This window comes from Shewanella xiamenensis (assembly GCF_014647135.1).
Taxonomy (GTDB): Bacteria; Pseudomonadota; Gammaproteobacteria; order Enterobacterales; family Shewanellaceae; genus Shewanella; species Shewanella xiamenensis.
Genome location: NZ_BMOP01000023.1, coordinates 1 through 57671, shown reverse-complemented (window position 1 = coordinate 57671; position 57671 = coordinate 1). Strand labels below are relative to the sequence as shown.

At 47.2% G+C, this 57671-nt stretch carries 52 protein-coding genes, 1 rRNA gene and 1 pseudogene (1 of these 54 running past the window's edge); 36 read left to right on the top strand and 18 right to left on the bottom strand.

Annotation, left to right across the window (positions count from 1 at the left end):
- Positions 1-116, bottom strand: partial view of an HlyD family secretion protein gene (locus IEY09_RS16395; RefSeq protein WP_188871908.1) — the start only. 991 nt of this gene lie to the left of the window's left edge; 116 of the gene's 1107 nt are visible here — the first part of the coding sequence; it begins with the start codon at positions 114-116; the stop codon falls past the left edge of the window.
- A gap of 25 nt (positions 117-141) precedes the next feature.
- A complete protein-coding gene (locus IEY09_RS16390; protein ID WP_188871906.1) occupies positions 142-633 on the bottom strand; it encodes a permease in 492 nt (163 codons plus the stop codon).
- 148 nt (positions 634-781) lie between these two features.
- On the opposite strand from IEY09_RS16390, the gene IEY09_RS16385 reads away from it, so the two are divergent.
- The 4 genes from IEY09_RS16385 to IEY09_RS16370 all read left to right on the top strand — a co-directional run bounded on the left by IEY09_RS16385 (position 782) and on the right by IEY09_RS16370 (position 2850).
- Complete coding sequence (locus tag IEY09_RS16385; protein WP_188871903.1) at positions 782-1456, top strand: potassium channel family protein; 675 nt, start codon at positions 782-784, stop codon at positions 1454-1456.
- 278 nt (positions 1457-1734) lie between these two features.
- The gene (locus IEY09_RS16380; protein ID WP_188871901.1) at positions 1735-2109 is read left to right on the top strand and encodes a hypothetical protein; all 375 of its coding nucleotides are present in this window, start codon (positions 1735-1737) and stop codon (positions 2107-2109) included.
- Positions 2106-2471 (top strand): hypothetical protein, encoded by a 366-nt coding sequence (locus tag IEY09_RS16375; protein WP_188871899.1) that lies wholly within the window; start codon positions 2106-2108, stop codon positions 2469-2471. The genes IEY09_RS16380 and IEY09_RS16375 overlap by 4 nt, the downstream gene beginning before the upstream one ends.
- Positions 2461-2850 (top strand): hypothetical protein, encoded by a 390-nt coding sequence (locus tag IEY09_RS16370; protein ID WP_229777988.1) that lies wholly within the window; start codon positions 2461-2463, stop codon positions 2848-2850. The genes IEY09_RS16375 and IEY09_RS16370 overlap by 11 nt, the downstream gene beginning before the upstream one ends.
- 403 nt (positions 2851-3253) lie before the next feature.
- On the opposite strand, the gene IEY09_RS16365 is transcribed toward IEY09_RS16370, so the two are convergent.
- Together IEY09_RS16365 and IEY09_RS16360 are read right to left on the bottom strand one after the other, a co-directional pair.
- A complete protein-coding gene (locus IEY09_RS16365; protein ID WP_188871897.1) occupies positions 3254-4483 on the bottom strand; it encodes a tyrosine-type recombinase/integrase in 1230 nt (409 codons plus the stop codon).
- Between the two features lie 210 nt (positions 4484-4693).
- Positions 4694-5557, bottom strand: a complete 864-nt coding sequence (locus IEY09_RS16360; protein ID WP_037422912.1) for a YicC/YloC family endoribonuclease — start codon at positions 5555-5557, stop codon at positions 4694-4696.
- A gap of 209 nt (positions 5558-5766) precedes the next feature.
- Between IEY09_RS16360 and rph the strand changes: the two genes are divergently transcribed.
- A complete protein-coding gene (gene rph, locus IEY09_RS16355) occupies positions 5767-6480 on the top strand; it encodes a ribonuclease PH (protein WP_011073930.1) in 714 nt (237 codons plus the stop codon).
- 96 nt (positions 6481-6576) lie between these two features.
- The gene (gene pyrE, locus IEY09_RS16350; RefSeq protein ID WP_037430646.1) at positions 6577-7224 is read left to right on the top strand and encodes an orotate phosphoribosyltransferase; all 648 of its coding nucleotides are present in this window, start codon (positions 6577-6579) and stop codon (positions 7222-7224) included.
- A 93-nt stretch (positions 7225-7317) separates the two neighbouring features.
- Here the strand turns inward: pyrE and folE are convergent, their stop codons facing one another.
- The 5 genes from folE to coaBC form a co-directional block, all read right to left on the bottom strand.
- Positions 7318-7968, bottom strand: a complete 651-nt coding sequence (gene folE / locus IEY09_RS16345) for a GTP cyclohydrolase I FolE (protein ID WP_037422910.1) — start codon at positions 7966-7968, stop codon at positions 7318-7320.
- A gap of 269 nt (positions 7969-8237) precedes the next feature.
- Complete coding sequence (locus tag IEY09_RS16340) at positions 8238-10223, bottom strand: alpha/beta hydrolase family protein (protein WP_188871895.1); 1986 nt, start codon at positions 10221-10223, stop codon at positions 8238-8240.
- Positions 10224-10357: 134 nt separating this feature from the next.
- Positions 10358-10951, bottom strand: a complete 594-nt coding sequence (gene slmA, locus IEY09_RS16335; protein ID WP_188871894.1) for a nucleoid occlusion factor SlmA — start codon at positions 10949-10951, stop codon at positions 10358-10360.
- 31 nt (positions 10952-10982) lie between these two features.
- Entirely contained in the window at positions 10983-11441 is a 459-nt protein-coding gene (dut, locus tag IEY09_RS16330) for a dUTP diphosphatase (protein ID WP_011624324.1), read from the bottom strand.
- Positions 11442-12671, bottom strand: coding sequence for a bifunctional phosphopantothenoylcysteine decarboxylase/phosphopantothenate--cysteine ligase CoaBC (gene coaBC / locus IEY09_RS16325; protein ID WP_188871919.1), 1230 nt, complete (start codon positions 12669-12671; stop codon positions 11442-11444). It abuts the gene before it with no gap.
- A gap of 119 nt (positions 12672-12790) precedes the next feature.
- Between coaBC and radC the strand changes: the two genes are divergently transcribed.
- The 5 genes from radC to IEY09_RS16300 all read left to right on the top strand — a co-directional run bounded on the left by radC (position 12791) and on the right by IEY09_RS16300 (position 16261).
- Complete coding sequence (gene radC, locus IEY09_RS16320; RefSeq protein WP_109277826.1) at positions 12791-13468, top strand: RadC family protein; 678 nt, start codon at positions 12791-12793, stop codon at positions 13466-13468.
- Between the two features lie 121 nt (positions 13469-13589).
- On the top strand, positions 13590-13826 hold the full coding sequence (gene rpmB, locus IEY09_RS16315) for a 50S ribosomal protein L28 (protein ID WP_006079870.1): 237 nt from the start codon (positions 13590-13592) through the stop codon (positions 13824-13826).
- A 6-nt stretch (positions 13827-13832) separates the two neighbouring features.
- Positions 13833-14006: a 50S ribosomal protein L33 gene (rpmG, locus tag IEY09_RS16310; protein ID WP_006079871.1), complete on the top strand. Its 174-nt coding sequence runs from the start codon at positions 13833-13835 to the stop codon at positions 14004-14006.
- Positions 14007-14319: 313 nt separating this feature from the next.
- Positions 14320-15639 (top strand): amino-acid N-acetyltransferase, encoded by a 1320-nt coding sequence (gene argA / locus IEY09_RS16305; protein WP_188871892.1) that lies wholly within the window; start codon positions 14320-14322, stop codon positions 15637-15639.
- 103 nt (positions 15640-15742) lie between these two features.
- Positions 15743-16261, top strand: a complete 519-nt coding sequence (locus IEY09_RS16300) for a PH domain-containing protein (protein ID WP_047534474.1) — start codon at positions 15743-15745, stop codon at positions 16259-16261.
- Positions 16262-16313: 52 nt separating this feature from the next.
- Here IEY09_RS16300 and rarD read toward each other — a convergent pair whose 3' ends face one another.
- Entirely contained in the window at positions 16314-17201 is an 888-nt protein-coding gene (gene rarD / locus IEY09_RS16295; protein ID WP_188871890.1) for an EamA family transporter RarD, read from the bottom strand.
- 216 nt (positions 17202-17417) lie between these two features.
- A complete protein-coding gene (locus IEY09_RS16290; protein WP_037422889.1) occupies positions 17418-17882 on the bottom strand; it encodes a thioesterase family protein in 465 nt (154 codons plus the stop codon).
- A 275-nt stretch (positions 17883-18157) separates the two neighbouring features.
- Between IEY09_RS16290 and recQ the strand changes: the two genes are divergently transcribed.
- Entirely contained in the window at positions 18158-19981 is a 1824-nt protein-coding gene (gene recQ / locus IEY09_RS16285) for a DNA helicase RecQ (protein WP_109277830.1), read from the top strand.
- Here the strand turns inward: recQ and IEY09_RS16280 are convergent.
- Positions 19963-21750, bottom strand: coding sequence for a diguanylate cyclase domain-containing protein (locus IEY09_RS16280; RefSeq protein ID WP_188871888.1), 1788 nt, complete (start codon positions 21748-21750; stop codon positions 19963-19965). The two genes, recQ and IEY09_RS16280, sit on opposite strands and share 19 nt — an antisense overlap.
- A 498-nt stretch (positions 21751-22248) precedes the next feature.
- Here IEY09_RS16280 and leuA point away from each other — a divergent pair, with 498 nt between their 5' ends.
- The 5 genes from leuA to IEY09_RS16255 all read left to right on the top strand — a co-directional run bounded on the left by leuA (position 22249) and on the right by IEY09_RS16255 (position 28893).
- Positions 22249-23817, top strand: a complete 1569-nt coding sequence (gene leuA / locus IEY09_RS16275) for a 2-isopropylmalate synthase (RefSeq protein WP_188871879.1) — start codon at positions 22249-22251, stop codon at positions 23815-23817.
- Positions 23818-23868: 51 nt separating this feature from the next.
- Complete coding sequence (leuB, locus tag IEY09_RS16270; protein ID WP_047534490.1) at positions 23869-24963, top strand: 3-isopropylmalate dehydrogenase; 1095 nt, start codon at positions 23869-23871, stop codon at positions 24961-24963.
- The gene (gene leuC / locus IEY09_RS16265) at positions 24963-26387 is read left to right on the top strand and encodes a 3-isopropylmalate dehydratase large subunit (RefSeq protein ID WP_188871877.1); all 1425 of its coding nucleotides are present in this window, start codon (positions 24963-24965) and stop codon (positions 26385-26387) included. The genes leuB and leuC overlap by 1 nt, the downstream gene beginning before the upstream one ends.
- A 24-nt stretch (positions 26388-26411) precedes the next feature.
- Positions 26412-27017, top strand: a complete 606-nt coding sequence (gene leuD, locus IEY09_RS16260; RefSeq protein ID WP_047534496.1) for a 3-isopropylmalate dehydratase small subunit — start codon at positions 26412-26414, stop codon at positions 27015-27017.
- A 529-nt stretch (positions 27018-27546) separates the two neighbouring features.
- Complete coding sequence (locus tag IEY09_RS16255; protein ID WP_188871875.1) at positions 27547-28893, top strand: outer membrane protein transport protein; 1347 nt, start codon at positions 27547-27549, stop codon at positions 28891-28893.
- A gap of 60 nt (positions 28894-28953) precedes the next feature.
- Here the strand turns inward: IEY09_RS16255 and IEY09_RS16250 are convergent, their stop codons facing one another.
- A complete protein-coding gene (locus IEY09_RS16250; protein ID WP_188871873.1) occupies positions 28954-30240 on the bottom strand; it encodes an NAD(P)/FAD-dependent oxidoreductase in 1287 nt (428 codons plus the stop codon).
- Between the two features lie 286 nt (positions 30241-30526).
- On the opposite strand from IEY09_RS16250, the gene glpK reads away from it, so the two are divergent.
- Positions 30527-32011 (top strand): glycerol kinase GlpK, encoded by a 1485-nt coding sequence (glpK, locus tag IEY09_RS16245; protein WP_188871871.1) that lies wholly within the window; start codon positions 30527-30529, stop codon positions 32009-32011.
- 69 nt (positions 32012-32080) lie between these two features.
- Here glpK and IEY09_RS16240 read toward each other — a convergent pair whose 3' ends face one another.
- The 3 genes from IEY09_RS16240 to IEY09_RS16230 all read right to left on the bottom strand — a co-directional run bounded on the left by IEY09_RS16240 (position 32081) and on the right by IEY09_RS16230 (position 34296).
- Positions 32081-32398: a hypothetical protein gene (locus IEY09_RS16240; protein ID WP_037422850.1), complete on the bottom strand. Its 318-nt coding sequence runs from the start codon at positions 32396-32398 to the stop codon at positions 32081-32083.
- Positions 32399-32491: 93 nt separating this feature from the next.
- Positions 32492-33565, bottom strand: coding sequence for a PepSY domain-containing protein (locus tag IEY09_RS16235; protein ID WP_188871869.1), 1074 nt, complete (start codon positions 33563-33565; stop codon positions 32492-32494).
- Positions 33562-34296, bottom strand: a complete 735-nt coding sequence (locus IEY09_RS16230; RefSeq protein WP_229777986.1) for a peptidase — start codon at positions 34294-34296, stop codon at positions 33562-33564. The genes IEY09_RS16235 and IEY09_RS16230 overlap by 4 nt, the downstream gene beginning before the upstream one ends.
- A 492-nt stretch (positions 34297-34788) precedes the next feature.
- Here IEY09_RS16230 and mraZ point away from each other — a divergent pair, with 492 nt between their 5' ends.
- From mraZ to lpxC, 15 genes are all read left to right on the top strand, one after another.
- Complete coding sequence (gene mraZ, locus IEY09_RS16225; protein WP_037422844.1) at positions 34789-35247, top strand: division/cell wall cluster transcriptional repressor MraZ; 459 nt, start codon at positions 34789-34791, stop codon at positions 35245-35247.
- A 30-nt stretch (positions 35248-35277) separates the two neighbouring features.
- On the top strand, positions 35278-36219 hold the full coding sequence (gene rsmH / locus IEY09_RS16220; protein ID WP_188871867.1) for a 16S rRNA (cytosine(1402)-N(4))-methyltransferase RsmH: 942 nt from the start codon (positions 35278-35280) through the stop codon (positions 36217-36219).
- An 11-nt stretch (positions 36220-36230) separates the two neighbouring features.
- On the top strand, positions 36231-36545 hold the full coding sequence (gene ftsL / locus IEY09_RS16215) for a cell division protein FtsL (RefSeq protein ID WP_037422840.1): 315 nt from the start codon (positions 36231-36233) through the stop codon (positions 36543-36545).
- 13 nt (positions 36546-36558) lie between these two features.
- Positions 36559-38310 (top strand): peptidoglycan D,D-transpeptidase FtsI family protein, encoded by a 1752-nt coding sequence (locus IEY09_RS16210; protein ID WP_037422838.1) that lies wholly within the window; start codon positions 36559-36561, stop codon positions 38308-38310.
- Complete coding sequence (gene murE, locus IEY09_RS16205; RefSeq protein WP_188871915.1) at positions 38307-39785, top strand: UDP-N-acetylmuramoyl-L-alanyl-D-glutamate--2,6-diaminopimelate ligase; 1479 nt, start codon at positions 38307-38309, stop codon at positions 39783-39785. Before IEY09_RS16210 ends, murE begins: the two co-directional genes overlap by 4 nt.
- Positions 39785-41167 (top strand): UDP-N-acetylmuramoyl-tripeptide--D-alanyl-D-alanine ligase, encoded by a 1383-nt coding sequence (locus tag IEY09_RS16200; RefSeq protein WP_047534511.1) that lies wholly within the window; start codon positions 39785-39787, stop codon positions 41165-41167. Before murE ends, IEY09_RS16200 begins: the two co-directional genes overlap by 1 nt.
- Positions 41168-42250, top strand: coding sequence for a phospho-N-acetylmuramoyl-pentapeptide-transferase (gene mraY / locus IEY09_RS16195; RefSeq protein ID WP_037422832.1), 1083 nt, complete (start codon positions 41168-41170; stop codon positions 42248-42250).
- Between the two features lie 6 nt (positions 42251-42256).
- Positions 42257-43576 (top strand): UDP-N-acetylmuramoyl-L-alanine--D-glutamate ligase, encoded by a 1320-nt coding sequence (gene murD / locus IEY09_RS16190; RefSeq protein ID WP_047536139.1) that lies wholly within the window; start codon positions 42257-42259, stop codon positions 43574-43576.
- Entirely contained in the window at positions 43566-44777 is a 1212-nt protein-coding gene (gene ftsW, locus IEY09_RS16185; protein ID WP_037422827.1) for a cell division protein FtsW, read from the top strand. Before murD ends, ftsW begins: the two co-directional genes overlap by 11 nt.
- Entirely contained in the window at positions 44777-45865 is a 1089-nt protein-coding gene (gene murG / locus IEY09_RS16180) for an undecaprenyldiphospho-muramoylpentapeptide beta-N-acetylglucosaminyltransferase (RefSeq protein ID WP_172589542.1), read from the top strand. Before ftsW ends, murG begins: the two co-directional genes overlap by 1 nt.
- 2 nt (positions 45866-45867) lie before the next feature.
- Positions 45868-47334, top strand: coding sequence for a UDP-N-acetylmuramate--L-alanine ligase (gene murC / locus IEY09_RS16175; protein WP_037422821.1), 1467 nt, complete (start codon positions 45868-45870; stop codon positions 47332-47334).
- Between the two features lie 151 nt (positions 47335-47485).
- Positions 47486-48235, top strand: coding sequence for a cell division protein FtsQ/DivIB (locus IEY09_RS16170; protein ID WP_037428855.1), 750 nt, complete (start codon positions 47486-47488; stop codon positions 48233-48235).
- Positions 48216-49451 (top strand): cell division protein FtsA, encoded by a 1236-nt coding sequence (ftsA, locus tag IEY09_RS16165; RefSeq protein ID WP_011073897.1) that lies wholly within the window; start codon positions 48216-48218, stop codon positions 49449-49451. Before IEY09_RS16170 ends, ftsA begins: the two co-directional genes overlap by 20 nt.
- 27 nt (positions 49452-49478) lie before the next feature.
- Positions 49479-50666: a cell division protein FtsZ gene (ftsZ, locus tag IEY09_RS16160; RefSeq protein WP_011624294.1), complete on the top strand. Its 1188-nt coding sequence runs from the start codon at positions 49479-49481 to the stop codon at positions 50664-50666.
- A gap of 179 nt (positions 50667-50845) precedes the next feature.
- On the top strand, positions 50846-51766 hold the full coding sequence (gene lpxC / locus IEY09_RS16155; RefSeq protein WP_037422814.1) for a UDP-3-O-acyl-N-acetylglucosamine deacetylase: 921 nt from the start codon (positions 50846-50848) through the stop codon (positions 51764-51766).
- Positions 51767-51779: 13 nt separating this feature from the next.
- On the opposite strand, the gene IEY09_RS16150 is transcribed toward lpxC, so the two are convergent.
- The gene (locus IEY09_RS16150; protein WP_069454151.1) at positions 51780-52226 is read right to left on the bottom strand and encodes a DUF721 domain-containing protein; all 447 of its coding nucleotides are present in this window, start codon (positions 52224-52226) and stop codon (positions 51780-51782) included.
- A gap of 27 nt (positions 52227-52253) precedes the next feature.
- Between IEY09_RS16150 and IEY09_RS16145 the strand changes: the two genes are divergently transcribed.
- Together IEY09_RS16145 and secA are read left to right on the top strand one after the other, a co-directional pair.
- On the top strand, positions 52254-53153 hold the full coding sequence (locus IEY09_RS16145) for a M23 family metallopeptidase (RefSeq protein WP_055647662.1): 900 nt from the start codon (positions 52254-52256) through the stop codon (positions 53151-53153).
- Between the two features lie 60 nt (positions 53154-53213).
- Positions 53214-55940 carry a preprotein translocase subunit SecA gene (gene secA, locus IEY09_RS16140; RefSeq protein ID WP_037422805.1) on the top strand — a complete coding sequence of 909 codons (2727 nt, stop codon included), beginning with the start codon at positions 53214-53216 and terminating at the stop codon, positions 55938-55940.
- 619 nt (positions 55941-56559) lie between these two features.
- Here the strand turns inward: secA and IEY09_RS16135 are convergent.
- Positions 56560-56952: pseudogene (locus IEY09_RS16135) on the bottom strand (IS630 family transposase); the annotation flags it as partial.
- Positions 56953-57587: 635 nt separating this feature from the next.
- Here IEY09_RS16135 and IEY09_RS16130 point away from each other — a divergent pair.
- Positions 57588-57671: ribosomal RNA gene (locus IEY09_RS16130) — 16S ribosomal RNA — on the top strand; the annotation flags it as partial.

Below are 57671 nucleotides of genomic sequence, written 5' to 3'. Positions count from 1 at the left end.
AAAGTGTAAAGCCAGAGTGCGGCAAACAAAGTAAAAATGTAGTAAGTGAATGAACGAGCTTGATTAATTTTTTTATCATCCTGCTCTGAACTCATTTTAGTATTGTTTTCTGACATTTTGTGTTCCTATGCTCGTTTACTGTTATTTTTGTTCCAGTAAATTGACCTTTTTATAGATGATACTTTTCTTAGTTCTGACTTCTACGGCAATTGTAATGATGAAAGCAAACAGGCCAACCAACCCAACAGCACTCGAAGAAGATACAGACACTTCACCGACATATTTCGTCCAGATAACCGCAAGAGCAACGAACCAACCGAATAGCGCCGCGGCATGCGTTACTGCAATAGGGACAAGGTGAGACCAAAAACCACTTTGTAGTTTATTGATAAGCAGTGGATGGGATTTCTTGAGTTGATGAATAAACAACTTTGACGTGATCAGCGATAAAATAATCCCTAAACCAAACGTGAGAGATACAGCTTGACCCCATACAGTCACCTCAGTATTGGTGATCATGTTAAGCGACATGGGGACACTATCCATTCCCTTAAAATGGTAACTGGCGATGTAGCCATTGATGGCTCCGTTAATGATCCCTCCAACCAAGGAGTCCTTCATTTTGATATCCACGTTTAGCACCTTGAATGTTGTTTAATAACCTGTTGTTGAGTATAGCGATAACATGCGAATTAATGCATGTTAAGACTCACATATTTTTCCGATATGATCCAATCAAACATACAAATACATAACGCTCAAAAGCGAAAGGGGGATAACGATGAAGCTCAGCAGAGCAACGCAAAAAATAAGTCAGAAAAATAACTTTATCTACTTAACGCTAGCATTAATCATGCTGTTAATCTCCGCCTCTCTAGTGCAGTTGTTGCGAGGTAATATAACGGAATATGTGATCCGGAGCATCATCATTATTATCTTCATAGTTTGTTTTGTTAGCTTGCAGTTTGACAGAAAGTGGACGCATTTCTTAAGAGGGCTGGTAGTGACATGGATAGGTGCGACAGTGACTCAGTATACACTTAATATTCAAGAGACGAGCCTACTGATGCTTGCTCTGACCTTGATATTTTTCTGTGGTACCTTCCAATCATTAGTTAGGCAAATCTTATTCTCAGGTAAAATCGACAACAATAAGCTTATTGGTTCAGTTGCTTTATTTTTATTACTAGGATTAATGTGGGCAGTGACTTACTTGATTTTAGTCGAGTTAGATCCACTATCTTTTCATGGATTGGAAGCAATTAAGTGGGAGGATAATTTCTCTAATAGCGCTTATTTTAGCTTTGTCACATTAACTACTCTTGGCTATGGCGATATCAGTCCTGTGACTCCGATCGCGAAGACCTTAGTATACTTAGAGTCAATCGTAGGCGTTTTTTACATGGCAGTTGTGGTTTCTAGTTTAGTTAGTTCTAATTTAGAGCGTAGAGCGTAGAGCGTAGAGCGTAGAGCGTAGAGCGTAGAGCGTAGAGCGTAGAGCGTAGAGCGTAGAGCGTAGAACCCATCGACTGTTTACTGATTATCGATTTACTTGTAGTTGGCTATAGATATTAAATTATTCTAAACGACAAATGTTCTGTATCTAGTCACAATGTCAAATGCTGTCAAGTTAAAATATTTCACCTCAAAATTAGCACTAACTCGTTACTAAGACTACGCTATTTTACTAGTGCTTCACTGAACAATACCTAAATTCGACACATGGAGATGATGATGCAAAGAATTTTAAAGATGTTGTTGAGTTACGTATTCCTAACTCTCTCTATATTCGCCGTTGCAAAAGAAAATCCCGCAGATCTTCTTCAGGCTGAAGCAGAAATAGATGATGGTTTGAAGAAGTTTGGCTATCTAACGGGTCTTTCTCTTGGATGTGTTACATCTGAACAGAAAGCTGATTTGGAGCGTGAAGCGATGGATGTCAATGGTGAAATTGCCAGAGCACTTGGTCTTGATAGAGCGTTTTTATTTTCCGCTAGCTTTGGTTATGGCAGCAATATTGAACTCAAAATTGAAGAATGTTCAGAGGTTCTTAAGCGTTACGAAGAAAAAATTCACTCCTTCCGTAAAAGCAAAGGAGTTCAGCAATGAAATTATTCATTGTTATATCTTTAAGTACTGCTCTTTTTTTGGGGTTGTGGAGTAACCATGCTTTCGCCGGGCGATGGGAAGTTAGGAATGAATATAGAGAAGGAAAGCATGAAATTGAGCGTGAAAAGCGTGAAGCAAAACGTGAACTCAAACGCTGTAAAACTCGCGAATGTGCAAAACGAGAGATTCGTGAGGGATATAGTGAGGTTAGCCGTGAAAAAAGAGAAGCCAGAAGAGAAATTCGTCGAGAACTGAGAGATTCCCGTCGTGAACGATGGGATGACGATAGTGAAATTTTAGGTGGTGTTGTGGTTGGTGCAGCAATCATTGGCATAGCTTCAGCCATTGCTAATGATGATTAAATTACGAATTTATACTGTAAATGATAAAACCTGCGGAGGCGCTATGTTTAAAATTTGCTCTAGTTTTTTGATTTGTTTAATGTTGTTTGCTTGTAGCTCTATGCCGAAGGATTGGTCTGGTATGTCAGCAGATGAAATCTCAGCTTGGAAGTCTGCTGGCTTTACTTCTACATTAGCTCAAAAATGGCATCTAAGTGGCTTTAATGCTTCAGAGGCGTCAGATTGGAACATGAATGGTTTCAATTTAGAAGATGCAATTGCGTGGGGGGGGCAGAAATTTCTCCCCCAAGAAGCTAAGACCTGGCGTGATTCAGGTTTCGACTTAGAGGATGCTGTTGATAGCCGCAACAATGGATTGACTCCTATTCAAAAAAATTAATCATCTCAATTCTAAAGCAGTGGACGCATAACCTTGCGTCCCTCTATTGTGGGGTAAACAGGAAAACAAATCATAGCAATCCTGATTAATTATTTTACAGTCTCAGATTCAGGAGTTGCTGAACTACCTATTATATTTTGAACCATAATCCAGAGCTAGAAATATACAAAGTTGAATAATGATTTTAGCAATTTTTTTCATTATTAATAAGTTACATCAGCGCTGTAATTTATAATTGCTCGCCGAAACCATAGAAATATTAATCCGAAACCAATGAATTAGAGTAAAAAATCTAGCAATGTTTTGTCCAAAAATAACTTCGATGATGCTAGCTTCTACGGATAGATCTAATGAAACCACCAAACTATCATATCGTGCACGACCCACTGAATAAAAATAATTTTCAATTCGCCTTTTTAGGAGTGTTGATAATATCCTTCAAATATTGTGACATTTTTGCTAACGCTTCTCTTCGCTCCTCGAAATAATCATGCTGGTTATAAATCCCTTCAACACCCTTTAGTTTGTGGTTAAGGCAACGCTCTGCAACGTGCCCTGGCGTTCCTTGTTTTGCAAGCAGGGTGCGGCAGGTACGACGTAGATCGTGCACAGTGAAGTGGGGCATATCACCCATTAAGTTTGGGGGTTGTTTTTTCTTACCAGCTTCGTGGTCAAATAGTTTAGTGATTGCTCGGTTTAGCGTATCAGGGCCCATATGGGGATTTTTACTTGAGCGTCTGCTGGGGAAGACATACTCGGAGTCATATGCTCTGATTTTTAGCTCATATAGCCATTCCATCACTATGGGCGGCAATGGAATCGCAATACCCACTCCAGATTTGCTCCTATTTTTTGACAGATTCCACACCTTCTCATCAAGATTAAACTCCTTCCAAGGCGCTTCTGCCAACTCAGACTTACGTACTCCCAATGTAATCAGTAGTGCACAAGCTAGGTAGTTGTCACGGCTAAAGCTGTCACTATTTTCCCTAGCGATTTTAAAAAACGTGGTGATTTCCTCTAGCGTTAAAGCGCGGTCTTTACTTTTTTCTAAGCCACCAGCATCTGATACAGAAAATGCACTTGCTGGGTTTGCGCTGAGCAAATCCAGCTTTATGCCGTGATTAAAAAGCTGCTTGCAGTACATTAGTGCATCGTTAGCTATTGCTGGGCGGTTAGTGGCTGCAATAGCTTGTAATACAGCCTTTATGTCTCTGGCTGTGACGCTATCGACATTGAAGCTGCCTATATGGGGAGCAATGTCTTTACGGTAGATACGTTCGGGGATTTCGTGGTGCTTGAGTCTTTTAACGTTACCTAAATGCCAATCGGCAAAGAGATCATCAACGGTTTTGATTTGGGATTGCTCTGCACGTTTTTTGGCTATGAGCGGGTCGAGACCATCGCGAAACTGTTTCATTTTGGTAGTAGCTTCCGCACGCGCATCCGCAAGAGACATATCACTGTATTTTGCTAAGGTCATTTCCTTGCGTTTGGATTGCGCCGTGTAACGGAGCATCCAATATGGAACGCCAAGCTTTGGGACAACAAAATACAGACCGGCTCCATCTGCATACCGGCCAGGTTCTCCTTTAGCCTTGGACTCAATCTCTTTTACTGTCAGGTTCCCCATAAATCCATTCCCCATCATGACCTTAAGGTTGCTTTTATGAAAGCCAATAATACCCACCACTGACGATCGGGATTATTGTAGCATACCCACCAATATACCCACCATATAGCGGTGGGTATTGGTGGGCATGGATGGATGTTAGTAGACGGGTTAAATGTTAAAATTGATTAAAAACAATGGTTAATGATGTTTGGTGGATGACTATGGAAATCATTCAACGTTTTGGATCTGCTCGCGCATTTGTTCGATGAGCACTTTGAGCTCGACGGCGGCGGCGGTGATTTCGGTGCTGATAGATTTAGAGGCGAGGGTGTTCGATTCGCGGTTAAATTCTTGCATCATAAAATCTAAACGGCGACCTTCGCTGCCGCCTTTTTTGAGGATGCGGCGGGCTTCGTTAACATGGGCTTCGAGCCTGTCCATTTCCTCTGCCACATCTTGTTTTTGCGCTAATAAGATCATCTCCTGCTCGATGCGGGCGGGATCGAGTTCACCTTTGATTTCGGCGAGGCGATTGGTGAGTTTATCGCGCTGATATTCCATGACTTTAGGCATATGCTCGCGCACAACGGCGATTTGCTCGCTGACGCCGTCTAAACGGCTTAAGAGCATGTCTTTGATGGCTGCGCCTTCACGGCCACGGGCTTCAATGAATTGGTCGATAGCTAAGTCGAAGGCGGTCATTAAATCGGCACCAACCGCGTCCATATCCTGCTCAGCACTAGAAAGTACTCCTGGCCAGCGCAAAATATCGGTGAGGTTGACTTCGCCTTGTCCGGCTTCTTGTTTGAGCCAACTAGCGGCGTCGAGTAGCTGTTTGGCTAACCCTTGGTTTAATTTAAGTTCGTTATTGCTGTTATCGGCTAATTCGTAGCGTAAATTGACCTCGACTTTACCGCGGCTTAAGCGTTTACGCAGGCGGTCGCGTAAAACGGGCTCGAAGCTGCGGAATTGTTCTGGCAGACGTAGGTAAGTTTCGAGATAACGCTGGTTGACTGAGCGAATTTCCCAAGAGGCTGTGCCCCATTGTGCTTTGTGCTCAATGCGAGCGTAGGCTGTCATGCTTTGGATCATGGGTTGTCCTAGTGGTTTAATCGTCATAATGAGAGGCGATTATAGAGTCAATGGCTTTAGGATTAAAGGCATACCACTACTCGCGAGGAGGATTAGGTGTTTGTGTGACGAGTTTGCTAGAGAATCACCCTAAGCATGGCATCTATAGGCACAAAACCCTATAATATGCAGCCAAAATCGGTCAATGACTCAGAATACAGGAATTTCGCATGCGTCCAAGTAACAGAACGCCAGCACAAACACGCCCAATTACTATCACTCGCCAATTTACGGCCCATGCCGAAGGTTCTGTGTTAGTCGAATTTGGCGAAACTAAAGTGCTTTGTACCGCCAGTTTTACTGAGGGTGTACCGCGTTTCCTTAAAGGTCAGGGCCAAGGCTGGGTAACGGCGGAATACGGCATGTTGCCACGCTCAACCCATAGTCGTATGGACCGTGAAGCCGCTCGCGGCAAGCAATCTGGCCGCACGCAAGAAATTCAACGTCTTATCGGCCGTGCGTTGCGTGCCTGTGTCGATATGAAAGCGCTGGGTGAAAACACCATTGTCATCGATTGTGATGTGATCCAAGCTGATGGCGGTACTCGCACCGCGTCAATCACTGGTGCTTGTGTCGCCTTAGTGGATGCGCTTAACTGGGCCCGTGGTAAAGGCATTATTAAATCTAACCCGCTTAAGTTCTTAATCGCTGCGGTCAGCGTGGGTATCTACAACGGTGAAGCGATAAGCGACCTAGAGTATGTTGAAGACAGCGCTGCCGAAACCGATATGAACGTGGTAATGACAGAAACTGGTAAGATTATCGAAATTCAAGGCACTGCCGAAGGTGAGCCGTTTACTCACGAAGAGTTGATTGAGCTACTTGGTTTAGCGAAGAACAGTATTCGCGAAATCGTCGATGTGCAGAAAGCCGCATTAAATTAATTGTTATTGATAAAAAGCCCCGTTATGGGGCTTTTTATTAAATCAATATTGCTATAACCCAATAAAAATAGAACGTTAAAGTCGTAAGGAGAGATTGTGAAAGCCTATCAACGTGAGTTTATTGAATTTGCCCTAGAGCGTCAGGTGTTGCGATTCGGCGAGTTTACCCTTAAATCGGGCCGTATCAGTCCTTACTTCTTTAATGCAGGCCTATTCAATACTGGCCGTGATTTAGCCCGTTTAGGGCGTTTTTATGCGGCGGCGTTAGTGGATTCTGGCATAGAGTACGATCTGTTGTTTGGCCCAGCTTACAAAGGTATTCCGATTGCGACCACGACAGCGGTGGCTTTGTGCGAACATCACGATATCGATATTCCCTACTGCTTTAACCGTAAAGAGAAAAAAGATCACGGTGAGGGCGGTAGCTTAGTCGGTAGCGAGCTTAAAGGTCGGGTAATGCTGGTGGACGATGTGATCACTGCGGGGACGGCGATCCGTGAGTCGATGGAAATCATCGAAGCTCATCAAGCGCAGCTGGCAGGCGTATTAATCGCGCTGGATAGACAAGAGAAGGGCAAGAGCGAATTGTCAGCCATCCAAGAGGTCGAGCGTGATTTTGGCTGTGGTATTGTGGCGATTATCAAGCTTGCGGATCTGATCAGCTATTTATCTGAAAAACCAGGTATGGAAGCGCAACTAGCAGCGGTAAGCCAGTACCGTGAGCAGTATGGCATCGAGGCCTAATAAGGCTTAAGCGTGTTATAAACCGCTAAAACAGAAACGCTGCAATTCAATAAGAATGGCAGCGTTTTTTTATATCTCACACAAAGTAAGGTCTTACTTCGACTGGTGTAAAAACTCGGCGCGGGTCGCTGGGTTGGATTTAAAAATACCACCTAAGGCCGTCGTGGTGGTGGAGCTGGTGGAGTCCATTACGCCGCGGGATTTTACGCAGTAATGCACCGCATCCATTTTAACCGCAACATCTTTAGTTTCGAGCAAGGTCTGCAGCGCGACTAACACTTGCTGAGTTAAACGCTCTTGTACCTGAGGGCGTTGGGCAAAGAAACGTACAATGCGGTTAATCTTTGATAAACCAATAATTTTTTTACGTGGAAGATACGCAATGGTTGCCGTGCCATCAATAGTGACAAGGTGATGTTCACAGGTACTGGTCAGGCTAATATCCTGTACGCGCACCATTTCATCAAAGCCCATTTTGTTATCAATCACAGTGATCTTCGGGAAGTTCGCATAATCTAGACCGGAGAAGATTTCGTCGACATACATTTTGGCGATGCGGCGTGGGGTATCGGCAAGACTGTCATCAGAAAGATCCAGTGACATGAGCGTCAGAATTTCCTTCATATGGTGTTCAATCTTGTCCTTACGCTCTTCAGGAGTAAACACACTGGGGAGCATGGGGGTTTCAAGTCCGCGCTCTTGCAGGGCGGCCTGTACTTTTACTGCTGCTTCACTTAATGACATTTTTATCCTCCACTACTTCAGTAGCGGCTATCACTGAAAACCTAGCACTGGTCGCTGAATATCAGCAATCAGGTGCGCTAGGGTATAAATCGATTCGTTGTCACTTGGACAAGAACAAGGTGGGGCAGAATAGCGCGAATTGCGGATAATTCATACCAAAAAACGCTCACGCTGAAGATGAAAAAGCCGATAGTCCTTATCGATTATCGGCTCCTTGGGGCGCTAAAACATCATTATCTTGATGAAGATAGCTTTTATTTTAGTTAAGGCTAAAGTTTCAGGTTAGTTTTTAAGAAGCTCAACATCTGATCGTAATACTTGGCTCTATGAGAATCGTTATAAAAACCATGGCCTTCGTTATCCATCACCAGTTTTTGGTAGGGATAATTATGGGCTTTGAGGGCTTTTTCGAGTGATTCCAACTGTTCAATTGGCGCGCGCTCATCTTCACCACCGTGCACCAGTAAGAGGTTCGCTTTTAATTTAGCAACGTTTTCAGAGGGAGACATGGCTTTTAGGGTGGCTTTATCTTGGCCAAGTACGTCCTTAAGGTAGCTTGTTCCTGAACGTGTTCTGGCGACGTCACCTTCATCAAACATCAACTCCAGATCATACACACCGGCAAACCCAACCGCGCATTTAAACATATCGGGCGCCAATACGGCACTTTGTAGTGCGCTATAGCCGCCAAAGCTACCGCCAGCGATACATACCCGTTCCTTATCGGCAAAGCCTTGGTCAATGACGTATTGAGTTGCATCGATAATATCGTGCTGAATATCCGAGCCCCATTTTCGATAGCCAGCTTGCTCGAAACGCTCGCCATAACCACCTGAGCCACGGAAGTTAACCTGCAACACCGCCATGCCATTTTGAGCAAGTAGTTGGTTTTGTGGGTCAAATCCCCACCAATCACGAATGCCATGGGGACCGCCATGGGGATTAACGACCAAGGGTAAATTTTTGGCTTCTTTGCCGAAGGGTAAGGTTAAATAGCCATGTATTTTCTGGCCATCGCGGTTAGTGAAGCTAATGGGTTTGACCTCAGCCATTCTTTCTGGGTCTAGCCATTTACGGGCGGTGGCTAGATACTCTAGCTTGAGTTTTTTCGTATCAAACACATAGTAATCACCGGGATTGCGATCGTTAAATGCAATTACCACCAATTGTTCGCCATTACGGGTTTCGCTAACGATTTGTACTTGATGCCCCGGCAGGGCCGCGAGTAAATCCTTGAGTAGTTTGGCGTGGCTGTCGTTGTTATCGACAAAGGCATAGCTTGGATAGCCATTTTCAAACTCAACGGCATAGAGCTGTTTGTTGGTGCCGTTGATCCAGAAGTTGCTAGGATCAACAACCTCATCTTGAATGATCTCGGCCTTATCGCCTGTTTCGAGGTTGATGCGATAGACGCCTAAGGTTTCAGTGCCCACTCGACCCGCTGCATAGATGGTATTTTTATCATCAGCGAAGGAGATAGGCGTAAAATCACTTAAGCCTAGGTTGAGTTTATCGGTGTTTATCCATTCGCCATCTTTACGGTAAAAGACTTTAGTAATGTTTTTGCTGTCTTTCCCTGCCACAAAGCGGACGTCACCATCATGATCGGTCATAAAGCGAGCTTGGCCTATGGGAGAGCCTGTGATGCGTTTACGCACCCCGCTAAAAAGGTCAACGCGGTAGACATCCTGACGTGTTTCACTCAAGTCCGGGGCACCAGTCCATGGGAGCGCGTTGACCAGCATATAGCGTTCATCATCCGGTAGAGGGTCCAGTATGAATGCTGTGGCATTTATGGCGGTATTTTTCTTGAGATTTGAACCCGTTTGCTGCTCGCCGCTGTTATAACCAAATAGATATTTAGGGCGAGAACCATCGGCGTTGACCGCCATTAATTCGCCGTAGTATTGGGGCACATCGCTCCAGCCCTTAAGGTATTCTTTTGCCAGTACAATACGCTCACTATTGGCCCATTCATAGGTGCCTACCTGGGCGTTGCTTGGGAAGCGAATCGCATTCAGCAGTTTTTTGGTTTGAGCATCTAATACTATGAGTACATTTTTACTCTCAACACTGGTAATTGCACTTAAGTATTTGCCGGTAGGCGAGATCTTTACGTTAGAATACTCGTTGCCGCGACTGAATAATTGGGATTGTGACAGGACATTTGTCGCCGAGGTTTCGGCCGCTAATGTGCTGAAAGGCGTAATAGGCAAGCAAATTACGGCCAATGCAGCAAATGGCAAAGATTTCATCTGACATCCTTGTAATATTATTGTGTTTTTAGTTTTAACAATGTGTAAACAAGATTAAAGCAAAAGCACTACTGATACAAGGAGTCGGGATAAAAGAAAGGACGGTGATTACCGTCCTTTATGTTGATAAATCATTAGCTTTGCAACAGTTGATGCTGAATAAAGTTCCACTGTTCATCGAAGTGTTGTGTGGGTTTTAGCTTAAACTCACTGCGGACAAATTGAGCAATTCGCCCCTCTGCGAAGGCTAACAGCAAATTGGCTAAAATAGCCTCATCTAAATTAAAGCCTTTGCCTTCTCGCAACGTTTTTTCCCGTAGAATTTGCTTAAGTTGGGTCTCAATTTTGGCAAATAACGTACTAATGCGGCTCCGCAAACGCTCATTTTCACCTAAAAGCGCATCACCATTGAGAACGCGAGAGATCCCAGGATTACGCTCGGCGAAAATCAATAACAACTGTAGTACTAATTGACAGCGTTTCATGGTGTCTTTTTCATCATCCATGATGATGTTGATACGAGAGAGTAATGACTCTTCAATAAACTCAATTAACCCTTCAAACATCCGCGCTTTACTCGGGAAGTGGCGATAGAGTGCCGCTTCCGATACGCCGACTTCTGAGGCGAGTTTAGCGGTGGTAATACGTTGTCCTGGGCTGGTTTCTAGCATTTGTGCTAGGCATTGCAGTATGTGTTCACGACGATTAATTTTTGGGCTTACAGCCATTGCAGTATCCTTCGCTCAATAACGATTCAGGTTATTTAGTGCCAGAATGGCCAAATCCACCTTCACCACGGTCTGAGCTATCGAACTCATCAACGAGTTTGAATTGTGCTTGTACCACAGGAACAAACACCAGTTGTGCGAGACGATCACCGATTTCTAAGGTAAATGGGGTATCGCTGCGGTTCCAACAAGAGACCATTAAGGGCCCCTGATAATCCGAATCGATGAGGCCAACGAGATTTCCAAGGACGATACCGTGTTTATGGCCAAGGCCTGAACGGGGCAGGATCACGGCGGCAAGGCCTGGATCGGCTACGTGGATGGCGATACCCGTTGGGATTAACTGAGTTTCTCCTGGGGCTATCGTCATGGTGGTATCTATCATGGCACGAAGATCCATGCCTGCGCTACCAGGTGTTGCGTAGGCTGGCAGGGGAAATTCGGAACCAATGCGGGAGTCGAGGATCTTTAATTCAATCGGTGTTTTCATTTATTTTGTTTTTTCTTTCACTATCAACGAAAGTAATTGCCGAGCCAACGTGAGTTTATCGGTAGCAGGCAAATCTTGACTACCCTGTGGCCAGAATACGCGCAGGGCATTGGCATCGGCGTTAAAGCCTAGACCAGTAACGGATACATCGTTTGCCGCGATCATATTCAAATTTTTACGTTTGAGTTTATCGCGGGCGTAGGCTTCTACATCATGGGTTTCTGCGGCAAATCCCACCATAAAAGGACGGTTTGCCAAGCTTGCGACCGTCGCTAAGATATCAGGATTCCTCACCAGCGCAAGTTGCATTTCTTCCGCTGACTTTTTGATTTTACTGGTGGCAATATCGCTGACTCGATAGTCAGCAACCGCCGCACATCCGATAAAAATATCTTTTTTATCAACATGATTCATCACCGCATCGAGCATGTTTTGCGCCGATTCGACATTGATTCGCGTCACCCCTTCAGGCGTGGCTAAATTTACGGGTCCTGCGACCAAGGTCACATCGGCGCCCATATCGGCCGCGGCCTTCGCTAAGGCAAAGCCCATCTTGCCAGAGCTGTGATTAGAGATATAGCGTACAGGGTCGATGGCTTCGCGGGTTGGGCCTGCGGTGATCAGTACCGATTGACCTGCTAGCGGTTGTGACTCCTGTTCAGCATAGACATCTTTTGTTGCAAAAAAGCGACTCGCAAGTTCGGCAATTTCGAGCGGTTCGAGCATGCGGCCTGGGCCCACTTCACCGCAAGCTTGACTGCCACTTGCCGGTCCCCACAGGGTGTAACCACGGCTTTGTAAACTGGCTAAATTGGCTTGAGTGGCGAGATTACGATACATCTGCTGATTCATCGCAGGGCAGAGCGCAATTTGCGCTTCAGTGGCAAGACAAGTGGTGGTGATAAGCTCATCCGCCATGCCAGCATTGATACGGGCCAGTAAATTCGCCGTTGCAGGGGCGATAATCACTAAATCCGCCCAGCGCGCCAGTTCAATATGCCCCATCGCCGCTTCGGCAGCGGGATCGAGTAAGCTCGATGATACCGGATGCCCTGATAAGGCTTGCAGTGTGAGTGGGGTAATAAATTCTATCGCACTTTGGCTCATGACCACACGTACATCAAAGCCGCGTTCTTTTAAGCGGCGCACTAAATCCGCGCTTTTGTAGGCTGCAATACCGCCACCAATACCCAGCAGGACGTTTTTCGTTATCAGGCTCACAGACATCATCCGAGATTGAAATAATGTCGCCAACCATACCACAAAGCGATGAATTGGCGTGACTGTCCCAGTTCAAAAAATCTCGTCCATACTTGCTAAAGTAAAAATATGCGACGACAGGAGGTCACATGGCGATTAAGGATTGGCCAGAGGGCGAAGGGCCGCGGGATAAGTTATTAGTAAAAGGCGCCAGTCATCTCTCGGATGCTGAATTACTGGCGGTGTTGTTGCGTAATGGCCTGTCAGGGCTGAATGCCGTAGACCTTGCCCGTTCACTTATTCAAGAATTTGGTGGTTTAAGAAGCTTACTTTGCGCACCAAAGCATCAGGTGTGTCGACTTCCTGGCGTGGGACCTGTAAAATACGCCCAGCTTCAAGCCGCGGCTGAATTAGCGAGGCGTGTGGCACAAGAAAACCTGCAGAGAGGTCAGGTTTTGACAAATCCCGATTTAACTCGGGATTATTTAATGAGACAATTAGCTGACCGCTCCTATGAAGTGTTCGCAATTTTGCTGCTGGATAGCCAGCATAGAGTGATTCAGTTCGTCGAATTATTCCGCGGAACAATAGATTCAGCCTCAGTGTACCCACGTGAAGTGGTGAGCTTAGTGCTGGAGAAAAAGGCTGCTGCCGTCATAGTGTGTCACAATCATCCGTCTGGTATTGCCGAGCCCAGTCAGGCTGACAGACGAATAACTGAGCGATTAAAAAATGCGTTGGCAACCATAGATGTATCCCTGTTGGATCATATGGTTGTTGGTGATCGAGAGATAGTTTCCTTCGCGGAACGAGGCTGGATTAATTAATCTAACACTTGATCTTCACTCTGTGATCGTGTATAAAATGCGCCCTCTTTGTGCCTCGGGCGACGGCCATACGAGGCACATTAATGCTCGAGCGTTAAAATTGTTTTTGGAGAAGATTGACATGTCAAGAGTATGCCAAGTTACTGGCAAGAAGCCGATGGTTGGTAACAACCGTTCGCACGCAAAAAACGCGACCCGTCGTCGTTTTTTACCTAACCTACAAAACCACCGTTTTTGGTTAGAAGAAGAAAAACGTTTCGTACAGTTACGTGTATCTACTAAAGGTATCCGTCTGATCGATAAGAAAGGTATTGAAGTTGTTGTTGCTGAACTTCGTGCCCGTGGCGAGAAGGTGTAATAGATCATGGCTAAAGCTAAAGGTAATCGTGAGAAGATCAAATTAGTTTCTACAGCTAAAACTGGTCACTTCTACACAACTGAAAAAAACAAGCGTAACATGCCAGAAAAAATGGAAATCAAAAAATTTGATCCAGTTATTCGTCAGCACGTTATCTACAAAGAAGCAAAAATCAAGTAATCCTTGTTTAGTGTTTCGAGAAAAGCCCCTTATCTAAGGGGCTTTTTTTTTGGCTTTTCGTCATCAAGATGAGATAAATCTGCCCCATATTTGGCGAGCGCGACTAAATCATATTTGGTTAAAAAAATGTGATCATTTATCAAAAGTGCAATTTTTTGAAAATATAAGCACTTTATTGTATTAAAACTGCATTTTAATGAGAATAAATTCTTTATTGGTGAATTAAAATGCAATACTATACGCGGGTTTTCGTTATTCACTCCTGGTAAGCCATTTTGGGGTTACCAGCTTAAATATGAGGTGTAAACAACGCGTGCGTACCACTGAACTGGTTGATGGATTTCGTCATTCTGCCCCTTACGTTAATGCCCATAGAGGGAAAACCTTTGTGGTGATGTTGGGTGGTGAGGCTTTAGCACAAAATCAATTTCGCGGCATTTTAAATGACGTGGCCCTGCTGCACAGTTTAGGCATTAAAGTGGTATTGGTGTATGGCGCGAGGCCGCAAATCGACGCCGCGTTAGCGGCCAATGGGATTGAACCCACTTACCACGAAGGTGTACGTATCACCGATGAGGACTCGCTCAAAGTGATTAAGCAAGTCGCGGGTGCATTGCAGTTTGATATCACCGCACGTTTATCGATGAGTCTAAGTAATACGCCGATGCAAGGCGCGCAAATCAACTTAGTCAGCGGTAACTTTGTGATTGCTCAGCCACTGGGCGTCGATAATGGTGTGGATTTTTGTCTAAGCGGCAAAGTGCGCCGTATTGATACCCAAGGGCTTAAGCGCCAGCTCGATAATCACTGTATCGTGTTGATGGGGCCGATTGCTGCATCCGTCACTGGCGAAAGCTTTAACCTCACGGCTGAAGAGATTGCTACTCAGGTTGCTATCAAGCTGAAGGCCGACAAGATGATTGGCTTTAGTTCGCAAAACGGCATCCTCGATCGCAATGGCGATGTGATTGCTGAATTAATGCCAAATGATGCGCAAAATATTCTGGCTAAGCTTGCTGAGCAAGGTTCTGCCTGTGTGGGCACGATGGCCTTCCTCAAGGCGAGTATTGATGCGTGCCGTAATGGCGTGCCCCGTTGTCATTTGGTTAGCTATCTTGATGATGGTGCCTTGCTGCAGGAGTTGTTCTCCCGTGAAGGCATAGGTACGCAAATCGTAACAGAGAGCGCTGAGCGTCTGCGCCGCGCGTCGATTAGTGATATTGGTGGAATCCTCAATTTAATCCGTCCTCTGGAAGAGCAAGGCATTTTAGTGCGCCGAAGCCGTGAGCAGCTTGAGATTGAGATCGAGCAGTTTATGTTGATTGAGCGTGATGGCTTAGTGATTGGCTGTGCGGCTTTGTATCCGTTCGAAGAAGATAATGCCGGTGAGTTTGCTTGCCTTGTGGTGCACCCTGATTATCGTGATGCGGATAGGGGCAGTTTGTTGCTGAAAAATATTATAGGTCAGGCGCGTAGCCGTGGTTATTCGCGTTTGTTTGCCTTGACTACCCGCAGCATTCACTGGTTTTTAGAACATGGCTTTGTGATTGAAGATGTGGATGCATTGCCGCAGAAGAAAAAGCAGCTGTATAACTATCAGCGCCGCTCTAAAATTCTCGCCCTTGATCTGTAAGCTTTTTACGCTTGATAAGATGCCAGCCTAGCGCTGGCATTTTTGTTGACATAATATGTCTTTGTTGGCAGATTAAGCTTTTCTTCCTTAAGGACTGCCCACCATGGTGACTCAGTTTTTCTCCCTCGCGCCTCTGACTCAAACTTCAATTTTAAGCTTTATTATCTTGCTGTTAGGTTTAGCTGGCGTACTGTGGATGTTGTGGGTTAAACCTATGCCGAAAGTGGCTAAATCGGCGAGCTTAGGCATCTTGTTAGTAATGATTGGCGGATTTTCTTGGGTGTTTTATCAATCCCATAATGCTGAAATCGCGCTAACCGACACCGAGCTAAAACTCGATATTCCCTTCTATAAAGTGCAATTAGCACGCTCCGAACTGTTGGTCGAGCAGGCGCGTCTTATCGACTTGAAGCTGGAGGCGGATTTGGTACCCAGCTTTAAAACCAATGGTATCGGTATGCCAGGGTTTCAACTCGGCTGGTTTAATTTGAAGGGGAAGGGCAAGGCATTTGTGGCAGTGACGGATAAATCCGAGCTAGTGTTAGTGCCAACGACGCGAGGCTACAATCTGCTCTTATCTGTACCCGAGGGCGAGAAATTTTTAGCCCAACTACAAAAGTAGCAGGTCCAGTACACTTACCACTACTTTTGTAACCATTGGCTACGGCGCGATATTATCGCGCCGTTTTGCGTTTATAGGCCATATCGAAGGTGAACACCAGCAGGGCGCTCCAGATAAAACCAAAGGTGATGCTCTTCTCGGCATCGAAGGGTTCATTGAATAAGGTTACCGCGAGGATAAACATAATACTCGGGCCGATATATTGGAAAAAGCCGAGCATAGACAATGGAATACGTACCGCTGCACCGGCAAAACACAATAGTGGAATCGTGGTAACAATCCCGGCTGCTATCAACAATAAATTAAGGTGCCAATCGTTGGTGAGCATATTCGCCGTGGCGCTATCTAAGGTTGCGACCAGATAAACCAATGCGACCGGTAGTAGGATGGCGGTTTCGACTAGCAGACCCGATTTAGCATCCACATTGACCTTTTTACGTAGCAGAGCATATACCCCGAAGGTGCCCGCTAAGGCGAGGGAGACAATAGGGATTGAGCCGAATGAGACTAATTGGATCAGCACGCCAGTACTCGCCAGCGCGACGGCAAACCATTGCAACTTACGTAATCTTTCCCCTAAAAACAGCATGCCGAGCAGCACATTCAGTAGGGGATTAATAAAGTAACCCAAGCTGGCATCGAGCATATGATCGTTATTCACTGCCCAGATAAAAATCAACCAGTTGGCTGCAATTAATAGGGAGGTGATGGTGAGCACGAGTAGCTGTTTTGGCTGTTTAAACAGCTGGCGCAGTTTTCCAAAGCCACCGATAAACAGCATGATGATCACCATAAATACAAATGACCAGATCACCCGATGCAGTAAAATTTCGGTCGCCGAAACATGGTGGAGTAGTTTGAAATATAAGGGCGCAAATCCCCACATACAGTAAGCACTGACGGCAAGTAGGATCCCTTTGCGGTATTCGGTATCAGGCATGAGACATCTTCGAAGGACAACAGGACGGCGATTGTAGGAGGCTATGGGAATTGACTCAAGGTGTGTACAGCCGCCTTTTTCGTTACAGGATGTCTCTGATGACGAGTGCTCGAAATGAATAAGAGGGAAACAGCTGAATAATCAAGGTGTTTCCCTTTGGTTTATTGATGTTGAATGCGGTAAAGAAATCTTGAAAAAACGATGGGTGACAACGGACTATCCCACCATATAAGTGCCAGTGCCGAAGGCGATATGGGTTCCTTGCTCATTGTGTAACTCCATTCGGCAGACCGAGACGCGATTGCCAGCTCGGATCACACTGCCGGTGCCAGTGAAAATCTGTCCACGCCCGGGGCGCAGGTAATCGACACGCATATCAATAGTGCCTAAGGTTTGCAGTCGTTGTTGTAACTCTTCAACCGTCCAATCATCACGGCTAGCGACCAGTCCTGCAAAGGCGGTGAGCCCTCCTACGACATCAAGCACTGTGGCGGTGACACCACCGTGGAGAATTTGTTGATGAATATTGCCAATGAGCTCTGGCTTCATATTGATCACCACTTCAACGCCATCTATGTCGTATCGCTTGATATCTAGACCCAATAAATTATGAAACGGTACGTGCTGGTCAAACACTTCGGCAACACGTTTGAGTACTTCGGCTTGAATTGGGGTTGTCATGCTGTTCGTCCTTGTAGGCTGTAGGGCTTCTTAGAATAGGGTCGAAGCACACGCAATGGCGTTCGACTTAGAGCAATTAATCTACAGCCAAGCCTATGCCTAATGCAACTTAAGCCTTTGTGCGGGCAAATTGTCTTAGGTGTTGTGATGAGCCGTGGAAGTAGGCTAAGCCTATCCTCTAGTTGTTGGCGTGGGCCAGTTTGGGCAAGATGGCGCAAGACAGGAGCGATTCTGTCCTTTAGAATAGGCGCCCTTACTTTTTAGCTAGAAGATCCATGGAAACTCAGTTACTCGACATACATGATGATCCGCTGTCTCAACGCCTGGCGCAGGTGTTTGGTTACCGTGACTTTAGGGACGGTCAGCGCGAGGTTATCGAACGTGTATGCAGTGGTGAGGACTGCCTGGTGATCATGCCCACTGGCGGCGGTAAGAGTCTGTGTTACCAGTTGCCCGCACTGCTGATGCCTGGCATCACTATCGTGGTATCACCGCTGATTTCATTGATGAAAGATCAGGTCGACAGCCTGTTGCAGACGGGGGTCAATGCCGCCTATTTAAACTCATCGCAGCCGCGGGAGCAGAGTGTAGAGGTGCTTAGGCAGTTGCATCGAGGCGAGCTAAAACTGCTGTATGTGTCCCCTGAGCGGTTGCTGACGGCTGATTTTATCGAGCGCATGCGCTCCTTGCCGCTGTCGATGTTTGCTATTGACGAGGCGCACTGCATCAGCCAGTGGGGGCATGATTTTAGACCCGAATATGCCGCCCTTGGGCAGTTAAAGCAGCTTTTTCCCCATGTGCCAATGATGGCGCTCACCGCCACCGCGGATCAGGCGACGCGACAAAATATTTGCGAGCGCCTAGGGATTAATCCCTTTAAATTACTATCGAGTTTCGATCGGCCCAATATTCGCTATACGGTTGCCGAAAAGCTCAATGCCGCGAATCAATTACGACAGTTTTTACTGCAACAAAATGGCAGTAGCGGCATAGTCTACTGTAGCAGTCGACGCCGCGTGGATGAGGTGGCAGAAAGGCTCACCCTGCAAGGGTTTCATGCTAAGGCTTACCATGCGGGCATGACGGCAGAAGAGCGCGGCGAAGTGCAGGATAGCTTCCTTAAAGATCAAATAGATATTGTCGTTGCGACCGTCGCCTTTGGTATGGGGATTAACAAATCCAACGTGCGCTTTGTGGTGCATTACGATATCCCGAAGAGTATCGAAGCCTATTATCAAGAAACTGGCCGAGCGGGCCGTGATGGACTCGAGGCCGAAGCCTTTATGTTGTTCGATCCTGCCGATATTGGGCGAGTGCGCCATCTTATCGAGCAATCGGAGCCAGGGCCGCAGCAGCAGGTAGATTTCCATAAACTCAATACCATGGCCGCCTTTGCCGAGGCGCAAACCTGTCGGCGCCAAGTGCTGTTGCATTACTTCGATGAAAGCGCATTAGAACCCTGTGGTAACTGTGATATTTGTCTTGACCCGCCTAAGCGTTATAACGGCACCGAAGATGCGCAGAAGGTGCTTTCTTGTATTTATCGACTCGGACAACGCTTTGGTATTAATCACTTAATCGAAGTCTTGCGAGGTTCTAAGGGCGCAGCGATTGTTGATCGTGGCCACGATAAGCTCAGCACTTGGGGAATTGGTAAAGATAAGAGCCATGAATATTGGCTGAGCGTTATTCGCCAACTGATCCATTTGGGCTTAGCGAGTCAAGATATTACTCGTGGCTCATCCATCACCTTAAATCCCTCTGCAAGGCCAATATTGAAGGGAGAGGTGGCGTTGATGTTGGCTGAGCCGCGTATCCAACTCACCAGCATAAAGCGTAAAACGACACAGTCGAGAGTGCCGCTTAACTATGATCGCAAGTTATTTGCCCGCCTTAAAACACTGCGCCGCACCATTGCCGAAGAGCAGGATGTGCCGCCTTATCTGGTGTTTAACGATGCTACTTTAGCGGAAATGGCGGCTATGATGCCGACAAGCCCTGGGGAAATGCTGGCAGTTAATGGCGTGGGGGAACGTAAACTCAGTCGATTTGGCGGTGAGTTCCTCGACGAAATAGCCGCTTATTTAGCGGGGGAGTAGTCGTTTTGTGTATCGGTCACCTTGAGTTTGCTGAGTTGATTGATATTGGCACGTTTCACTAAAGAATCCAACGTATCAAACTGTTGCATCACTGCAATCCCGATATTGACCTTGCTTGATCCTTGTGATGTTTGAATTGTGGGCGTTAATTGGTTGACGACTCGTTGTGCGCCGCGGGCGGAAGTGTAAGGTAGCACTATCACAATTTCATCCATCGAATACCGTAATAGTATGTCTTGCTCACGGAGTTTATCTTGTAATTTATCGATCAAGGTTGGCAGATCGACTTGGCGAATTTGGCTAGCATTAAAAAGTAATAATGTCAGTGGATAAGCGCCCTGTTTGGCACTATGCAGGGTGAGCTCAAGCTGCTGAATAGGTGCAAGGCGCTTGGATTTGGTGTCAGGTGATGGGGCGTGTTTATTTTGCTTATCAATAAAGTACCAAATGGCGCCACCTAAGAGTGTCATGCTCACTAAAAACAAGGTACTAAAGGCCCAATCTACATTCAGCTCATCCAGTAAGGTGGGATTGCTCTGTGGATCATCTGCGCTGAGTTGCTGTAATCCCTGCTGATTTAATCTGGCTTTAAACTGCAAAATTCGCATGTTGTTTATTGATTCGTTAGCCAGTTCTGCGGCATCGAAGCGCTTTTGTAAAAATTCGTAGGCGAGTTTGTAGTTATCTTGAGTGTGGTAATAATCACTCAATATACCATAAAACCATTTAAGATCAGTATATTGCTTAAGCGTTTCGCCTTGTTCAATGGCAGAGCGCATGAGTGTTAGCGCTGCTTCATCCCTATGTTGCGCAAATCGTACTTGAGCGAGTAAACGAGTCGAACGCATCATGGCAACCTGTTGCTTTTGCTGCTTAAAAGTGTTCATTGCAATGGAGATATACTCTTCGGCTGTATCAATTTTGCCTTTATCAAGGGAAATTGAAGCCAGAATGGCATAGCTGTAGGCGAGTTCAAGTGGGGAGCCTATTTCTGGTAGTAAAGTTTTGGCTTGTTTTTCTAGTTGATCACTATATTCACGCTCACCATTATCTAGTGCAATCCGCGCGGCATTTCGCAGTAATATATGCCGGACTTTTCCTTGGGCATCAGCGCTTTTTAGCGCAAGCTTGGCGTAATACATGGCTTGGGGTAAATCTTCGGTGGCATAGAGTAAATTCCCCATCGCAGCATAGACATATCCCTCTGGCGGCCAGACCCAATTTTGCGTTTGAGTATGGATATCGGGATAGATATCAATAGCGATGCGTAAATCTTCAATCGCGGAGGAAAAATTATCCGTATTGGTATCCAGTTGCCCCCTCAAGCGGAGTGCATCGATCAGGGCTTGGGGCTGCTGGTAGCGCCTAGCAAGAGTGATTGCGGAGTCCAGTATGGGTAATGCATCTTTAATATTGTCGTAATTTAGATAGGCATCGGCCTGACAATTCAAAAAATAGGGGCGTGCTTGATCTAACTTAAGCAGTTTAGCATGGGCTTCACCCATTTGCGCAAGATTAATCGCCGCTTCATTTTCACCGAGTTGTAACAGGTTTTGACACTTCAATATACTGAGGCGGAGCCTATCGATATCGTTTTTATTATCAGTGGATTGAGTGGATTGCAGTTTTTCTAATGCGGTAATTTGTGCCAAAGCCTTGGTTGGATACTGATAAACTTCCCATGTCAATTTATCTAACTGCTCATTAGCGCAAGCCCATAATGGCACAAGCCACAATAATAGGCTCAGCGCTAAGACGCGAAAATCCATTTTTTGCTCCATACCGTGCATTTATTCTAGTATCCGTAACTTCGGGCGAGGATTATAACGTGTCTCAGGTTATTTTTGCATAAAAAATGATTTTTTTGTTAAAAGTTTGAGGTGCAGCATTTAATTTATTTATCTTGTATTGCAAGGGATTAACAATACAACCTTGAGACAAACATATCTGTTTCTGCCATTTTGCAGCAGATATATTAAGGAACATGAAAAAAATTGGGGTTGACACATTTAGCCAAGCAAGTTAAATATTAACCAAAGCAATATTCAATCAACAGAATAAATATTTAATTTAAATGAATAGAATTAGCAGCAAACTCGACCTCCTCCTCCTTCTCTCTCTCGCGCCACAAACGCGGAGGTCTTAGTGTTGCTCGCTCGATAGATAGGCAAAACACTCATAAACCCCGCACCGATGTTGCGGGGTTTTTTGTATCTGAATACAGCAAAAGTTAAATAATGAACGGTGACGTTCCATGGAGAAACCCGATGTCTAACAGAGTCATTATATTTGATACCACGTTACGTGATGGCGAGCAGGCGTTAGCGGCAAGCTTGTCGGTCAAAGAAAAGTTACAGATCGCCATGGCGTTGGAACGTCTCGGTGTCGATGTGATGGAAGTCGGGTTTCCCGTATCTTCCCCCGGTGATTTTGAGTCGGTGCAAACCATTGCTCGCACCATTAAAAATAGCCGAGTGTGCGCATTATCCCGCGCCTTGGAAAAAGATATTGATGCCGCCGCTCAAGCATTATCTGTTGCTGAACAGTTCCGCATTCATACGTTTATCTCCACCTCGACCATCCATGTTGAGAGCAAATTAAAACGTTCATTCGAGCAAGTGTTGGAAATGGCGGTCGGTGCAGTGAAATATGCCCGTCGTTTTACCGATGATGTTGAATTTTCATGCGAAGATGCGGGGCGTACGCCGATTGATAATTTGTGCCGTATGGTGGAAGCGGCGATTCACGCGGGGGCTCGCACCATCAATATCCCAGATACTGTGGGCTACACAGTGCCAAGCGAGTTTGGCAGCATTATTCAAACTTTGTTTAATCGCGTACCGAATATCGACCAAGCCATTATTTCGGTTCACTGCCACGATGACTTAGGTCTGTCGGTCGCCAATTCGATTACTGCTGTGCAGCATGGCGCGCGCCAAATCGAATGTACCATGAATGGGATTGGTGAGCGTGCGGGTAACTGCTCTTTAGAAGAGATCGCCATGATCTTAGCGACCCGTAAGAACCTGCTAGGGTTTGAAACGGGGATCAATGCGAAGGAAATTCACCGAACCTCAAATTTAGTCAGCCAGTTGTGCAATATGCCAATCCAGTCGAATAAGGCGATTGTTGGCGCTAATGCCTTTACCCATTCGTCGGGGATTCACCAAGATGGCATGTTAAAAGCGCAAAACACTTATGAAATTATGACGCCAGAGAGCATCGGCCTGAATCGTAACAATCTGAATATGACCTCGCGCTCCGGCCGTCATGTGATTAAGCATCGCATGGAGGAAATGGGCTACAGCGAGCAGGATTACAACTTGGATGCCCTGTACGAACAGTTTTTAAAATTGGCGGATAAAAAGGGCCAAGTCTTCGATTATGACTTAGAAGCCTTAGCCTTCATGGAGACACAAGCCGCAGAAGATAACTTTTATCAATTACAGCAGTTAGTGGTGCAATCTGACTCAACCGAAGGCGTGGCCACGGCGACGGTACGTATTGATGTCGGCGGTGAGATTAAAACTGAGGCCGCTACAGGCAATGGCCCTGTTGATGCTGCCTATAATGCTATCGCCCGTGCGACTGACCGCCGTATCGATATCATCAGCTACAAATTGGGTGCTAAGGGCGTAGGACAAAATGCGCTCGGCCAAGTTGATATTACCGCGGTTTACCATGAGCAAAATTTCCACGGTGTCGGGTTAGCGACCGACGTGGTTGAGGCATCTGCCCGTGCATTAGTGCACGTGATGAACCTGACATGCCGCGCCGATAAGGTTGCAGATTACAAACAGAATATGCATAAAAACAAAGAGCTGGGCGGCGTATAGCCAAGGTAATATCGAGCATAAAGTTTTCACATTGAAGGAGTGAGCGGGCGTATGAGTTATCAAATTGCAGTATTAGCCGGGGATGGCATTGGGCCTGAAGTGATGGCCGAGGCGCGTAAGGTGTTAAAGGCGGTTGAGGCACGTTTTGGTCTTAATATTGAATACACTGAATATGATGTTGGCGGTATCGCCATCGACAATCATGGCTGTCCATTGCCAGAGGCAACACTGAAAGGCTGTGAAGCGGCCGATGCCATTCTATTCGGCTCTGTCGGTGGCCCCAAATGGGAAAAACTGCCGCCCAATGATCAGCCCGAGCGCGGTGCACTGCTGCCGCTACGGGGTCACTTCGAACTGTTTTGTAACCTACGCCCCGCTAAATTGCATGATGGTTTAGAACATATGTCACCGCTGCGCAGCGATATTTCTGCAAGAGGTTTCGATGTTCTCTGCGTGCGTGAGTTAACGGGTGGGATCTACTTCGGCAAGCCTAAGGGGCGCCAAGGTGAAGGTGAGAGCGAAGAAGCCTTCGATACCATGCGTTACAGCCGCCGTGAAATTAGCCGTATTGCGCGCATTGCCTTTGAAGCCGCTCGCGGACGCCGTAAAAAAGTCACTTCGGTCGATAAGGCAAACGTATTGGCTTGCTCGGTATTGTGGCGTCAAGTGGTCGAAGAAGTGGCGGTCGATTTTCCCGACGTTGAGCTGGAACATATCTATATCGACAACGCGACCATGCAGTTGCTGCGTCGCCCCGATGAGTTTGACGTCATGCTGTGCTCTAACTTGTTTGGCGACATTCTATCGGATGAAATCGCCATGCTGACGGGTTCTATGGGCTTGTTGTCTTCGGCGAGCATGAATAGCACTGGCTTTGGTTTGTTTGAACCCGCTGGTGGCAGTGCGCCGGATATCGCAGGTAAAGGTATTGCTAATCCTATTGCACAAATTCTGTCGGCGGCACTGATGCTGCGCCACAGCTTAAAGCAAGAAGAGGCGGCAAGTGCGATTGAACGTGCTGTGACTAAGGCGCTGAATTCTGGCTATTTAACCGGTGAGCTATTAAGTAGCGACCAACGCCATAAGGCTAAATCGACGGTCGAAATGGGCAACTTTATCGCCGATGCAGTTAAGGCAGGTGTGTAATGACTAATCCTTCAATATCAAGCGCTCCGAAAACCCTGTATCAAAAGGTGTGGGATGCCCACGTTGTAGCAATTCCCGAGGGTGAAGCACCGATCATTTATGTTGACAGACACTTAGTCCATGAAGTGACATCGCCTCAAGCCTTTAGTGGCTTAAAAGTGGCGGGGCGTAAATTACGTGCCCCGGAGAAAACTTTCGCGACCATGGATCACAACACCTCGACCCGCAGCGCTAGTCTAGATGCTTTAAGTCCGATGGCGCGCACTCAGGTCGAGACCTTGGCGCAAAACTGTAAAGACTTCGGCGTACGCTTATATGATATTCACCATCCGAATCAAGGGATTGTACATGTTATGGGGCCTGAGCTTGGGATTACCTTACCCGGCACTGTGATCGTCTGTGGTGATTCTCACACCGCGACCCACGGCGCCTTTGGCGCCTTGGCCTTCGGTATCGGCACTTCCGAGGTGGAGCATGTGTTGGCGACCCAGACTCTGCGCCAATTAAAAGCCAAGACCATGAAAATCGAAGTCCGTGGTCAGGTCACCGATGGCGTGACCGCCAAAGATATCGTACTGGCGATTATCGGTAAGATAGGTATGGATGGCGGCACTGGCTATGTGGTTGAGTTTTGTGGTGATGCCATTGAAGCCTTATCGATGGAAGGGCGCATGACAGTCTGCAATATGGCGATTGAAATGGGCGCTAAGGCGGGCATGGTTGCGCCGGATCAAACTACCTTCGATTACTTAGAAGGGCGTGAATTTGCACCCAAGGGCGAAGATTGGGCGCAAGCCGTCGCTGAATGGAAAACACTGAAAACCGATGTTGGCGCTGAGTTTGATGCCACCGTGGTGTTGGATGCTGCCGATATCGCGCCGCAGCTCACGTGGGGTACTAACCCTGGACAAGTCGTTGCTATCGATGCGCCAGTGCCTAATCCTGCCGATGAGGTGAATCCAACAATTCGCGCTAGCATGGAAAAAGCACTGGACTATATCGGCTTAACTGCTGGTACGCCAATGACAGCTGTGGCGATCAATAAGGTCTTTATCGGATCTTGCACTAACTCGCGGATTGAAGATTTACGCAGCGCGGCGAAACAGGCGCAAGGGCGCAAAGTGGCTGCGGGCGTTACGGCAATCGTAGTACCTGGCTCTGGCCAAGTGAAGGCGCAGGCCGAGGCCGAAGGGTTAGATAAAATCTTTATTGATGCCGGATTCGAATGGCGTTTACCGGGCTGCTCTATGTGTTTAGCGATGAACGATGACAGATTAGAAGCGGGTGATCGCTGCGCCTCGACTAGCAACCGTAACTTCGAAGGGCGCCAAGGCCGTGGTAGTCGCACGCACTTGGTGAGTCCGGCGATGGCTGCTGCAGCGGCGATTGCTGGGCATTTTGTCGATATCCGTAAACCTTACTAACCGTCATCCCAACAGGAGAAGTTAATGCAACCTTTTACTTGCCATACCGGGCTTGCGGTCATGATCGACAGCGCCAATATCGATACCGATCAAATTATCCCAAAGCAATTTTTATCTAAGGTGACGCGCGATGGATTCGGCGTGCACTTATTTCACGATTGGCGCTATTTCGATGATGCGGGAGATGTGCCAAACCCTGAGTTCACCCTAAACAAACCTCGCTATAGCGGCGCCTCGATTCTGCTGGCGCAGGAAAACTTTGGCTGTGGTTCTAGCCGTGAACACGCCCCGTGGGCATTGGCGGATTTTGGCCTGCGCGCCATTATCGCCCCGAGCTTTGCCGATATTTTTTATGGAAACTCCATCAATAACGGTTTACTGCCGGTGAAGCTTAGCGCGAGTGAAGTGCGTCAGTTAATGGATGAGGTGGCGAGCGAAGAAGGCGCACAAATCACCGTCGACTTAACCACTTGTAAGGTGACATCGCCTTCTGGCGCTGAGTTTAGCTTTACACTGGCCGAGTCGGCGCGACATAAATTGCTGAATGGATTAGATGCCATTGGATTGACCTTATCCCACGGGACGCAGATCAGCGAATACGAATCACAAATCCCAAGTTGGCGACGCTGAGCTATTCGGCGAACACTTGTACCTTAATAGATGTTAATCTTAAACGCCTAGTTCGAAAACTAGGCGTTTTTGTTATTTCTGCTTAAGCGGCTAAATGTAATTTATTGTATTTATTAGTTTAAAATGAAGGGTGACTTTCCTGTATGGTAAGGAAAATGATCGATAGTGATTTGTGCTGAATTTTTATGAATAAAATGGCTTACAAGTGTTTATGAGTTTTATGTTATTTAATTTATTGTTTTTAAATTAATTTAACTCTTGTGGTGCTTGCCTTGAAAATGCTTTCAGCAAATCTATCTTTGGAAATGCACTGATTATTCTTGTTTTAAAAGTGATTTGCCTCACTAAAAATATTGATTAGATTGTTTTGGCTAGTTTTTTTATCTGTTTTATTCTCGCTTGTTGCAAACATCTTCTGCATCAGTAAACTGCCGAGCATTCAATATGGAGTGTTTGCTCTATTTTGTGTGAGCGCCATTGTGATCCCGTGAATGGCACAAGATAACAATAATATTTTTCGAGAATAATGATGCAAAAACGTCTTCTGACTTTGGCTGTGACTGCGGCCCTATTAAGTACAACGACTCAAGTCCATGCCGCAGGTTTTCAACTTGCCGAATACTCAGCAACTGGCCTAGGCCGTGCCTTCGCCGGTGAAGCTGCGATGGCGGATAATGCTTCGGCACAAGCGCGCAACCCTGCGATGCTGACCTATTTAGAAGGTCGCCAGTTATCTGCTGGTGGTATCTATGTGATGCCAAATGTGGATGTAAAAGGTGATGTAAGCCTAAGCTCGCCTCTGCTTGGTCCTAATCCAATCGTGATGAACGGTGATGCTATCGACGTAGCCGATGACGCTTTGGTACCTAACTTCTATTATTCCAATCAGTTAAATGACCAATGGACTTGGGGTCTAGCGGTAAACTCTAACTATGGTCTCGCCACTGAATTGCCAGCGACCCATGCTGCGGCCATTTTTGGTAACAAGACATCAGTAACGACCGTTGAGTTTAATCCAAACATTGCGTACCGCATCAATGATGCCGTCAGTGTTGGTGGTGGTGTGCGTATCGTTTATGGCGAAGGTGAAATCGGTGCTTCGTTACCGGGCTGGGTGGATAAAATTAAACCCGGTTTACCTCCACAAGTAGCTGGTATGCTGCCTCCTGGTGGCACTGAACTCAAAAGCATGAAGGGTGATGACATTGGCTACGGTTGGCAACTCGGTGCTAGCTGGCAAATTAACCCTGCCCATCGTTTAGGTTTGGCTTACCACAGTGGCGTGCAGCTTGATCTAGATGGTCATGCTTCAGGAGTGATTTACGATGGTGGTCAAAATCTGTCAATCGAAGGTTATTTACCCCTTGAGTTACCTGCGTTTGCCGAACTGTCGTCCTATCACCAATTAACGGATAACTGGGCGATGCACGCCAGTGTTAACTGGACCGATTGGAGTGTATTCGATCAGTTAGTGGCTTACTTCCCTGGTGAAGTAAAACCAAAGGGTGGTTTAGAGTCTGACTTAGTGAAAGAAGAGCACTTTGAAGATAACTGGCGTTTTGCTTTAGGTACGACTTACCAAGTGAACAATGAGTGGTTAGTGCGTGCGGGTGTGGCCTTAGATAAAACGGCGGCAACTAATGAATGGCGTACAACGACTATCCCTGACTCAGATCGTCTGTGGTTCTCTGTTGGTGCCGGTTATCAGGCAACTAAAAACCTGAATGTTGATTTCGCGCTGACTTATATCCGCGCCACGGGTGATGCGCCAATTAATGAGCAGCAAAATCTGTTAAACCTCGCGACTGTTAACTTTAACGGTGAAGCGAGCGGTAATGTTTGGTTAGCTGGTATCCAAATGAGCTACAAGATGTAATATCAAGTTTGATTAAAAAAGCCCTGAATTTTCAGGGCTTTTTTGTCTGACGCTGATCTGTTATTCCGGTTCCTTAGGCTCGTGGGTGCGGTGAATGCCTAAACTGCCGAGTACATATTTTTCATAAATAGGTTCGCTAGTGCCATTGCGGACTTTGTAGAGAAAGTATTTCTCAAAGGCAATTTTGGCCACATGTACCCATTTACCCATAGATGTCCAGTTAGCATTGCGGGGAGGATTTTGGGGGAGAGCCACAAAGGCGGCACCCTTATCTCCCATATCAGCTAAACAAATGGCGTTGAGTGTTGGGTGGGTTTGTGGTGGCTCTCCTTTTAGGTTCGCAAGGATGTTATCCACAATTGCTGTCGTCATCGATTCAATCATAAAACCTGTTTTGGGTACGCCAATCGGTACGGGGGTTTTTTCCAGTGGTGGCAGCGCGACACAAACTCCAGCGGCATAGATTTCTGGGTAACGTGGTGATCGTTGGAAGGAGTCGGTGAGAACAAAGCCTTTCTCGTTACATAGCTCAGGTACCGATGCAATGGCTGCACTGCCCTTGAAGGGCGGTAAAAACATCGCCAAGGAGAAGGGTAAGGTATGTTGGAATTCTACTTCGCCCTTTCGATCCAATTCGTCAACATAAGCCATACCTGATTCAAAGTGGGTTGTTTTAGCATTGCAAATCCACTTGATGCTACGTTCTCTAAATTCATGTTCCATAAGTGACTTAGAGTCCCCAACGCCACCGAGCCCCATATGACCCACATAGGGCTCACTGGTCACAAAGGTAATAGGGATATGCTGACGAACTTTATGTTTACGTAATAAGCTTTCTAGGGATAACACATACTCATAGGCTGGACCAAAACAACTTGCCCCTTGCAATGCGCCTACTACCACTGGGCCGGGTTTTGCGAGCAGTTGTTGAAAGCATTCATAGGCTTTTTCGGCGTGATCAATGGTACAAATAGATTGAGTAAACCCTTCAGGGCCCGAACCTGGGACGTTTTCAAAGGCGAGTTTAGGGCCTGTGCAGATGACTAAATAGTCGTAATTATTTGTTGTACCATCCCCTAAAGTGAGCTTTTTGTTGAGTGGGTCTATATGGGTAACACCTTCACCCGAATAACTTATTTTGCGTTTAGCCAAGTAAGTCCCAATGGGTAGGCTAATGTCTTCACGTGTACGTTCACCGAGGGCGACCCAAGGATTAGAAGGCACAAATTGAAAATCAGTGCCCTCACTTATCACGCCGATTTCACAATCGGAGGGTAGTCGTTGTTTGAGTTCAAATGACACTGATACGCCACCTAATCCCGCCCCAATCACAATGATTTTTTTCATTATCTATTCCTTCAAATCGATATTGTTAACAAACAACCTACCTTGGTCTTTGTGTTATCTAAATATGGTCAATTAGATTTTTCTAATGACTTAAGCGTAGAAGGAATGTCATTTTTTGCAATCGAATTACAATGCTTTTTATCAATTAGTTGGGATGGTGCTCTGATTTATAGAGCGCTGGTCAAGCGGGATTATTACGAATATATTCAATCCCATGATAAATCCCGAGTGGAATGTCTTGCATCGCTTCTCTGATTTCTGCTTGGTGTAATGGAAGGAAATAACAGTGCAAAAGAAATATGTGGTGGCCCTAGATCAAGGCACAACCAGCTCAAGAGCGATTGTGTTTGACCACGATGCCAATATTGTCAGTGTTTCACAGCGGGAGTTTACTCAACTTTATCCTAATCCCGGCTGGGTTGAACACGATCCAATGGAGATTTGGGCAAGCCAAAGTTCAGTGCTTATTGAGTCGTTGGCTCGAGCGGGGATTCACAGCGATGAAGTGGCGGCGATTGGTATTACCAATCAGCGGGAAACCACCGTTGTTTGGGAAAAGGCAACCGGTAAACCGGTTTACAATGCCATTGTCTGGCAGTGTCGCCGCAGCGCTGAGATCTGTGAGCAACTGAAAGCGCACGGCTTAGAAGATTATGTGCGTGAGAATACCGGCCTTTTACTCGATCCTTATTTTTCAGGCACTAAGATCAAATGGATCTTAGATAATGTGCCGGATGCACGTGCGAAGGCCAAACGAGGTGAACTGTTATTTGGTACGGTTGACACTTGGTTACTGTGGAAACTCACGGAAGGCAAAGTGCATGTGACCGATCCCACCAACGCCGCTCGCACGTTGCTGTTTAACATCCATAGCTTGAGTTGGGATAGTAAGCTGCTTGAGGCGCTCGATATTCCTGCCGCCATGTTGCCCGAAGTAAAACCTTCCTGCAGTGTCTATGGCACAACCCGTATTGCCGGTGAGGGCAGTGAAATTCCACTGGCGGGGATTGCGGGCGATCAACAGGCGGCGCTCTTTGGCCAGCTCTGTGTTGAGCCGGGAATGGCCAAAAACACTTATGGTACAGGCTGCTTTTTGCTGATGAACACAGGTAACAACGCCGTGCGTTCATCCCATGGTTTATTAACCACAGTGGCGGTAGGTGCGCAAGGTGAAGTGAACTACGCCCTCGAAGGCTCAGTATTTATGGGCGGTGCGACTATTCAATGGTTGCGGGATGAGCTGGGACTTATTCGCGACGCCAGCGATACCGAATATTTTGCCTCTAAAGTGGCGGATACTAATGGGGTGTATTTAGTCCCCGCTTTTGTGGGGCTCGGCGCACCCTATTGGGACCCCAATGCCCGTGGTGCATTATTTGGATTAACGCGCGGTGCTAACCGTAATCATATTATCCGCGCGGCATTAGAGTCGATTGCCTACCAGAGCAAGGATTTGCTCGATGCCATGATCAAAGACAGTGGCGTCAGCCTAAAGCGTTTGAAAGTGGATGGTGGCGCGGTCGCAAATGACTTTTTAATGCAATTTCAAGCAGATATTACCGATGTTGAAGTGTTACGGCCGAGTGTTTGTGAAACGACCGCTTTGGGTGCGGCATTCTTAGCAGGGCTGGCCGTTGGATTTTGGCACTCGGTAACTGAGCTGGAGCATAAGGCCTGTATCGATAAACACTTCAAACCGAATATTGATGTGAGTAAAAGGGAGCAGTTATACGCTGGTTGGCAAGATGCGGTGGCAAGAACGCGTTCTTAGTTTCGTTTAGGCTTAAAACACATAAGGCGCATCCTAAGGTTGCGCCTTACTTATTTAAGGGCCAGCACGTTAAACTTCGATATCGATAATATGTTTGTTAGCTGGCTGCGCTGTGTCAGCGGTATCGTCAGTGACTTCAAGTACTTTTCCTTCTTTTAAATCTTGTTTGTCCGCTGCGCGGCGTTTTTTATTGCGACTGGCATTATCCTGTTTACGTCTTTCTCTGACTTTCGCATCTAAGGTGGGTGGCAATTGCGACTGCGGCGTTTCATGGCTATCGGGCGCATTGGCGGTGGCACTGCTCACCTGATCAACGATCCGCTTTGGGGTTAATACGGGTTTTACTGGCTGAGCCAGCATAGCGTAAAGACTGTCCAATCCACTCATAGCGCCTCCTTGGTTTATGACCACTTAACCCTTTATCGGCAGGGGCTGCTCAATATTTAGACTATACGCCGATTGAAGCCTATGCGCGACACTCTACTGGCACTCTGACTTTGGCCAATATCTGTGTTGCGCCTTAGTGACGAGTGCAAGTTTGCTAGGGCTGGCCTTGTGTTGGCAGCTTAGGCGAATGCCCTGTTCAAGCTCTGCTGTGGTGAGTTTATCCAGATCATAATCATTGGGACTGGGCGCCTGCTCGACAAACCTTAGTTTACACAGGCCGCAGCGTCCGCCACCGCCACATTGGGTTCTTAGCCTTTCACTCCCTCGATTAATGCTTTCTAAATAAGTGCCATTGAGCTCGGTAAATTCAGCAAGAGGCTGATTGTCCTGAGTATAAAGCGCCAGTTTTCCTGTTGCGGCCTTGCGTCTAAAGAAAGGGAGTGATAACTGACCTTGATGGAATTTATGCCCAAGGATGTAAATCCCCGAAAGACCTAATAACAGCGCGGCAATGCTGACAAGTTGTACCAATACGTGGTTAAAACCAATGCCATTATCGGGAGCATAATCCATAAAATGCAGCATAAAGAGCAGATCTTTAAGATCCGATTGGCGATTTTGGTGGGCAAGAATCAGGCCCGAGGCTGTATCGATATAAATCCGAGTGCCTACTTTGTCCGCGGCTGTCAGCATAGCAACTGGGCCACTGGCGTCGAATGGCGTTTCATGGGTGAGGATTTGCGGTGCGCTGAGTTCACCAGGGCCTGAGTAACTCTGTTTGGCAATAGCGAGTATCTCGGCATCATGCAAGGATAGCGGTTGGAGTGAGTCGGCCCAAAACCAGCGGTTTTGCTGAGTTGTTGTGAGGGCATACACTGCGCGGCTAAGCACTGAAGTCAACTTAAGCTCGATAATGCCTTCTGCTTGATATTGTTGCAGTAGATTAGCCGTGGGGGCGAGTGCAGTAGTGGGACTCGCTGTTTGATGCGTAGTGCGATATGGGTTCGCATCGAAAAAACGCTCGTCAATCAGGTTAAAGGCCAGTCCTGTTACGATCCAAATCAACAGTTGCAGGCCAACAATAAGTGATAGCCATTTGTGTAGAGTTTGCATCACTAAACTGATATGGCGTTTACTCTCAGCATTCCGTTTGTTTGAGAAGCTCATTTTGGCTCCTCTTGGGAGTTAGTATTGCGAAAACTGATATAGCTCAACGCGATACCAAAGAGTGCGGTCAATAGGGCGAGTGTACTCATTACCGTGAGTAACGGGTTCTGCACATTCTCCCGAGTCTTGTAGTCCATAATGTGCAGCATCCACATTATATCGAACAGCCGCCAGTAATTATGTCGAGCGCTGACCAATTGTCCTGTGACCGCGGAGATATAGAGTGTCGAGTTCATTGCATCGTCCAACTCCAACTGCCATACAGGTAATGCGCGGAGGGAGATTTCATTCGGTGCTGTTTGCTGGTGGAGTGTTGAATGGATGATCTTAGCCTTGCCCGTGTATAGTTGCTGAGCGGTGTCGAGTGCTTGTTGTTGATTTAAGAGGGGTAATAATTCTCCCGTCACAGTGCTAAAACGCTGTAATTTCCCCGCTATTTTGGCGCTATAAAAGAGTGTGCTTTGGTGAGCATATAAATTGATTTCTGTTGCATCTGGGTGAGTTTTGATGAAATCCGTCAAGCTATAAGCGGGAGCTTCCACATGGAAAATTGCGGCATTGTTCTTGTTTGCCAGAGGTTTGCCACGGATAAACTCGATATCCATCCATACCATATATGCACCTGTTGCAATCCATATTAACAATTGAAAGGCGGCGAGGAGTGCAAACCATTTGTGGTAGGTGCGGATCTGAGTTGCGGTCATAGGCGATTTATTTTGAGTTAATCCCATGGGAGTTTTGATCTTCCTCGCAATCGTGAAATAAAAATACTCACCTAATTGCAGAATAAATCTACAACCAAAAATAAAATTTCAGCTATTTATGCTGAAATTTTACACTTCACGGGATCACAAAAAGGTTAATTTTAGGTTTGTTTTGTTACGCGTTGTGAGTCTAGCGTGATTTACCTATGAGGAAAATCCCACATTTACCGAAATTTTGTGGCAGAAATTTCATTGCAACTGCCTGAAAGCAAAAGGCTGCTGTTTTTTTGTCCGCTTTTTATTTCTATGGTTTCCACCGTTTAGCTGATTTTAAGCTGCTCATTTTGTCAAAACATTGTCGCTAAGTTATGGGGTCAACATGCTGCTAACCCGCTTGCCGACTGGCTTTATAAAAGGATCCCATCCCTTGACAATGCTTGTCGACTATCCCTAAACTTAGCATTTGTGGGAAATAGTGGATATTTGTGGATCAAAAAGCAAAGGATAGGATGAATTAGCGTGTTTCGTGGAGCCAGTGCTATCAACTTAGATACAAAGGGACGGATCGCTATTCCAGTGCGATACCGCGAACCTTTGCAACTAGAGCACCAGAGCCGCATCGTCATCACAGTCGATATTCAATCTGCGTGTTTGCTCCTTTATCCCCTCCACGAATGGGAGTTGATTGAAGCTAAGTTGCTCAAGCTTTCGGATACAGATAAAACCCAACGATCCCTTAAGCGCATGTTGCTGGGCTATGCCCATGAGGTGGAGCTCGATAGCAACGGACGCATATTACTGCCACCACCGCTAAGGCAGTATGCCAATTTAGATAAGCGCATCATGCTGGTGGGACAGTTAAACAAATTTGAGCTGTGGGATGAGCAAGCTTGGCTGCAGCAAATTGATGAGTGTCAGGAAACGATTCGAAGCGAGGAGCTTGCTAACAACGAGCGTCTGGCGGATTTTTCACTCTAACGAGTCGCATAATTAAATAAGAAGAAATTAATGAGTCAAGAATTTGCCCATTTATCCGTTTTGCTCGAAGAAACGGTTGGCGGTTTAAACATTAAAGACGATGGCATCTATATTGATGGCACGTTTGGCCGCGGTGGTCATTCAAGACAAGTATTGCAAAGACTGGGTGAAAACGGACGCCTGATTGCGATCGACCGCGATCCTCAGGCTATTGAAGCTGCTAAACAATTTGCCGATGATCCCCGTTTTCAAATCGTACACGGTGGCTTTGGTCAGTTAGCCGATTACGTCGAAGAGCTTGGTCTGGTTGGCAAGATTGATGGTGTGTTACTCGACTTAGGCGTGTCGTCACCGCAGCTCGATGATGCGGAACGTGGTTTTAGCTTTTTGCGTGATGGTCCACTCGACATGCGCATGGACAATAGTCAAGGTGAAACCGCTGCCCAGTGGTTAGCCCGTGCTGAAATTGAAGATATGGCATGGGTATTCAAAACCTATGGCGAAGAGAAAAATGCTCGTCATATTGCCCGTTGCATTGCTGCCGACCGCGATAAAACCCCATTTTTACGTACCAAAGATTTAGCCGATTTAATTGCGCGGATCACCAAAAACAAAGAGCGTAATAAACATCCTGCCACCCGCGTGTTTCAGGCAATACGTATCTATATCAATAGTGAGTTAGATCAAATTGATCAAGCACTTGAAGGTGCATTAACCGTGCTTGCTCCGCTGGGCCGTTTATCGATTATCAGCTTTCACTCCTTAGAAGACCGCATAGTGAAGCGATTTATCCGCCGCCACAGTCAAGGTGAGAGTGTGCCTCATGGTTTACCCATCACTGAAGATCAGATTAATAAGTCGCGTAAACTACGCGCCATTGGCAAGGCGATTATGCCATCCGATGAGGAAATTGAACGCAATGCAAGAGCCCGTAGTTCGGTATTACGCATTGCCGAGCGACTAGATTACTAGAGGGCAAGTAAATGAGTAAGCCCTCATTGAGTCTACCACAGGTTGTATTACACGACCTTTGGCAACACAAATGGATTTTGTTACTTGCCCTGCTCGTGCTCAGTAATGCAGTGGCTGTGGTGTATACCAGCCATGTGAGTCGTAAACTCACTACTGAATGGGATCTGCTATTGCAGGAGCGTGACAGGTTAGATATCGAGTGGCGCAATTTATTATTGGAAGAGCAATCCCAAACGGAGCATAGCCGAATTACGCGGATTGCATCGAAGGATCTCAACATGAGTCGCCCATTACCCAGCGAAGAAGTTGTGGTAAAGGTGCCGTGAACATAGGGAAGATATGATTAGGCAAGCAAAAACCAAACAGGCAAGCAAAAAGCAAAAGCCACAACTGATCCATTGGCGGTTATACGTCGTGGTTGGTTTTGTATTTGCGATGTTTTCAAGCCTGGTGGGTCGTGCTGCTTATATCCAAATTATTGAGCCTGATAAGCTTCGCCATGAGAGCGATATGCGTACGTTACGTACTACCAGTCGTGAGGTACAGCGTGGCTTAATTACTGATCGCAATGGGGATATGCTGGCGGTGAGTGTGCCAGTGCGTGCAGTGTGGGCAGATCCAAAGCAAGTTAACGATAGCAATGGCTTTACAGATATGCGCCGTTGGCAAGCACTGGCTGACGTGTTACACGAACCCGTTGAAGACGTACTCGATAAAGTCCGTAGCAATCCAACCAAACGTTTTACCTACCTTAAGCGTCAAGTGACTCCCGCAGTGGCTGACTACATCACTCAGCTTAAATTGCCTGGGGTATTTTTAAAGTCTGAGTCTCGCCGTTACTATCCCGGTGGTGAGATAACTGCCCAGCTTATCGGTATCACTAATATCGATGATGTTGGTATTGAAGGCGTTGAAAATGCCTATAACAGTTGGCTTACTGGTACGCCATCCAAACAAAAAGTACGTAAGTCACGTGATGGTCATGTGGTTGAGCGCCTCGATATCGTCCAAGAAGGCGAAAGCCCAAATGATCTTGTCCTGAGTATCGACCATAGGATCCAGCAGCTTGCCTATCGAGAGTTAAAGCGCACCACAGAGATGAACCAAGCGACGTCCGGGTCGATTGTGGTACTCGATATCCACACGGGTGAAGTGTTAGCGATGGCGAATACGCCCTCCTTCAACCCTAATTCCCGTGATAATTTTCAAACCTTCAGAATGCGTAACCGCGCGATGACGGACACCTTCGAGCCCGGCTCGACCATTAAACCCTTTGTGGTTGCGGCGGCGTTAGAAGCGGGCACCGTTAAATCCACCGATGTGATCCCAACCTCTCCAGGTTGGATGCGTTTAGGTGGACGCCAAGTGCGTGATGCATCTAACTACGGTGATATGACGCTAGCGCGTATTTTGGCCAAATCCAGTAACGTGGGCATTAGTAAATTAGCCCTGTCGATTCCAGTACAGCAGTTACTCGGCACTTATCAATCCATGGGATTAGGCAGTTTTTCAGGGATTAACTTAACGGGAGAAAGCGCAGGCCTTATCCAAGATCGTCACCGTTGGTCTGACTTTGAGCGTGCCACGTTATCCTTTGGTTACGGCTTAACCGCGACGACGCTGCAATTAGCGCGGATGTACGCGACTTTAGGCAATGGCGGCACTTTATATCCAGTATCGATTTTAAAACTTAAAAAGCCGCCCGAAGGTGAACGGGTGATTTCAGAAGAAGTGGCTAGAGACGTGCTGCAAATGATGGTGGGTGTCACCGAAAAAGGTGGTACAGGTACACTTGCGCATATCGATGGTTATCCCGTCGCAGGTAAGTCGGGCACCAGCCGTAAGGCGGTAGCCGGTGGTTATGGTGATGATTATGTTGCGTTATTTGCAGGCGTTGCGCCGGTGAATAATCCCAAACTCGCTATCGTCGTTGTGGTCAATGAACCTAAGGGCGATCTCTATTATGGTGGTTCAGTGGCAGGGCCTGCTTTCGCTAAGGTGATGTCAGGCGCACTGCAAATGTTAAATGTTGAACCCATTTCCGATAAAGAACAGGTGCAATTGGCGGGTCTCGCCGGGAGAACTGAATAATGTTATTAAGGGATCTACTCGCTCCTTGGTTCCCCTACGCGGGCGAACAAACCTTCCAAGATTTGACTCTAGATAGCCGCGCAATACGTCGCGGCGATGTGTTTTTAGCGCTGCCAGGACACAAGGTCGATGGTCGTCAATTTATTGATAAAGCCTTAGCCCAAGGTGCGGCGGCGGTGTTAGTGCATACGGATAATCCCCAAGAGCAGGGCAAAGTTATTGCGGCTGAGCAAGGCGTGCAGATTTACTTCTACGACTTAGCGAAGCACGTTTCAGCGGTGGCTGCGGTGCGTTATCCCGTTGTTCAAGGTCAATCTATGGCCATTGTGGGTATTACAGGGACTAATGGCAAAACTTCGACAAGCCAATTGTGCGCGCAATTAGTGACGCTGCTTGAGGGTAAAGCGGCGGTGATGGGCACGCTCGGCAATGGCCTGTGGGGCGAGTTAGTCGATAGCGGCAATACGACCGCCGATGCCATTACCTTAATGCACCAACTGCATGAGTTTGCAGATAAAGGTGTAAATACCTGTGCGATGGAAGTCTCGAGCCATGGTTTAGTCCAAGGGCGAGTCGATGCAGTGCCCTTCGATGTGGCTGTATTTACTAACCTGACCCGTGATCACTTGGACTACCACGGTGATATGGAAAACTATGCCGCGGCCAAGCAAATGCTGTTTCGCTTCGACTCTCTGCGCCACGGCCTACTGAATCTCGATGATCCCGTGGGCGTCGCTTGGTTATCCGAGCTGGCAAACGTTCCTGCGAAGATGTGGGGTTTTAGCATTGAAGCGCATACCGATGCTGCGTTTTACACTAAGAATGCCCAATTTAACGACCAAGGCGTGCAGGCAACCTTAGTCTGGCCCGAGGGCGAAATCGATATTCGTTCGCCGTTATTAGGCGCCTTTAACCTCTCGAATTTACTCGCTGCACTATCAGCCCTGTATTTACAGGGAATGGATATGCCTGCATTAGCTGCCAAAGTGCCTTACTTAGTGCCCGTTGCTGGCCGTATGGAACGTTTTACCACCGCGGACAACATCACCTTAGTCGTCGATTATGCCCACACCCCCGATGCGATTGAACAGGCACTTAATGCCCTGCGTCGTCACTGTGCAGGGGAGCTTTGGTGCGTGTTTGGCTGCGGTGGCGACCGTGATAAGGGCAAGCGGCCATTAATGGGACGTGCGGCGGAGCAATTTGCCGATCGCATTATGGTGACTAGCGATAATGCCCGCAGCGAAGATCCTAACCAAATTATTACCGATATTATCCAAGGGCTGACTCACCCAGAGCGAGCGCTGACCGAGGTTGACCGTGTGGCTGCGATTAAACAAGTCGTCGCACAGGCTAAATCTGGGGATGTGATTTTGCTTGCGGGCAAAGGCCATGAAACTTACCAAGAGGCGGCAGGTGTGCGTCATGACTATGATGAACGCGCTCTGGCACGTCAGTTATCGGAGCAACGCTAATGATCCCAATTTCCCTCGGGGCACTGAGCCAATACTTAGGTGCGCATCGAGTCGGTGACGATGTCACCATCCAAGCATTAAGCAGCGATAGCCGTAAAATCGGCCCCGCGACCCTTTTCGTCGCCTTAAAGGGTGAGCGGTTTGATGGCCATGATTTTGCGGCCACGGCAATTGAAAATGGCGCCATTGCATTACTGGTTGAACGTGAATTGGCCTTTGATATTCCGCAGCTAATTGTTGCCGATTGCCAAAAGGCCATGGGCGCGATTGGCGCCTATGTCCGCGACCAAGTGAATCCTATTTGTGTGGCATTAACTGGCTCTAACGGTAAAACCAGCGTGAAAGAGATGATTGCCACTATTTTGTCGGCTAAGCATCAAGTACTTTACACGGCGGGTAATTTTAATAATGAAATCGGCGTACCTTTAACCCTACTGCGCTTAACCCCCGAAGATAAGTATGGGGTATTTGAGTTAGGGGCTAACCATAAAGGCGAGATTGATTACACCTCTGCATTGGTCCGTCCGCATGTGGCGTTAGTCAATAACGTCGGCAGTGCCCACTTAGAAGGCTTTGGTTCACAGGCTGGCGTTGCCCAGGCGAAATCGGAAATTTATAACCATCTACAACAAGGCGGCACTGCGATTATTAATGCCGACGACGCCTTTGCTGATGTGATGCGTGTTAAAGCCAAGCATTATAAGCAATTGAGCTTCTCCCAGCAGGAAGGCGCGGCGAAACGCCAAATCGATGTGATTGCGACTGGCCACAAAGCCAATAGCGATGGTTGTTACCGCTTTATCCTTAATTATGCGGGTGAGTCCTGCGAAGTGACCTTACCTTTAGCGGGACGTCATCAAGTCAGCAACGCCTTAGCTGCTGCAAGTGTTTGTATCGCATTAGGATTAACTCTAAAAGAGATCGCCGAAGGCTTAAGCAAACTGATCCCTGTGAAGGGACGTATGCAGCCGACTCAATTAGGCCGAGTCCGTTTAATCGATGATAGCTATAACGCTAACCCTGTATCCGTGGGGGCGGCTATCGCTTGGTTAAAGGAAATTTCTGAAAATCGTTGTTTGGTACTGGGAGATTTGGGCGAATTAGGCGACAATGCGCCCCTTTTACACGCTGAACTGGGACAACTGGCAAAGCAACAGGGGATCGATGCCCTGTTCTGTACTGGCACCTTGACTCAGCATACTAGCCAAGCTTTCGGGGCGGAGCACCATGATAGCGTGGCGACGTTAGTAGAAAAACTCATAAAACACATCAACCAGTTGCCGGGACAGGTGACGGTTTTAGTTAAAGGTTCACGAAGTGCCGCAATGGAGCGGGTCGTGGATGGCCTAACAGTAGCCTTCGGGCGTGGGGAGTTAGTGTAGATGCTGGTGTATCTGGCCGAGTATTTAACCCGTTTTCACACTGGGTTTAACGTATTTTCCTATGTGACGTTTCGAGCCATTTTGGGCTTGTTAACCGCATTAGTATTTAGTTTATGGTGGGGTCCTAAACTTATCGAGCGCTTACAGTTGATGCAAATTGGTCAAGTGGTGCGTAATGATGGGCCTGAGTCGCATTTCAGTAAGCGCGGAACGCCCACTATGGGTGGTTTACTGATCCTTGCGGCCATCTTTATCAGTGTGCTGTTGTGGGGCGATCTTGGTAGCCGTTATGTGTGGGTGATGCTGTTTGTTTTAGGCAGCTTCGGCATGATTGGCTTTATTGATGATTACCGCAAAGTGGTACGTAAAGATACTAAGGGATTAATTGCGCGCTGGAAGTATATTCTGCAATCCTTAGCGGCGTTGATCATTGCTTTCTTCCTCTACACCACAGCGTCTAACCCGGGTGAAACCCAGTTAGTCGTGCCCTTCTTTAAAGATGTGATGCCGCAACTGGGCGCTGTGTTTATCGTATTGGCCTACTTTACTATCGTGGGTTCAAGCAACGCAGTGAACTTAACCGACGGTCTCGATGGTTTGGCGATTATGCCAACTGTGATGGTGGCCGCAGCATTCGCGCTGATAGCTTATCTGTCTGGCCATGCTCAGTTTGCCAATTACCTGCATATTCCGCATTTACCTGGCTCTGGTGAGCTGGTGATCGTTTGCACCGCGATTGTGGGCGCAGGTTTAGGCTTTTTATGGTTTAACACTTATCCTGCACAGGTCTTTATGGGCGATGTGGGTTCTCTTTCTTTAGGGGCTGCATTAGGTGCGATTGCGGTATTAGTTCGCCAAGAAATCCTGTTAGTGATCATGGGCGGGGTGTTTGTCATGGAAACCGTGTCAGTGATATTGCAGGTTGGTTCTTACAAGTTACGCGGTCAACGAATATTCCGCATGGCGCCTATCCATCACCACTACGAGTTAAAAGGTTGGCCTGAACCACGCGTGATTGTCCGCTTTTGGATTATCTCTATTTTCTTAGTGTTGCTCGGCTTAGCCACGTTGAAGTTAAGGTAATCATTCATGCAAAGTCATTATTCACACATAGTATTAGGTTTGGGTGCCACAGGGCTCTCGGTAGTGCGCTATTTGTGTGGAAAAGGCATTACGCCGTTGGTGATGGATAGCCGTCGCCAGCCTCCCGGTGCCGAAACACTGGCAAGTTCATTCCCTGAGGTGCAATTAATTGCTGGCGGATTTGATTGCCGTTATCTAGTGCAGGCGACGCAAATCATTATCAGCCCTGGGATTGCGATTGATACTCCCGAAGTGCGCGCGGCACTGGATATGGGGATTGAAGTCATTGGTGATATTGAGTTATTTGCCCGTGAGATTGCCGATCGTAAACCGTGTGTGATTGGGATTACGGGCTCAAATGGCAAAACGACAGTGACCACCTTAGTGGGTGAAATGCTGCGTGAAGCAGGCATTGCTGTTGCTGTGGGAGGCAATATTGGTACTCCGGCGCTGGATTTGCTGCAAGAGAATGCGGATATTTTTGTGCTTGAGTTATCGAGTTTCCAGCTGGAAACCACCCATAGCTTGAATTGCGTGGCCTCAACCTGTTTAAACGTGACGGAAGATCATATGGACAGGTACAGCGATATGGATGCCTATCGGAAGGCCAAACTACGTTTGTATCATCAAAGTCGTTCCATCATTTTTAACCGTGATGATGCGCTGACTATCCCAACTGAACCCATGAACCAAAACAGCTTTGGTTTAGCGCCGCCTGAAGGCGACGAGTGGGGCATTTGCGACAGCAAGATTTATCACGGCCACAGTGAAATCATGCCAATCACCGAAGTGTCACTGATTGGTAGCCATAACCATGCCAATTTACTTGCTGCGATGGCGCTGGTTTATGCCGTGGGTGTGGATAAGCAAGTGATGGCCAAAGTCGCTCGCACCTTTACTGGCCTTTCTCACCGTTGCGAAGTGGTTGGCGTCAAAGGTGGTGTGACCTATGTGAATGACTCTAAAGCTACCAATGTGGGGGCTACTGTTGCGGCCCTTGATGGTTTAAGCGATCACCTCGGCGACATTATTTTGATTGCTGGCGGCGATGGTAAAGGTGCGGATTTCAGTCCACTGGCCGAGCCGTTAACAAAAGTGACTCACCTCATTACCTTAGGTAGAGATGGCAATAAGATTGCCGCGCTGAAAGAAGGCGCTATTAAGGTTGATTCAATGGCTGCCGCTGTTGCTAAGGCCGCTCAATTAGCGACTTCGGGTGATATTGTGTTGTTGTCGCCCGCCTGTGCAAGTCTGGATATGTACAGCAACTTTATGGCCCGTGGTGATGATTTTAGAAGCCAAGTGGAGCAACTCGATGGCGAGTGATGCAAGACAGCTCAGCCTGTTTGGGCGAGTGCTGAATGCACTGCCTAACTGGCAACGAGATACCGAAGTCCCGGGCGCACAATTGTACGATCGGGCTTTGCTCACTGCTGTTTTGTCTTTGATTGGCTTTGGTTTTGTAATGGTGATGTCGGCCTCTATGCCCGAGGCACAAACACTGACGGGTAACCCATTCCATTTTATGACTCGCCATGTGGGTTATCTGTTGGGATGTTTAGTGATTGCCGCATTTGTGCTGAGGGTTGAAATGCAAACTTGGCAGCGGATGAGCCCTATCATGCTGCTGGTTGTATTTTTGATGTTACTGGCAGTACTGGTCGTGGGAACTACCGTAAACGGCGCGACCCGTTGGTTATCAATCGGTCCAATCCGTATTCAAGTGGCCGAGGTCGCTAAGTTTGCGTTTTCTGTGTACATGGCGGGCTATCTGGTGCGCCGTCATCAGGAAGTGCGTGAAAATGCTAAGGGCTTCTATAAGCCGATTGCGGTATTTGCGATTTACGCGATTTTGATTTTGATGCAGCCCGACTTAGGCACTGTGGTGGTGTTGTTCGTCGGCACTGTTGGACTGTTGTTTCTCGCGGGTGCTCGGTTGCTGGACTTTTTCGCGCTGATCTTTGCTGGCATTTTAGCTTTCGTCGCGCTGGTACTGCTCGAGCCTTATCGTATGCGCCGGGTGACATCGTTTTTAGACCCTTGGCAAGATCCGTTTGGTAGTGGCTACCAGTTAACCCAATCGCTGATGGCCTACGGCCGGGGTGATTGGTTCGGCCAGGGCCTTGGCAACAGTATTCAAAAGTTGGAGTACCTCCCCGAGGCGCATACCGACTTTATCTTTGCCGTGATTGGTGAAGAGTTAGGGTTTATCGGCATTATCGCGGTGCTATCCGTGTTGCTGTTTGTGGCATTAAGGGCCATTCGCCTCGGCAATTTATGCCTGGTGATGGATAAAGCCTTCGAAGGTTATCTGGCCTATGCCATTGGGATTTGGATCTGTTTTCAAACCGTCGTTAATGTGGGCGCAAGCATTGGTATGTTACCTACTAAAGGGTTAACACTGCCCTTTGTGAGTTACGGCGGTAGTAGTTTATGGGTCATGACGGCGGCGGCAATGACATTGCTACGCATCGATTATGAGCGGCGCATGAGTTTAGTTCAGGCCGTGCAAGGGAGATTGAAGTAATGACCGACGCGGGTAAACGTATTTTAGTCATGGCAGGCGGCACGGGTGGACATGTGTTTCCGGCGCTCGCGGTGGCAAAATATTTAGCGCAGCAAGGTTGGCAAGTGCGTTGGTTAGGCACAGCCGACCGCATGGAGGCGCGTTTAGTGCCTCAGTATGGCTTCGACATCGATTTTATCGACATTAAGGGCGTGCGTGGCAATGGCTTAGTGCGTAAATTGGCGGCGCCTTTTAAAGTGGTGCGCTCGATTCTGCAAGCCAAGGCAGTGATTGCCGAATTTAAACCCGATGTGGTGCTAGGGATGGGCGGTTTTGCCAGTGGCCCTGGTGGTGTGGCCGCGAAATTAGCGGGCGTGCCTTTAGTGTTGCATGAGCAAAATGCCATTCCGGGAATGACCAATAAATTACTCTCGCGGATCGCTAGCCAAGTATTATGCGCCTTTAAAAATACCTTCACTCAGGTTAGGGCAAAGGTGGTGGGTAACCCCATCCGTCGCGAGTTAATTGCTTTAGGTGCCGAGCCTAAGCAAGCCGCGGATGATGCCTTAAAAGTCTTGGTGGTAGGCGGCAGCTTAGGCGCCAAAGTCTTTAACGACTTAATGCCTGAAGTCGTGGCAGCGCTCAGTAAACAGCAGTCGATTACGGTTTGGCATCAAGTGGGTAAGGATAATCTGGCAGGAGTCAAGTCGGCTTATCAACAGCAAGGACAAGAGGGCGGCGTTAACGTTGCCGAATTTATTGATGACATGGAAGCCGCCTATCGCTGGGCAGATGTGGTATTGTGCCGCGCTGGCGCGCTGACGGTATCTGAGTTAGCGGCGGTGGGACTTCCGAGTATTCTGGTGCCTTATCCCCATGCAGTGGATGATCACCAAACCCGTAACGCTCAAGTATTGGTTGAGGCTGGCGCCGCTTTCCTATTGCCGCAGGCCATCTTGGACGTGAATAAGCTGGTGAGTAAATTACAGTTACTCGCCAATGACAGAGCAGAATTAGCCCAAATGGGCCAAAGAGCGAGAGATGTTGCCGTACTGGATGCAACCGAACAGGTGGCCCAAGTGTGTATCGCTCTCGCCGAGAAAGGATAGGTATGACTAAGACAGAAAGATACTTACAGCTAAGAAGTATGATCCCAGAAATGCGCCGGATTAAGCGTATTCATTTCGTCGGCATTGGCGGCGCGGGCATGGGCGGGATCGCTGAAGTATTAGTAAACGAAGGGTATGTTGTCAGTGGTTCTGACATCGCGCAAAACGCCGTGACTGACAGACTCTGCCTGCTGGGCGCGAAAATTCATATCGGCCATGGCGCCGATAACGTGCAGCAAGCCGATGTGGTGGTGGTCTCGACCGCGATTAATCCTGAGAATCCAGAGATTATTGCGGCGAAGGAATTGCGTATTCCTATCGTGCGCCGCGCTGAGATGTTGGCTGAGTTGATGCGTTATCGCCATGGTGTAGCGATTGCAGGAACTCACGGTAAAACCACGACCACCAGTTTGATTGCCAGTTTGTATGGTCAAGCGGGGCGCGATCCAACTTTTGTTATCGGTGGTTTACTTAACAGCGCTGGCACCAATGCCCGCTTAGGTACTAGCCGTTACCTGATCGCCGAAGCAGACGAAAGTGATGCGAGCTTCCTGCATCTGCAACCTATGGTCAGCGTAGTGACGAATATCGAAGCCGATCATATGGATACCTACGGTGGTGATTTTGAAAAGCTCAAATCGACCTTCGTGGATTTTTTACATAACCTGCCTTTCTATGGCGTGGCTGTCGTTTGTATCGATGATCCAGTCGTACGTGAGATTATGCCGCGTATAGGTCGTCATATGATCACCTATGGCTTCAGTGACGATGCCGACGTGCAGGCGCTGAATTTCCATCAGCAGGGTCACCAATGCCGCTTTACCGTCAGACGTAAAGGCAAAGAAGATTTAGACCTGCTGCTTAATCTGCCGGGTCAGCACAATGTATTAAATGCACTGGCAGCGATTGCCGTGGCGACAGAAGATGAAATTGATGATAGCGCCATCATTCAAGCCTTGGCTGAATTCCAGGGTATTGGTCGTCGTTTCCAACACTTAGGCAAGTTCGCGACGCCTAAGGGCGAAGTGATGTTAGTGGATGATTATGGTCACCACCCCAGCGAAGTGGCGGCGACCATTAAAGCGGCGCGTGCAGGCTGGCCTGACAAACGTTTAGTGATGGCTTATCAGCCACACAGATACACTCGTACTCGCGATCTGTACGAAGACTTTATTGAAGTGTTATCTCAGGTAGATTGCTTGCTATTGCTCGATGTGTATAGTGCCGGTGAAGCACCGATCCCTGGCGCCGACGGTCGGGCTCTATGCCGTTCGATTCGTTTGCGTGGGCAGTTAGACCCCATCTTTATTGCTAGCCCAGATCAGTTAGCCGAAGTGCTACCCGATGTGTTGCAGGAAGGGGATTTATTGTTGACCCAAGGTGCAGGTAATATAGGTGCCTTGTCGCGTCAGTTAGCCGCCACTGAATTAGGCTTTAGCACGGCTGTGACAACCGAGGTAAAACCTTGATGTATTGCGTGACAACTTGGGTTTAAAGGAAATGTTGATCCGATGTTTTAGCGCTATATAATGGCCGGTTTTCTGTGGTTTTTAGTAGTGTCGTTGAAGGGTGGAAACAAACGTGTCTTGGAGTGATAAGAGGCGACACTGGCGGGCGAGGATGTCACGGGTTAATTGGTACTTGTGGAGTGGGATTGGTTTTTTATGGTTAGTCATTGGTAGTTTTGTTTTTGGCGGCTACCTGCTACATAAGTTTTTAAATGATGCCAGCACTTTGCCCATTGAAGCGGTCGCCATTAAAGGTGAGCGGACTTACACCACAGATAGGGATATACAAATTGCACTACAGGATTTAATGCAGCGGAGTTTTTTTAGTGCTGACATCACCTTAGTGCAACAGGCATTAGAAGCTTTACCTTGGGTGTATCGTGCGTCAGTGAGACGTGAATGGCCTGCGAAACTCAGGGTGTATTTACAGGAGCAACAACCGGTCGCCCATTGGAATGGTACCGCTTGGCTCAATGTGCATGGTGAAGTGTTTGAAGCGCCATCGCACCCTGAGTTAGAGCATCTGCCTTATTTATCTGGGCCAGATGATATGGGGACCGAAGTGTTAACCGCCTACGCGCAGGTTAACTCGCTACTGAAGATTAATGGCTTTACCTTAGCCAATTTGAGTTTAACACCACGTCATGCGTGGCACGCGACACTAGGTAACGGTATTGTTTTAGACCTAGGTCGAGAAGATAAAATGGCAAGGATACAGAGGTTTATCACTGTTTACCCATTATTGGCGAAACAAGATAAACCGATTGCCAGAGTGGATTTGCGCTACGACACAGGGTTGGCCGTAGGCTGGGGCGATGCACAAACAAGAGAGCCGATAATTAATGACCAAAAACCAAGATAGAAATCTGATCGTCGGATTGGACATAGGAACCTCTAAAGTCGCAGTGATCATAGGCGAAGTTCTGCCCGATGGCGAAATCAGCATAGTCGGCCTTGGTAACCACCCTTCAAGGGGCATGGATAAAGGTGGCGTTAACGATTTAGACTCCATCGTGCGCAGTGTGCAACGCGCGCTCGATCAAGCGGAATTAATGGCAGACTGCCAAGTATCATCGGTTTACCTGAGCATTTCCGGTAAACATATCGCCTGCCAAAACGAAAATGGCATGGTGTCGATTAACGATGAAGAAGTGACACAGGAAGACGTCGATAACGTGATCCACACTGCGCGCTCGGTGAAGATCCCGACCGAACGTCGTATTCTGCATGTGTTACCGCAGGAATACGCGATTGACGTACAAGACGGCATTCGCAGCCCCATCGGCATGTCAGGCATGCGGATGGAAGCCAAGGTACACATAGTGACCTGCGCCAATGATATGGCGAAGAACATCACTAAGAGTGTTGAGCGCTGTGGTTTGAAGGTCGATGACTTAGTGTTCTCCGGCATTGCGTCGGCGGATGCGGTATTAACCTTTGATGAAAAAGACTTAGGTGTGTGTATCGTCGATATCGGCGGCGGCACGACGGACATCGCCGTGTATACCAATGGTGCGCTACGTCACTGTGCAGTTGTGCCGGTTGCGGGTAACCAAGTGACCAACGATATTGCGAAGATTTTCCGCACGCCGTCGTCACATGCCGAACAAATTAAAGTGCAATTCGCCTGTGCGCGCAGCTCCATGGTGAGCCGCGAAGACAGTATCGAAGTGCCCTCGGTCGGTGGGCGTCCATCGCGCAGCATGTCACGTCACACGCTGGCCGAAGTGGTGGAGCCAAGATATCAAGAGCTGTTTGAGTTAGTGCTCAAGGAGCTGAAAGACAGTGGTTTAGAAGATCAAATCGCCGCAGGTATCGTGTTAACAGGTGGTACGGCGTCGATTCAAGGCGTGGTGGACATTGCGGAGGCAACCTTTGGTATGCCTGTTCGCGTCGCCTCACCATTGCCAGTTAAAGGGTTATACGAATACGTGGATCAGTCTATTTACTCCACTGGGGTTGGATTGCTTCACTACGGTGCAAGACGGGTGCTTGAGCGTCAATTCGAGCGTCCTGAGCGTCAAGGGGTTACCAGTGCTTGGAATCGGGTCCAAAGCTGGTTTAAGGGTGAATTTTAATAACGCAGGCAACACGGAGATCAGACAATGTTTGAGATCATGGACACTCACTCAGACGACGCGGTGATTAAAGTCATCGGCGTTGGCGGCGGCGGCGGTAACGCTGTCGAACATATGGTCAAACACAACATTGAAGGTGTTGAGTTTGTCGTTACCAATACAGACGCACAGGCGCTACGTAAATCTGGCGCTGGCTCAACGATTCAATTAGGTCGCGATGTCACTAAAGGGCTTGGCGCTGGCGCCAACCCCGAAGTGGGTCGTGCCGCAGCGGAAGAAGACCGCGAAAACATTCGTGCAGCGATCAAAGGCTCAGACATGATCTTTATCGCCGCCGGTATGGGCGGTGGTACTGGTACAGGTGCTGCGCCAGTTGTTGCTCAAATCGCTCGTGAAGAAGGCATCTTAACGGTTGCGGTCGTGACTAAGCCTTTCCCTTTCGAAGGCAAAAAGCGCATGGCTTATGCCGAGCAAGGTATCGCTGAGCTTGCTAAGCACGTGGATTCGCTAATCACTATCCCTAACGAAAAATTATTAAAAGTATTGGGTCGTGGTACGTCATTACTCGATGCGTTTGCCGCAGCGAATAACGTGTTACTCGGCGCAGTACAAGGTATTGCTGAGCTGATTACTCGCCCAGGTCTGATTAACGTCGACTTTGCGGACGTGAAAACCGTTATGTCTGAAATGGGTAATGCCATGATGGGCACTGGTGTTGCACGTGGTGAAGACCGTGCAGAAGAAGCGGCTGAAGCTGCTGTAGCCAGCCCATTATTAGAAGACATCGACTTAGCCGGTGCCCGTGGTGTGTTAGTTAACATTACCGCAGGTATGGACATGAGCATCGAAGAATTTGAAACTGTTGGTAACCATGTTAAAGCTTATGCTTCTGACAATGCTACCGTGGTTGTGGGTGCGGTTATCGACCCAGAAATGAGCGACGAACTGCGCGTAACCGTAGTTGCAACGGGTATTGGTGCTGAAAAGCGTCCTGATATCCAATTAGTTTCTAAGCCAGCACCACGTCCAGAACCAGTGGTTGTGGAACCAAAAGTTGAAGCTTATGTCGAAGAAGCAACTCATGTGAGCTATGCGGCGCCAAAGGGTAACGTATTACCTGCATCGCCAGCACCTGCTCCTGCGCCAGCGCCTTCAACAAAGCATGAATTGGATTACTTAGATATCCCAGCGTTTTTGCGTAAGCAAGCTGATTAAAACAGGTATTTGAGTCCAGCGTATCGGGTGATGTATTGCTCTATCGGCAATACCACCCAATGACGACATTTGTATGACATAGCTAACTTATGTTACTATGTCGAACCTATGTGGTCGTTTTGCTGCTGCTGTGTGCGCAAATATTAGGCTTAATTATTGAAATCTAAACGGGTAACTGAATGATATTTCAAAGAACTGTTCAAAAAATGGTGAAAGCTACCGGAGTCGGTTTGCACTCTGGGAATAAAGTCACCTTGAGCATTATGCCCGCACCAGTCAATACAGGGATCGTACTTGTGCGTACCGATATGAGTCCTGCCGTTGCTATTCCAGCAAAGGCGGAACAAGTTCGCGAAACCACGATGTGCACGGCACTTGTCAATGACGAAGGTATTCGTATTTCGACTATTGAGCATTTATTTGCAGCCTTAGCGGGTTTAGGCATTGATAACGCCGTAATCGAAGTGGACGCCCCTGAAATCCCAATTATGGATGGCAGTGCGAGCCCATTTGTATTCTTACTTCAGTCTGCGGGTATTAAAGAGCAGTCTGCACCTAAGAAGTACTTAAAGATTAAACGCCCTGTGCGTGTTGAAGACGGTGATAAGTGGGCCGAGCTCAAGCCTTTCAAAGGTTTTAGAGTCAACTTTAAAATTGACTTTGCTCACCCCGAAATTGCTCGCAGCCAACAGCATGTGGTGATGGACTTCTCTACTTCAGCTTTTGTTAAAGACATTAGCCGCGCTCGTACTTTTGGTTTTATGCGTGATATTGAGTATCTGCGTGCGAATAACCTAGCATTAGGTGGCAGCATGGAAAACGCAGTTGTACTTGATGAATATCGCGTCCTCAACCCCGACGGCCTGCGTTATGAGGATGAGTTCGTTAAGCACAAAATTTTAGATGCGTTTGGTGATCTCTATGTGGCAGGACACGCCATTCTTGGTGAGTTTACTGCCTATAAAACGGGTCATGCTCTGAATAACCAGTTAGTACGTGCCTTATTGGCGCAGCAAGATGCGTGGGAGTTAGTGAGCTTTGAGAAAGAAGCCGATGTGCCCGTTAGCTTTGCTGTACCTGGTGGCGCGGTCTTCGCTTAATTGCGTCTGATGTTTACTTATTACGGCTGGCCAATGTGGCCAGCCGTTTTAGTTTTTCGCCTAGTGTCCCGCTCACATTTTCTGCAAGTGCGGCAATATGTTCTGCCGCAGCTGGACTGAGTTGCTTGTGCGTCTGTTTCGGCTTTGCGTCATACAATGCTAATCTCGGGTTGACTTTAACTTCAATTGCGGTAAGGATTGGGAGCGTTTCTGCTTGAAGCTGCGCGAGTAGTTTCGGCTTTTGGAAATTAATTCGTGCAGCCCATGCTGCCGAAGTGGTTTCAACCACAAGAACACCCTGGCGGAAATTGGCGACTTTCAGCTGCTCCGCAACAGGACCTGCGACAATCTGCTTCACGTGCTGATCCAGATATAAAAGTAGTTCCGCTTTCTCAGCTATGTCGGGTAATGTGCCTGATTGGTGTAGTAATTGGCTGAGATCCTGAGGGGGCTTTTTCATATGATAATAAGATGGCTGAATTAGGCTATGAGTGTAACAGTATTTATTCAAGGTCGGAATGGCGTTACGCGCTGGCAACCCAGTAAACGCTGGTTGATCCTTCCCATGCTATTGTTAGCTACTGGTGCCGGTATTTATCAACACAACTCTGCTAGGTTTGAAAATCAGCAAGCCAGTGTCGATAACGATCGAATCCAACGCGAACAACAAAAGAAGCAAGTCTTAGAGCTTAAAAGTGCCACAGAGTCACAGCTAGCCATGCTGGCGACCCATGTCGCGCGCATGCAAGCTAAAATCACCCGTCTCGAGGCCTTAGGTCAACAAGTCGCAAAACAAAACAAATTGGATGAAGACTTTGATTTCTCATCTGAAGTTGGGGTTGGTGGTTTAAGCGAATTAGGCTCAAATATCGAAATTAGTCAGCTTATCGAAGATATGGATAAACTGGCGTCACGAATTGACAACAATAATGTTCAACTATCACTACTTGAAACAGTGTCATCTAACCACCATATAGATGCTGAACGTTATGTATCAGGGCTCCCACTCGATAAAGGTTGGTTATCGTCGCCCTACGGATTACGTAATGACCCTTTTAACGGTCGTCGAACCATGCACAAAGGGATCGATTTTACCGGTCGGGAAGGGGCTAAAGTTGTCGCGACTGCAGCAGGCGTGGTGACTTGGGCTGGGAATATGTTTGGTTATGGCGAATTGGTCGAAATCGACCATGGTAACGGTTTACGTACACGCTATGGCCATAATAAAGCTTTGTCAGTAGCTGTAGGTGATGTGGTCGCTAAAGGCGAAACCATCGCCAGTATGGGAAGCACTGGGCGCTCAACAGGGGCTCATGTGCATTATGAAGTGTTGCGTGGCGGACAGCAGATAGATCCACAAAAGTTTGTCTACCGCAAAGCAAGTTAATTGAAACATTGGCTTCTAGTTTCCATCATGGACTTGGCCTACAGAAAATAAGTGATTCAGATGTTTGGTAAATTACTGACAAAAGTATTTGGTAGTCGCAACGACCGTACCCTTAAAGGGTTACAAAAAGTAGTTAATAAGATTAATGCGCTTGAAGCCGATTATGAAAAATTAACCGATGAGCAGCTTAAAGCGAAAACCGCAGAGTTTCGTGAGCGTTTAGCTGCGGGTGCTTCATTAGATAGCATTATGGCGGAAGCGTTTGCCACCGTGCGTGAAGCATCTAAGCGTGTGTTCGAAATGCGTCACTTCGACGTGCAGTTACTCGGTGGTATGGTACTTGATAGTAACCGTATCGCTGAAATGCGTACGGGTGAAGGTAAAACTTTAACCGCAACACTGCCTGCTTACTTAAATGCCTTAACGGGCAAAGGCGTTCACGTTATTACCGTCAACGATTACTTAGCACGCCGTGATGCTGAGAATAACCGTCCACTGTTCGAATTCTTAGGTTTAACTGTTGGGATTAACGTTGCTGGCCTTAGCCAACAGGCGAAGAAAGATGCCTATAACGCCGATATTACCTACGGTACCAACAATGAATTTGGTTTCGATTATCTGCGCGACAACATGGCGTTTTCACCACAAGAGCGTGTTCAACGTCCATTACACTATGCACTTATCGACGAAGTCGACTCAATCCTTATCGACGAAGCCCGCACGCCATTGATTATCTCGGGTGCAGCGGAAGACAGCTCTGAGCTTTACATCAAGATCAACACGCTTATCCCCAATCTTATCCGTCAAGATAAAGAAGACTCTGAAGAGTATGTGGGCGAAGGCGACTACACCATTGATGAAAAAGCCAAACAAGTGCACTTTACTGAACGCGGTCAAGAGAAGGTTGAAAACCTGCTGATTGAACGTGGCATGTTAGCCGAAGGCGACTCACTTTACTCAGCAGCCAATATTTCGCTACTGCACCATGTGAACGCTGCACTACGTGCTCATACCTTATTTGAGCGTGATGTGGACTATATCGTTCAAGATGGCGAAGTGATCATCGTTGATGAACACACTGGTCGTACTATGCCAGGTCGTCGTTGGTCAGAAGGTTTACATCAGGCTGTTGAAGCCAAAGAAGGTGTTCGTATTCAAAACGAAAACCAAACTCTGGCATCGATTACCTTCCAAAACTACTTCCGTTTATATGAGAAGTTAGCGGGCATGACAGGTACTGCCGATACCGAGGCGTTTGAGTTTCAACACATCTATGGTTTAGATACCGTTGTGGTGCCAACTAACCGTCCAATGGTCCGTAAGGATATGGCGGATTTAGTTTACTTAACCGCTAATGAAAAGTATCAAGCGATTATTAAAGACATCAAAGACTGCCGTGAACGTGGCCAGCCGGTATTGGTGGGTACAGTTTCAATCGAACAGTCTGAATTGTTAGCACGCTTAATGGTGAAGGAGAAGATCCCGCACCAAGTGCTTAACGCCAAGTTCCATGAAAAAGAAGCCGAGATTGTTGCCCAAGCAGGCCGTACTGGCGCCGTAACCATTGCCACTAACATGGCGGGTCGTGGTACCGACATCGTGCTTGGTGGCAACTGGAATATGGAAATCGAGGCGCTGGAAAATCCAACCCCAGAGCAAAAAGCCAAGATCAAAGCTGATTGGCAAGTGCGTCATGACGAAGTCGTTGCCGCGGGTGGTTTACACATTCTCGGTACCGAGCGCCACGAATCACGTCGTATCGACAACCAGCTACGTGGTCGTGCGGGCCGTCAAGGTGATGCGGGCTCTTCACGTTTCTACCTGTCGATGGAAGATAGTTTAATGCGTATCTTCGCTTCTGATCGCGTCTCCGGCATGATGAAGAAGCTGGGCATGGAAGAAGGCGAAGCGATCGAACATCCATGGGTGTCTCGTGCAATCGAAAATGCTCAACGTAAAGTAGAAGCACGTAACTTCGATATTCGTAAGCAATTACTTGAATTCGATGACGTGGCAAACGATCAGCGCCAAGTGGTTTACGCCCAGCGTAATGAGTTGATGGATGCGGAAAGTATTGAAGACACGATTAAAAACATCCAAGACGATGTAATTGGTGCGGTAATCGATCAGTACATTCCACCACAATCAGTAGAAGAGTTATGGGATGTTCCTGGGTTAGAGCAGCGCCTAAACCAAGAGTTTATGCTTAAACTGCCAATCCAAGAATGGCTCGATAAAGAAGACGACTTACACGAAGAAAGCCTGCGTGAGCGTATTATCACTTCTTGGTCAGATGCTTATAAAGCCAAAGAAGAAATGGTCGGTGCCTCAGTACTGCGCCAATTCGAAAAAGCAGTGATGCTACAAACCCTCGATGGCTTGTGGAAAGAGCATTTAGCCGCAATGGATCATTTACGCCAAGGCATCCACTTACGTGGTTACGCACAGAAGAATCCAAAGCAAGAGTATAAGCGTGAGTCATTCGAACTGTTCCAACAATTGCTGAATACGCTGAAACATGACGTGATTAGCGTGTTGTCTAAAGTTCAAGTGCAAGCCCAATCTGATGTTGAAGAAATGGAAGCTCGTCGTCGTGAAGAAGATGCTAAGATCCAACGCGACTACCAGCACGCAGCAGCCGAAGCCTTAGTTGGTGGGGATGATGGTAGCGACGAGATGATGGCGCACACACCAATGATCCGCGATGGCGATAAAGTTGGCCGTAACGATCCTTGTCCTTGTGGCTCTGGCCGTAAATATAAGCAGTGTCACGGTAAGCTAAGCTAATTCAACACGTGCACCTAATTCTAAAAGGCGACTGTAATAGTCGCCTTTTTCATGCCTACTCAAAGCCAGATACAAATCATTGAATCTGTCTGCATCTATATAAAGCTTATTTGAATCTCCAGCCTTCCAGTTATGGTAAGTCATGCTTTGTTCACAAATAAAGCAGTAAAATTGCTTTTTGTGGATAACGTTGGGGGTAACTAGTGGGTACTTTGTGACTAACTGAAACTATTGAAAAAAGATCGAAAAAATACAAAAAAGCGCTTGCACAAAAAGTTCCGCTGCCTATAATGCGCATCCACTGACACGGCAGACAGCGATACGCAGTTTCAAGTGCCAGTTCATCAAGTGATTCAGTCCTTGATGAGCGAAAAGAAAGTTTAAAAAACTACTTGACGCAAAAACGGGGATGCGTAAAATACGCAGCCCTGACCCGCTGAAATCACTTGTGGTAATGCGAAGGTCAACGCTCTTTAACAATTTATCAAGCNCGCTTATGCGGATTTTTTTCTCTTTTGGAGAGGCTAAGCAGACTTTCAGCAGTTTCAGGTTTCATAATCCAATTTTAAGCTGTTGGGTTGCTTGCTATTAGATCAGACTTCAATGCGGAATGGTATTAGCGCAGCCAACTCCATACCTGTTCGATGGGGTTTAGTTCTGGGGAATATGGCGGCAGTTTGAGGATCGACAGGTTAGGGATATCAGCAGCAATGTCATTGGTATGCCAACCCGCACCGTCCATTACCACGACTGCATGGCGGCCAGGTTTGGTGCGTTTTGCAATTAGCTCCAGGTGCTGGTGCATGATGTCCTTATTGACGAATGGCGTGATGATGGCTTCAGTTTCTCCTGTTGCAGGACAGACAGCGCCGAAGAGGTGCACATATTCAAACTGCTGCTGTTTTAACGCTCTTGGTCTACTGCCTTTGGGGGCCCAAAGGCGTGTCGTTGTATTTTGCTGGCCGGATCTTGCTTCGTCCTGAAACCCAATATCAATTGAGACTAAAAAAATCAGCCTCACAATTAACTTTGAATACGCACAGCTGTGAGTTCTTTTAACTTAAAGTTGAGTAATTAATTATTTAATCTAGTAATTAAACCTTCTCAGTGTGGATAACTCTGGGTATAACAAGTGTGTAGGTTGTGCCTAGCTTGGGTGTAACAATCTATTTGAAAATTAATCATAAAAACCTGAAAAAAGCGCTTGCACAAAAAGTTTCGCTGCCTATAATGCGCATCCACTGACACGGCAGACAGCGAAAGCGAGCGCGGTTACAGTGCGAATCGAATGCAAATTGTGCAGTTGATTCGAAAGCCTCAAGAAGTTTGCAAAAACGCCTTGACGCGATGAGGGAAATGCGTAGAATACGCAGCCCTGACCTACTGAGCGGTAATGCTAAGTTAATGGTCAAATGCTCTTTAACAATCTAAACAAGAAATCTGTGTGGACACTCACAGGTGTTGAGTTAATCGAAATTACTCTGCCGTTTGGCGAGTAATCAAAGAATTAAATCAATGAATGAGTGTTCATAGCAATATGTACATACAGTAATGTATGAATTGAAACGCGATGCTTCTTAGTGAGCAACGCGGATCAAAACAGTAGAATTCATTGAGTCGTTTAACGCGAGTTAAACAAAAAACTTTTAATTGAAGAGTTTGATCATGGCTCAGATTGAACGCTGGCGGCAGGCCTAACACATGCAAGTCGAGCGGCAGCACAAGGGAGTT

Coding starts and splice junctions, on each gene's coding strand:
- IEY09_RS16385 (WP_188871903.1), top strand. CDS start 782: ATGAAGCTCAGCAGAGCAACGCAAAAAATAAGTCAGAAAAATAACTTT.
- IEY09_RS16380 (WP_188871901.1), top strand. CDS start 1,735: ATGCAAAGAATTTTAAAGATGTTGTTGAGTTACGTATTCCTAACTCTC.
- IEY09_RS16375 (WP_188871899.1), top strand. CDS start 2,106: ATGAAATTATTCATTGTTATATCTTTAAGTACTGCTCTTTTTTTGGGG.
- IEY09_RS16370 (WP_229777988.1), top strand. CDS start 2,461: ATGATGATTAAATTACGAATTTATACTGTAAATGATAAAACCTGCGGA.
- IEY09_RS16365 (WP_188871897.1), bottom strand. CDS start 4,483: ATGGGGAACCTGACAGTAAAAGAGATTGAGTCCAAGGCTAAAGGAGAA.
- IEY09_RS16360 (WP_037422912.1), bottom strand. CDS start 5,557: ATGATCCAAAGCATGACAGCCTACGCTCGCATTGAGCACAAAGCACAA.
- rph (WP_011073930.1), top strand. CDS start 5,767: ATGCGTCCAAGTAACAGAACGCCAGCACAAACACGCCCAATTACTATC.
- folE (WP_037422910.1), bottom strand. CDS start 7,968: ATGTCATTAAGTGAAGCAGCAGTAAAAGTACAGGCCGCCCTGCAAGAG.
- IEY09_RS16340 (WP_188871895.1), bottom strand. CDS start 10,223: ATGAAATCTTTGCCATTTGCTGCATTGGCCGTAATTTGCTTGCCTATT.
- slmA (WP_188871894.1), bottom strand. CDS start 10,951: ATGGCTGTAAGCCCAAAAATTAATCGTCGTGAACACATACTGCAATGC.
- dut (WP_011624324.1), bottom strand. CDS start 11,441: ATGAAAACACCGATTGAATTAAAGATCCTCGACTCCCGCATTGGTTCC.
- coaBC (WP_188871919.1), bottom strand. CDS start 12,671: ATGATGTCTGTGAGCCTGATAACGAAAAACGTCCTGCTGGGTATTGGT.
- radC (WP_109277826.1), top strand. CDS start 12,791: ATGGCGATTAAGGATTGGCCAGAGGGCGAAGGGCCGCGGGATAAGTTA.
- rpmB (WP_006079870.1), top strand. CDS start 13,590: ATGTCAAGAGTATGCCAAGTTACTGGCAAGAAGCCGATGGTTGGTAAC.
- rpmG (WP_006079871.1), top strand. CDS start 13,833: ATGGCTAAAGCTAAAGGTAATCGTGAGAAGATCAAATTAGTTTCTACA.
- IEY09_RS16300 (WP_047534474.1), top strand. CDS start 15,743: ATGGTGACTCAGTTTTTCTCCCTCGCGCCTCTGACTCAAACTTCAATT.
- rarD (WP_188871890.1), bottom strand. CDS start 17,201: ATGCCTGATACCGAATACCGCAAAGGGATCCTACTTGCCGTCAGTGCT.
- IEY09_RS16290 (WP_037422889.1), bottom strand. CDS start 17,882: ATGACAACCCCAATTCAAGCCGAAGTACTCAAACGTGTTGCCGAAGTG.
- recQ (WP_109277830.1), top strand. CDS start 18,158: ATGGAAACTCAGTTACTCGACATACATGATGATCCGCTGTCTCAACGC.
- IEY09_RS16280 (WP_188871888.1), bottom strand. CDS start 21,750: ATGGATTTTCGCGTCTTAGCGCTGAGCCTATTATTGTGGCTTGTGCCA.
- leuA (WP_188871879.1), top strand. CDS start 22,249: ATGTCTAACAGAGTCATTATATTTGATACCACGTTACGTGATGGCGAG.
- leuB (WP_047534490.1), top strand. CDS start 23,869: ATGAGTTATCAAATTGCAGTATTAGCCGGGGATGGCATTGGGCCTGAA.
- leuC (WP_188871877.1), top strand. CDS start 24,963: ATGACTAATCCTTCAATATCAAGCGCTCCGAAAACCCTGTATCAAAAG.
- leuD (WP_047534496.1), top strand. CDS start 26,412: ATGCAACCTTTTACTTGCCATACCGGGCTTGCGGTCATGATCGACAGC.
- IEY09_RS16255 (WP_188871875.1), top strand. CDS start 27,547: ATGCAAAAACGTCTTCTGACTTTGGCTGTGACTGCGGCCCTATTAAGT.
- IEY09_RS16250 (WP_188871873.1), bottom strand. CDS start 30,240: ATGAAAAAAATCATTGTGATTGGGGCGGGATTAGGTGGCGTATCAGTG.
- IEY09_RS16240 (WP_037422850.1), bottom strand. CDS start 32,398: ATGAGTGGATTGGACAGTCTTTACGCTATGCTGGCTCAGCCAGTAAAA.
- IEY09_RS16235 (WP_188871869.1), bottom strand. CDS start 33,565: ATGAGCTTCTCAAACAAACGGAATGCTGAGAGTAAACGCCATATCAGT.
- IEY09_RS16230 (WP_229777986.1), bottom strand. CDS start 34,296: ATGGGATTAACTCAAAATAAATCGCCTATGACCGCAACTCAGATCCGC.
- rsmH (WP_188871867.1), top strand. CDS start 35,278: ATGAGTCAAGAATTTGCCCATTTATCCGTTTTGCTCGAAGAAACGGTT.
- ftsL (WP_037422840.1), top strand. CDS start 36,231: ATGAGTAAGCCCTCATTGAGTCTACCACAGGTTGTATTACACGACCTT.
- IEY09_RS16210 (WP_037422838.1), top strand. CDS start 36,559: ATGATTAGGCAAGCAAAAACCAAACAGGCAAGCAAAAAGCAAAAGCCA.
- IEY09_RS16200 (WP_047534511.1), top strand. CDS start 39,785: ATGATCCCAATTTCCCTCGGGGCACTGAGCCAATACTTAGGTGCGCAT.
- mraY (WP_037422832.1), top strand. CDS start 41,168: ATGCTGGTGTATCTGGCCGAGTATTTAACCCGTTTTCACACTGGGTTT.
- murD (WP_047536139.1), top strand. CDS start 42,257: ATGCAAAGTCATTATTCACACATAGTATTAGGTTTGGGTGCCACAGGG.
- ftsW (WP_037422827.1), top strand. CDS start 43,566: ATGGCGAGTGATGCAAGACAGCTCAGCCTGTTTGGGCGAGTGCTGAAT.
- murG (WP_172589542.1), top strand. CDS start 44,777: ATGACCGACGCGGGTAAACGTATTTTAGTCATGGCAGGCGGCACGGGT.
- murC (WP_037422821.1), top strand. CDS start 45,868: ATGACTAAGACAGAAAGATACTTACAGCTAAGAAGTATGATCCCAGAA.
- IEY09_RS16170 (WP_037428855.1), top strand. CDS start 47,486: ATGTCACGGGTTAATTGGTACTTGTGGAGTGGGATTGGTTTTTTATGG.
- ftsA (WP_011073897.1), top strand. CDS start 48,216: ATGACCAAAAACCAAGATAGAAATCTGATCGTCGGATTGGACATAGGA.
- ftsZ (WP_011624294.1), top strand. CDS start 49,479: ATGTTTGAGATCATGGACACTCACTCAGACGACGCGGTGATTAAAGTC.
- lpxC (WP_037422814.1), top strand. CDS start 50,846: ATGATATTTCAAAGAACTGTTCAAAAAATGGTGAAAGCTACCGGAGTC.
- IEY09_RS16150 (WP_069454151.1), bottom strand. CDS start 52,226: ATGAAAAAGCCCCCTCAGGATCTCAGCCAATTACTACACCAATCAGGC.
- IEY09_RS16145 (WP_055647662.1), top strand. CDS start 52,254: ATGAGTGTAACAGTATTTATTCAAGGTCGGAATGGCGTTACGCGCTGG.
- secA (WP_037422805.1), top strand. CDS start 53,214: ATGTTTGGTAAATTACTGACAAAAGTATTTGGTAGTCGCAACGACCGT.